Below are 57,671 nucleotides of genomic sequence, written 5' to 3' on the forward strand. Positions count from 1 at the left end.
ATTTTCTGTGACGACGGGTAAAAACGTAACAGGGTCGAGATCCACGACTTTTTCGTAGACGAATGGACGTAAATGGAAATTACCTTCTGAATCGAAAAAGTGAATATTTGCTGGCGCGTCATAAATATTTTCACTAAAGCGCACCGTTGGATCGTTAGACGAAAAAAACGGGGCGAAAATAGACGTCAGGCCAAGAAGAGTAAGCAGAACTAAACTCATCAATGCCATTTTATTTCGTTTGAAACGTATCCAAACTAAGCTCGAGTAACTTTGTGATTGTTTCATGAGTACTACCTACGATAAACGAATTCTTGGATCTAAGACGGCTAACAATAAATCGGAGATTAGGTTGCCGATAATGAGCAAAGCAGCGACCAGCAACATAATCGTGCCGATAACATACGTATCCTGCTCTGCCATTGCAGAAATGATCAGAGGACCAATGGTTGGTATACCAAGAACCATCGCCGCTTCCATCTCGCCGGTAATCATGTAAGGCAATGCAACACCCTGATAAGAAATCAAACTATGTAAGGCATTCGGTACTGCATGTTTATAAATAACTTTGCTTTCACGTAGCCCTTTTGCACGTGCCGTTTCGATGTATTGCATTTTTAGAATATCGAGCAAGTTACCGCGCATCAGTCGAAGGTTGAATGCCATACCACCGAAGGCTGCAATAAAGATTACCGGCCAGATGTGAACCAAGGTATCGAAGAACTTATTCCAGGACATCGGTTCAAATAGATATTCGGGAGAGTTCATCGCGCCTATCGAACCAATGTCCCAGGCGAATATCATGAAATAAACGATAATGATGGCCATAACGAATCGAGGCACAGTCATAGCGATAAAGGACAATAACGTCGCCACTCTGTCCCCGATTCTATTTTGGTTAGTCGCAGCGAAAATCCCCGCAAACACCCCTAATAAAGTCGCTCCTATATGACACCCCAGCGCGATAAAAATCGTTCTTGGTAAACGTTCTCCAACAACGTCCATAACGGGTTTGTTGTAAGCAAACGAGTAGCCAAAATCAAAGTGGAAAACGATATTTTTTAACCAATTCGCGTACTGAGTCAGAACTGGTTCGTTTAAGCCATAACGCTCCCTGGCGGCATCCGCTAACTGCTGAGCCTGCTCCGGAGAAGCCCCGCCCATAGAAATCGCTTGGTTTTTAATTAAATCGCCGTAATCTCCATCTGGCAGTTGGATGATGACGAAAGTGATAGCACTAAGCACAAGCAGTAAACCGATAGTGCTAAGTATCCGTTTAGTAATAAATTCAATCATGTTACATCCCATATTCAGGCGGGAGATTGCTTCCCGCCTTATCCTTGTATTACTTCTTAGTATCAAGCTTGTACTCAGGAACCGTGTGTGGCTGCAGTTCTTTTAGCTGCTGATCTTGTGGTACCCAAAAACGTTCGCGCATGACTGCATCTTCGGCCCACTGGTATGCCGTGATTGGTGCGTTAGGCACGTTCTTAATACGCTTGTTAACGAGTAAAGCCCCTGGATAGGCGACCAAGCCGACGTGGTACACATTTTTGGTCATTTCATGGTTTAACTGACCAATAAGATCCGCTTGTTTCGCCGTGTCACGCTCAGCGAATATCTGATGAGCTAAGGTCACCATCTTTTCTTCAAACGGCTGAAGTACTTGCGGTTTATTTTCGGTACCTCGGTGCCATACCGGACCGCTCTGCGCAATTGGCGCTAACCACTCCATACGTTGCATTGGAACGATTAATTCTTTGTCACTGCGATTTAAGCGCCAGTCAAAATCTGCCGCATCACGCGATGAGTCACCCTGAACGCTATCGAGTAACCTTGGGATCAGCTTGATACCAATGTCAGACATCATAGAAACCAGATTTTCATTGAAGACTCCGTCCGCAGTACCGTTGCCGCTGTTTAGTACAATTTCAACGTCATCGCCGTTATTCACCTCTTTAGGGAAGTTCACAACACCATTGCCGTCAGTATCAACCAGCCCTAGTTCTGCTAAATATTGCTTAGACAAGCTTGGGTTGTATGGGTAATAAACGACATCATCTTCTCGGTAAAATGCTGTTTCTGGGTGTAAGCCACCCGCATATTCGGCAGTAAACGGACCTTTAACCAGTGCTTGCCCTAGGCTTTTTCTGTCTATGGCATGAGAAATTGCTTTACGGAATTTGAGGTCTCGATTCAGTTGTCTAATCGCCGCTTCTCGGTCATCGCTTACAGATAAAGTCGGGTTCATGTTCATCTGAATCTGGAACGCCAGGTTACGCGGCCCAAACATGGCTCGAGTTGGTGAATTAGGCGCAGCGAGTTTGCGTAACGTTTCAATATATATTGGCGGGTTTTCCATATTGGAAAAATCCGCACTGCCTGACATGGTCTCTAATGTTCGCGATTCCCACGTAGAAAGCTTGTAACGCATTTCGTCGATATAAGGCAGTTGGTTACCCGCTTCGTCCACTTTCCAGTAGTAAGGGTTACGGCGCAGAACAATAATCTGATCGTCTTTGTAGCTTACTGGAACCCATGGTCCCATCGTTACAGTAGGGACTTCATTGGCAGGTAACGCGTTGCTAAAATCTTCAAACGTAACTTTATCGTTATATTTAGGATGAAGTGGTTTGAGTATATGCGCCGGGCCTGGACAGAATGTCATAAAGGCCATGTTGTAAAGTGCCTGATTCTGAAATGCTTTCTCGAAATGCCAGCGAATGGTGTATTCGTCAACGATTTCTAGATTCGCCCCTTCACCCAATGCGTTTTGCGAAGAGAATGACGGAATTCTTGGTTCTAAAACCGTATCTTCCCAGTAAAAGCGTACATCTTCGGAAGTAAATGGTTCACCGTCTGACCATTTAGCCCCTTTAATCAGATGCATGGTTAACGCCTTACCATCCTCGGACCATTCCCAGCTTTGCGCCAGATTCGGCAGCACTTCCAGCTCATCAGGTTTGATCTGATACATCGGACCGGTGCGTGTTAAACATTGCTGCACGGTATAATTGATACCACCCCACCCTTGAGAGTGTGCAGCCGACCAGTTCCAACCCTGAGGTCGGCCACCAATAACATGACGAAGAACGCCGCCGTAAACACCGACGCCGTCAGGCATAGACGCCGTTTTTAATACCATAGGAACGTCGGGTAAGCGCTGTTCAACCGGCGGCAATTTGCCTGTTTTCACGTAATTATCGGTGAGCCATTGAGGCTCAGAGTAGTGGTCAAGTTTTTTGAACTCGACAATTTGATCAGGAGAAAAATATTCAATAGATAAACGATTTGGTATTTCCGAAGCCTTCGGAATTTTCGTCGCACCTTCTGGCAGCGTTTCCGATAATGCAGGAAAGCATATGCATACAATTGAGAGTCCTAATAGATGCTTCTTATAATTCATTATGCACGGTCCTTTAATATATGGATGGTAGAGTACGTGTTATTTCTTTTTGTTTATTCAAATTATCCGACTCTTGAATTATCATCAAATCCAGTTCTGCCCTCACATCACCAATTCTTACTTTTCCAGAGTAAATGGATTAATTCCTTACACAATCAAAAGCAACCACGAAAAAACCGATACTATGCAAGATATAGACTCAAAACAATCGCACACTCCAATACCTACAAACCGTGTTTACTTCACCTTTTCATTCTTACTTTTTAACATTAATCACCATAAAAATATTATGTAGATCACAATATTATTTATCTGGAATAGTCAGGTTTTTTATGTAGAAAAATGCCCCTCCTTGGCTCCCGTACAAGATTTGTATTAGTTATTAACAAAATAATAGACCGACGATGAGTATTTGATACTTATACATTCATATTTGTTCATGGATAACGCCTGAATCATGCAATGTTCGTGTGCGATTTTGACCTACAGGGCTTTTAGTCAATTAAAATGATGAATCAATTAAGGGGCTCAAGAAGAGAAGAAAAGATCTAAGCAAAGGAGAGTGTTAGTTGATGAAAAATATTAACGTGTAGATAAACAGTGTAAGTATTGACGATTATTAAGCAGAGGAAGGAGTTGTATAAGCTATGAGGTACTTGAACACAGGTAAACCACCAGATATAAGATGGACAAGCCATAGCTAATATCCAAGCTGGTATTAACTATGGCTAAGGTTATGTTAGTTTAGAACGCGTAGAACAAACGTACTCGAGCACCAAAATCGTCATCTTCTTTAAAATATTCATCAGATTGTGATTGAGTTAGCTTATTCGAAATACAGGTATAGTACGAACCTAACAGGATTGAGAAATCCTTAACGTCTAATACATCTCTCAAAGCATATGATGCGTAAATGGTTGATACTTCAACATTGCCATCCACCCATCCTGAAAGCTCTTTGTTGTCGTATTCGTTGTCTGCATACACATAGCCAATACCGACATTGTTCCAGAGCGCGTTGACGCCAGTACTAAAGTTGGTCTCATCAACTGCGTCCAAATAAGCAACATTGACGTTAACTGACCAACCATCGTTAGACCAGTTACCAGTTACCCCATAGCCAGTACGGTCAGAGATATCGACACCATTGGCCACAACTGCATTAGAAACTAAATTTGTTTCCATCGCAGCGGCTATGCGAAACTGGCCAAAATCGTAAGCGATAAGAGGACGAACTAAAAATGAGTCTTTGCTTTTATCGATTTCATTTCCATGATAGGTGCCATCAACACCATCCCTAAACAGGTTGGAGCGGTCGCCCATCATCGAACCCAGCTCAACATAGAGGTTGCCAAACGTCTGGTGATACATCAATTGGCCATCAGACCCACGGCCTCGAGCCTCTTTCAGTTGATAAGTGTATGCCCAGCCATCTGTGTAAAGGTCATTAGAGGTATCACCTGAGTACTCGAGAAATACATCCAACCCTACAGGGAACATATCTGCCCCTTCAAAACGACCAGCTTTTATTGCCCAGCCATCCTTTTTACCAAACTCAAAGTAAGCATCATCCAATACAACCTTACCAGTGCTTTCAAATAGTGGCTGTGCCTTAACACCGACAAAGTAATCTTTATCTGTGTATTTTTCGCCTGCAAATTCAATCAGCACACGACCGTCCTGGTTAAACTCTTGGTCACCTGACGCATTCGACTCGCGATCGCGGTAGTTAAAGTTTAATTCAACATTACCAGCAATAGAAAAGTTGCCTAGTTCATTATCAATGATCTTAACACCAGCATTTGCTGATAGTGCAAATGATACACAGACAGCGCCCAGAGATAGTTTAAATGTTCTGTTCATAATTTTACCTATATTTGTTTTTATTAAATCGTGGAATTTAAAAAATATAAATCCCGCCCTTTCGTAAAAAGACAATCTTTCCGTTACTGAATCAAATTCTGTTACTTTTATTATCTTATTTTAAATTAAATAACTTAGTGATTTTGTTATCCAACAAGTTAATTAATAATAAACAAGAAGCAGTGATAATATAGTGATAATTCACTATTCGTTAGTTTAGGTAAGGTACTCGCTCGATTATAAAATTGTTATCCTTTTCCTCAATATTATTTAATCAGAGGGAAATTTACGGTTTATTTACTTAGTTGCTAAGCAATATTGGTCGTTTAAAGCCATATCTCTCCATCGCCGTTTCAATTTTGTTTTTATCGAAACCGTCATGAAGACGATAGAATTTTCGGTAAACAACGATACTGGCTATCATTAATAATGCCGGAAGCCCAATCATCATAAATTCCAAGCCTGCAATGGTTTCGCTACTTTGAACTGCATTGGGGATATACCCAACGAATGACAGGCCAACACCGACAACGAATCCGCCCGCTGCGCCTGCAAACTTAACCAACATAGTTTGTACCGAGAAAATGACGCTCTCGCTTCGGTGACCTGTCTTATATTCCCCATAATCGACAACATCAGCTAACATTACGGTCTGAAGTGCATTTACAATGCCCACACCATATGATTTCGCGGCAGCTCCTATGGCTATCAGAAGTACGCTACCAGGAACAAAAGCACGCATTACATACAATAGAACGCAAGATAAGACCGCAAGACCACATGCAATTAGCCATAGGTTTTTACGAGGGAATAACTTTGCTATATAAGGAAAAGTAATAACACCGATGAATTCAGCAATCCCTGACACCATCATATAGGTAGAAAACAATTCAGCCTTATTCAAAGCATAAGTGAAGTAGTAGATTGCAAAGCCTCCAAATATCATATTGGCAATCTGGAATGTCAGTACAGAACTGATTAATACTTTGAGTTGGTCATTAGACTTTAAAATATTAGCCACATCTTTTAAGTTAAATCTTTCCGTTGTTTTATCAACAGTCACACTCTCTTTAACATTTCTTGCGACTAAGAATGCGCTCATAATAAACAGCACGGCTATTAGCATTGCGAGATTGGAAAAACCTTCCCCCTGATCGCCGTTACCTAACTTGCCAATGATAGTCAGACCGTAAGTACCAGTTAGAAACCAGGCAAGACTGGCAAACATACGCGGCCAAATGACTAATTTCTCTCTTTCCTCTCGGGAGCTGGATAATGCTGGTATCATCGACCAATACGGAATATCCATGATTGTGTAAGTTAAGCCCCACAAAATATAAGCCGCTGCGGCATAGATATAAAGAGGAGTGCCCTCAAACGTATGAGTGCGGAATAAAGCGATCAGAACGACGGCATTCAAAAGTGTTCCAATGACAATCCAAGGACGGAACTTACCAAATCTTGAGCGGGTGTTGTCTACTATCATCCCCATAATGGGATCTGTCACAGCGTCGATAATTCTCGCAGCTAAAAAGATAGTGCCGATAAAGCCTGCCGAGAGACCGGCTACATCGGTAAAGTAAAACATTAAAAAAATATAAATAGGTGCACAGGCGAAATCTTTACCTAATGCAGCAAGTCCGTAGGATGCTTTGGTTTTTATCGTTATTTGATTAGACATGTTACTACCCTGTTCTTTGTCTTCGGCATAATTGGCTACCAACGGCATTTCATTGATAGCCAAAGCCGTTTTATTTATCCGAGATACCGAATCAATTTATCTTCTCGACTTTAATTAACATCGCAGTTTCTGGATCGAGTAGCGGCATGCTTAAACCAACCTCTTTGCACCACTCACCACTGAGTTCGCAACCAGCTTCAGTCCAAGGCGGCTGGAATACGACAATGTCGTTGTAATTTGCCGGCGCGTCCAAAACATAAATACGGTAAGTTGCTGAATCATCCAAGCCTAATATTCTCAGGTTGCCACTTAGTGAATGTGTTGGCATATCCAATTGAGCAACCATCACAACCGCTTCGGATTGATCTTCCGATACGACTGACATTATCTGATGCGAGCTATCATCGGTCGGGGTACGCCACATTTTCCCAGTATGTAACAGATCACGTAACTGCTTGTGTAGCGCGACATAACGAGCAAAGTTCGCTTTTTCATCACTATCTTCTTTCACCGGATCAAGCTCTATTCCCATATGGCCAAACAGTGCCGTCAATCCACGGAACTCAATACTATGACGGCGGCGAGTACAATGACATTTATCAGATCCAATATGGCTGCCCATCACTTCTGGCGGGAAGAAGTAACTCATACCACGCTGGATCCCTTGCCTTTCTAACGCATCGTTATTATCCGAGGGCCAGAAGCGGTCAGTTCGTTTCAAAATTTCGTAATCAATACGGCCACCGCCGCCCGCGCAGGACTCAATACTGACGTGAGGGAATTTGGCTCTTACCTTATCGACCAACTGGTAGTAACGCTCTGTCTGCTTGCGTCCAGATGCCACACCATCATGCGCCGGCTGAACGATTTCTCGGTTCATATCCCACTTGATGTAGCGAATATTGTAGGTGCTTAAGAAATGATCCAATCGTTCGTATAAGAAGTTGAACGCATCATCGTTTTGCAAATCAATAACATGTTGATGTCTGCCTGTCGGTTGGTCATAACCATCGACAGCAAGTAGCCAATCCGGATGTTCGCGGTATAAATCTGAGTCTTTATTGATCATTTCTGGCTCAAACCACAAACCAAATTCCATGCCTAATGCATTAACGTGATCGACAACTGGCTCAAGGCCATTTGGGTATTTGCGCTCATCCAAGAACCAATCCCCTAATGCCGCTGTGTCATCATCGCGACCTCTGAACCATCCGTCATCAATGATAAAACGCTCCACTCCCATTTCTGCTGCTTGCGAGGCCATTTCCATGATGTATTCAGGATCGTGGTCGAAATAGATCCCTTCCCATGTATTCAAATGCACCGGACGTAACTTCTTCTGAAAGTCTTCCGCGATGATCGAGTGTCTTACATGCGAATGGAATTGATGACTCATCTCATTGAGTCCGTTCTCACTGTAACTTGCATACAACCATGGCGTAGCAATGCTTTCCCCTTTTTCCAGCGCGACTTCTCCAGGAAAATAGATCACTTCAGCTTGCATCATACGACGACCATCCGTTTTTACATCGGCACGTAATCGATGGTTACCGCTCCAAGCAAAGTGGAATCCCCAAACATCGCCGTGGGTCTCACTGAAGTTAGACGTACCAGCAACCATTGCAGGATAGTGTTCATGGGAAGTTCTGCCGCGTCTGTTCTCTTGCTGATATCCGTTATGAAGTAGTGGCTGACGTTGTGTTTGGAATTCTCTTGCCCAACGGCCGTGGAACGTCATCAGCTCATTAACTCTTACAGGTAATGGCATTGAGTTAGCAAAGCGATTGACGAAATATTGCCCGGACTTTAGGTTAGTTAAGGTATGACGAGTTTTAACCACATCAAATTCATCTAAGCAAATTTCCGTCAACAGTTGCAAACCAGCACGTTCATCTTCGCTCGTAAGACTGATTTGGTTATCACATTGTTGAATACTTTTTAAGAAGAATACTGGTGCCCAGTCCTGACCATTGCGGTGACCTTCTAAACCCGGGCTGCTGAATACACCACGACCAAGTTCAGGTAACGTTGTCATGGCTACGTCTTTATCTAAGCGTCCATGAGGTACAGGACGATGCAAAGCGGAGCGAAAGTTTTCTAGACTGCCACTTAGTTTCTTACCCCAGTGTAGAATTTCTGCAAAGTCACCAACCTCAATAATAAGTTGGGACTCCGTTCCGCTTAACTCAACTAACTTTTTTTCTTTCATTCCATCTTACTCGACATGTGGCAAACGATTAACTTGCAGTCAAATTAAACGACTCTTCTTTTGTCATCAAATCGAAATAAACACCCACGTCACCAAACCTTACCTTTTAAGAGTCTTTAGATAAAAAGCAAAACCAAAAGGCATATTCCACACCAAGCATAAAACCTCACAACCCCCTATAAACAAGACCACAAAGCCAATACAGATCACATTTCAAATAAGCACCATCTGATAGTCTTACCTCGAAAACTTACTTTATGGCACCCAATCAAACGCTACTTGGACAAATTTACATGCATAAATTAGAAGTATTTCAGTCTGAAAACATCAGCTATTTAGTCAATGATATGCGCTCAGCACCTCTAATTGATGTCGACACCGAGTTGAGTTTTGAGCAGCGCAAACCTTTTTACATGGCGGACTACCATTGGCACCAGCAAGTAGAAATCAATGTATTGCATAAAGGAACGCTCGAATACGCGATTAATAATGCCAACGTGCAAATATCGGCCGGAGAAATGGCGGTATTTTGGGCGGTGACGCCACATCGAGTGAGTAAAGTTAGTGACGACGCTCTGCTTGGCATCATCAATATACCTTTAAGTGCATTTCTCGGTTGGGTGTTACCCCAAGAGTTTGTCCAGCAAGTCATGCATGGCGGGGTTATTACGTCTCAAATAGATGGGGTTGTCAGCCTTGCCGAAAGTAACCGTTGGCTAAACTGCTATCACAGTGACAGTAATGTGAGAAGTGGAATCGTCAGTGACGAGGTCTGGTTAATGTTACGCCGCCTCTGCTCATTCGACTATAATGTGGAAATGTTCAGCTTTCTGCGTAACGGCTCCTCTCGCCACCCAAATGATACGGGTTATAAAAACGTGCAGCTCATGCTCGATTATATTGCTAAAAACCACAACAAAGACATCAAAGTCGATGACATTGCTGCCCATGTAAAACTGCATCCAAAATATGCCATGGGGCTATTTAAGAATATGCTGAGTGTCTCAATAAAACAGTATTTAATTATTATGCGCATCAACCACGCCAAAGTCTTATTGAGTAACACTCGAAATCCAATAAAGAATATCGCTAATGATAGTGGCTTTAAGCACCCCGGTTCCTTTTTTGCTGCGTTTAAGAGCCATACAGGTTTAACTCCCCAACAATTTAGGTCAGAAACTCAAATAATCTAAGTAGCTTAGATCCTTTTCGCTTTCGTCTCCGTTGCTAGTCGATGAGAGTACTCTCGTTAAGCCATCAAAGTCTCTGTATCACGTTATAGAAACCAAATTGATGAACGACAAGCCAAGTTCCACCGACGCGTACTGGTAATTCCAAGAGTGAATACGGTAGGTACCTTGGTCACCTCCGTACCTTTCAAAAAAACAAAAAAGTGGGCATATCGCCCACCCCAGATGTTCTATAAAACGCAAACGGCTAGAAAACACTCGTTAATCGAGGTGTTTGCGTCATCACTTGCTCTAGCTGCTTACAACGCCTCAACCAGACCTGCACCATCTTTTGCTTTGCACACATAAATCGATGCTTTTAAACCTGTCGCAGCTTCATATTTAGCTTCTACCGTCGATTTCACCTTGTCCACCAATGCAGGTGGAACGAGAGAGACGATACAGCCACCGAAGCCACCACCGGTCATGCGCACGCCTCCTTCTTCGCCAATCACTTCTTTCACCATCTCAACTAGGAGGTCGATTTCTTTGACGGTAATTTCGAAATCATCACGCATTGATGCATGAGACTGAGCCATCAGTTCACTCATTCGTTTAATATCATGCGAACGGAGCGCTTTTGCCGCTTCGACTGTGCGATCGTTTTCAGTGATCACGTGACGTGCACGTTTTGCCACCAATTCATCCAACTCAGAAACTTTCTCGTTGAACTGCTCAATGGTGACATCGCGCAGAGCTTTAACACCAAAGATGCGCGCCGCTTCTTCACATTGCTCACGACGAGTGTTGTATTCGCTGTCTACCAAGCCACGTTTTTTATTCGAGTTGATGATCACGACTGCCATGTCCTCAGGCATAGAAACCGCTTGTGTTTCCAGACTGCGACAATCCAATAGCATGGCGTGGTTTTCACGGCCTTCTGCCGAAATCATTTGATCCATGATGCCGCAGTTACAACCAACAAATTCGTTCTCGGCTTGCTGACCATTTAATGCGATTTCCGCCTGGCTTATTTCCAGGTTGAAGAGCACTTTGAACGTCTGACCAATCACGACTTCCAGTGCCGCTGATGAACTCAACCCCGCACCTTGAGGAACATTGCCGCTGACAGAGATATCAGCACCGGTAAACTGGTAGCCACGAGCCAACAGGCACTTCACGACACCGCGAATGTAGTTTGCCCACATTTTGTCTTCTTGGAATATGATTTCTTGAGTGATATCGAATTCATCAACCGCGTTATCGTAATCAACCGATACCACGCGTACTAGGTTGTCTTCACGCTTTGCTGCCGCAACAACCGTTTGATAGTTAATTGCACATGGCAGAACAAAACCATCGTTGTAGTCTGTGTGTTCACCAATCAGGTTTACACGACCAGGTGCTTGGATAATGTGGCTTGGCGCATAGCCCAACACGTTCTCAAAAGACGCTTTCACATTTTGGATTAAATCAGACATATTGAATTCCTAATCTCATAAATTCTTTTCAATTTCTCTTTAACTGGCAGATAGTCCGAGAAAATTTTGTTAAGCCCTAAATATTTGGAATTGCAGCTAGGCGACAAGTAAATTCAGCCCTATGAGCATAGATTTCCTATGTGATTAGGGCGGCCGGCGATCCGGTGGATTTATGCAGGCAACAACGCTGCGGTTTCAAATATGACGGGGTTACTGTTCTTTGTAGTGCAAATCACTTACATCACGCAGACGCTGTGCCGCTTGCTCTGCGGTTAAGTCACGTTGGCTTTCGGCCAGCATTTCGTAACCCACCATAAACTTACGAACTGTCGCGCTACGTAATAGTGGCGGGTAGAACAGTGCGTGAAGCTGCCAATGGTCGATGTCTGTGCCTTCTTCAAAGAACGGGGCGTAGTGCCAACCCATTGAGTAAGGGAAAGAACATTGGAATAGATTGTCATAACGGCTGGTCAGCTTTTTGATCGCTACCGCCAAGTCGTCACGCTGCTCATTACTTAACTCGCTCATACGGCGAATGTGTGTTTTGGGTAGCAGCATGGTTTCGAATGGCCACGCCGCCCAGTAAGGGACAACCGCCAACCAATGCTCGGTTTCAACGACGATACGGGAGCCATCTTTTAGCTCAGCTTGTACGTAATCCACCAGCAGGTTGCTACCGTGTTCCTGGTAGTAAGCCTTTAGGTTTTGCTCTTTACGTTCAATCTCATTTGGTAAGAAACTGTTCGCCCAGATTTGACCATGTGGGTGAGGCTGAGAACAGCCCATGGTTTCACCCTTATTCTCAAACGCTTGGACCCAAACATACTCTTTACCTAGCTCTTCAATTTGCTCGTTCCACGTATCAATCACGCCACGGATTTTGTCTGCCGGTAGTTCAGGTAAGGTTTTGCTGTGGTCAGGAGAGAAACAAATCACTCGGCTCAAACCGCGTACACCTTGGGTTTTGAATAGTGGGTTGGCTGATTCTGGCGCATCTGGTGAATCCACCATCAGAGCAGCGAAATCGTTATTAAACACGTACGTGCCCTGATAATCTGGGTTAACATCGCCAGAGATACGCTCATTTGTCGGACACAGGAAACACTTCTCATCGTAGCTTGGTAGCTCATCAATCGCAGCTTTCTCATCCGCCCCACTCCAAGGACGTTTTGCACGGTGTGGTGAAACTAAAATCCATTGACCCGTTAGTGGGTTGTAACGGCGGTGTGGGTGATCCACTGGGTTAAATTCAACGTTCGACATTTTACTTACTCAACTTATTCTTCTTACTAGTCCGACGCACTGCACCGGATGAAAATTAGTAACCTTGTGGGTTGTTAGATTGCCAATTCCAAGTATCGGCAGTCATTTCAGAAACGCTGCGTGTTGCTTTCCAACCAAGCTCGCGCTCTGCCTTGTCTGTGCTCGCCCAACATTCGGCGATATCACCCGGACGACGCGGGCACAATTCGTAAGGCACAGGTTTACCGCAGGCGGCACCGAAAGCTTCCACCATTTCAAGTACGCTAGAACCTTTACCTGTCCCTAGGTTGTATGTGTGCAAGCCCGCTTTCTGCCCCACAGCTTTCAGTGCTGCAATGTGGCCATCAGCCAGGTCCATTACATGGACGTAATCACGCACACCTGTACCGTCCGGCGTTGGGTAGTCGTTACCAAACACGGAGAGCTTTTCACGACGACCAACCGCGACTTGTGCAATAAACGGCATCAAGTTGTTTGGAATGCCTTGCGGGTCTTCGCCCATGGTGCCTGATGGATGCGCGCCAACAGGATTAAAGTAGCGCAGCAAAGTTATGCTCCAATCGCTTTCAGCATTGAACAAATCACTCAAACACGCTTCCACCATGTGTTTACTACGACCGTATGGGTTAGTGGTTGCACCTGTTGGTGAGTCTTCTGTGATCGGAACGATTTCTGGATCACCGTAGACGGTTGCTGAGGAACTGAATACGATGCTCTTCACACCCGCTTTACGCATACTACGCGCCAACACCAATGAGCCATTGACATTGTTATCGTAATATTCCAATGGCTTGACGACTGACTCACCTACCGCTTTCAGACCTGCAAAGTGAATGACCGCTTGGATATCATGCTCAGCGAATACCGAATCCAAAAACGCTTCATCACGAATATCGCCTTGATAAAAAGTTGGCTGTTTGCCAGTTAGCGCTTCAATACGGCTCAATACTTCTGTTTTGGCGTTACACAAGTTATCGACAATGATGGGCTCCATGCCTGCCTCAATCATCTGAACGCATGTGTGACTGCCGATGTAACCCATACCACCTGTGACAAGTACTCTCACTTTTACTTCTCCGCTGTTGCTGCTTCCTGCTCGTTACCGGACCTGATGCTCACTGAGCCAGCGTTATTCACACCAAGTCGATACGCCCAATTCTTCGCTGATTAAAATTCTATCAACCAAAACCGATTTAGATCCGTGATCAAACTCAAATTAGTGTAAACGTTTCCACAAATTTCAAAAAAGAAAATAGTTTGACCTTACAGAGAGGAGTTACGCCTAGAATCTAGATATATTGACATCCATCAGGATTTATCAAGTCTCAATCTAACTGAATCAAAAATTCAACTTAGATGAATAATTTAAAAACCACGGCAATAGTGTAATCGTTACCATTTGATTGCAGTTTGCCTTGAACAAGCAATAGATCAGCCAAGAGAAGCAGAAAAAGGCATACTCCTCTGCTGACAAAAAACCGATGGAAGCCTCTCTCAAGCTCCGTAAATCTCTCCGCCTCGCCTGCTATTTTCCATAATTAAATTAAGGTTTATTTATTCAATAATCACTTACTATTAAGCAATTCAAAACCAACTTTCAAACAATAGGAAATGCATGAGGGTGAAATATAATCATTATATTTCAATAGGTTAAAACACAATCAGAAAGACTTAATTTGTCGATTTATTTTTTTCGAGATCAACAATTGGAATAATAGGCAATACTCAGAGACGATCCGACATTCACGAAAATCCTATCCTCTTCTAAAATACGCCCTATATTAAACACGTTTGCGATTCAAGTTGTGAGCGAAAAACAAACGGCTTGTGACTGTCTGGTTTTGCGACCATAAATCATAAGTGCTAACTCCTTAGAAGGATGTGACCATGCAATTAGACTTCTCATACTACAACCCAACAACCATTCACTTTGGTAAAGATTCTTTAGCAAAACTAGACAGCGAACTGCCAAACTACGGCGAAACGGTTATGTTGGTCTACGGACGCAACGCGATTAAATCAAACGGTCTTTACGATAAAGTCATCGCTAGCCTGACAGCTGCAGGTAAAAAAGTCGTTGAGCTGTCTGGTGTTATGCCTAACCCTACTTATGCGAAAATGATGGAAGGTGTTGAGCTTGTTCGTGAGCACAACGTAGACCTTATTCTTGCTGTTGGTGGTGGTTCAGTTGTTGACTGTGCGAAAGGTATCTCAGTGTCAGCACACTGTACCGATGCTGACCCATTCCAAAAATACTGGGTAGAATGGCAAGACATCTCAAACGAAGTCGTGCCTGTTGCTTCTATTCTTACTATGGTAGGTACTGGTTCAGAAATGAACGGTGGTTCAGTGATCACTCATGAAGAAACGAAAAACAAAGCGGGCCGTGTATTCCCGCCAGTTGCGTACCCTAAGTTTTCTATCCTGAACCCAGAATACACGTTTACTGTATCTCAATACCAAATGGTAAGTGGTGTATTTGACACTATGTCTCACCTGATGGAGCAATACTTCTCTGATCAAGGTGCAAACACAACAGACTATGTTATTGAAAGCTTACTAAAATCTTCAATCGATAATCTACGTGTAGCTCTGAAAGATCCAGAAGATTACGAAGCTCGCAGTAACATCATGTGGAACGCAACTTTAGCGCTGAATACAATTACTGGTCTTTCTAAAACTCAGGATTGGCAGGTTCACATGATCGAGCACCAACTAGGTGCTTACACAGACTGTGCGCACGGTATGGGTCTGGCTGCAGTATCTCTGCCTTACTACCGCCTAATCTACAAATTTGGTTTAGACAAATTCGTACGTTACGCAACACAAGTTTGGGGCGTATCAACTGAAGGCAAAACCAAAGAAGAAATTGCACTTGCAGGTATTGATGCACTAGAAGCATTCACTAAAGAGTGTGGCATTGTTACTTCTCTGCAAGAGCTGGGAGCAACCAAAGAGATGCTACCTAAAATTGCAGAATCTACCATCATCATTGGCAACGGTTACAAAAAACTGACCACTGAAGAAGTCCTGAGCATTCTGGAAGATTGTTTCTAACGGTCTTTCCTGACTAGCTGAAACTAAAAAGCGAGCTTCATAGCTCGCTTTTTCTTTTTTAATCTTTTGCGAAGTTAATTGATTAGCCTAATGAAGACATATCGATAACAAATCGATGCGCTAAATCACCAGAAGCGAGCTGCTTAAATGCATCGTTAATTTCATTCATTTTGATCATTTCGCATTCTGGGTAGATGTCATGATCAGCACAAAAATCCAGAAGTTCTTGCGTTTCAGCGATACCGCCGATCAACGAACCAGCAACGCGACGACGACCAAATACTAGAGGCACGCTCATTAGCTCGTCTAATGGACCAACCTGACCAACAATGACAAGTGATCCGTCTAGATCCAACAATGGCGTGTATAGGTTGACATCATGCTTGGTTGGTACTGTATCGATGATGAGATCGAACGAAGAAGCCGCAGCTTGCATTGCCTGCTCGTCTGTTGACGCCAGGATAGCTTTAGCTCCCAATGCTTTTGCTTGCTCTTCCTTGCTTGTTGTACGGCTGATTACCGTTACTTCAGCGCCCATTGCCACAGCAAGTTTAACTGCCATATGGCCCAGACCGCCCAAACCAATGACGCCAACTCGCGAACCTTCAGTTACGTTCCAAGTACGTAGTGGTGAGTATGTTGTAATACCTGCACAAAGAATTGGCGCGGTACGAGACATATCCAACGAGTCTGGAATGCTTAATACAAACTCTTCACGAACCACGATGTGTTTAGAGTAACCACCTTGAGTGATTTCACCGGTATGACGATCTGGTGCACCGTAAGTCGGCGTCATGCCGTTGCGGCAGTACTGTTCTTCGCTGTCGTGGCAGTGGTCACATTCCTGACAACTATCCACCATACAACCGACGGCAACGCGGTCACCTACTTTGTATCGAGATGCTTCCGCACCTACCGAGGTAACGATACCAACAATTTCGTGGCCAGGAACCAGTGGATATGGTTGAGGTCCCCAGTCACCATTAACGGTATGTAAATCTGAGTGGCATACACCACAATAGGTTATTTCAATCGCGACATCATTTGGACGTAACTCTCTGCGTTCGAAATGATATGGTACAAGATCCGTATTTTCTGATTGTGCCGCGTACCCAATTGTTTTCATGTCACAATATCCTTTTATTCTCTATTGCTAATTTAGGATGACTATCAGTCACAAGTCATCACTATCACCTTATACACTTAGAGATCACAGTTCTTGCCCGATAATCTTTTATCCTTGCTCGATAGTAATCACGGGGCTTCAGATTAAGCGAGGCTCAACGATAATCATTCATATAGTGTAGTCTGCGCACAAAACACATTCTTATCCCGTGACCATCAACTTAATTTACGACTTATCACGCATATCGATCCCTGAGACAAAAAATGTTCATAATTTGAATCAGGCACAGCTCGCACAACCTCTTTACTTAGGACTAATAGGCAAGCATTTCGTACTATCCTGCTACCTGAAATGACAAGTGCTCGGTACATTCATTTCTTGAGAGATTTTACGGCCTGACCTTAACCTCTTTGCCAAAAGCGGATTGAAATAGTTAGAAAGAGAATGAGAAAGAAGCGAACAATGATTTATACAAGTGTCATCGTCATTGGCGTACTGCTGATCTTAGGCGGTTGTACCTTCATGCAGCAGAGTCGATTTGGGGCAGAGCCGCAAGATGAAAGGCTGGAACAAATTTCACGTTCACCGAACTATACGAACAACAGGTTCCACAATCAAATAACCACCCCGGTACTGAAGGAAGGTGAAAGTAAGCTTTCTATCATTGTCAGCAACATTTTTAGTTCTGCGCAGAACCTTCGTCCAAACCATGTACTACCAAGTACTAAGACGGACATTAAATCGCTTCCACGAGAAAAAGACGTCATCATCTGGCTCGGCCACTCGTCATTTTACGTGCAGTTGTCAGGCAAACGTATTTTAGTTGACCCAGTGTTTAGCCCTTATGCCTCCCCTGTTTCCTTTGCTATACCCGCTTTTGACGGCACCTCACTTTACAACAGTGAGGAACTACCAGAAATTGACATACTGCTGATCACTCACGATCACTGGGACCACTTAGACTACGACACTGTCACTGCGCTTCAATCCAAGGTGGATAAAATTTTTGTACCTTTAGGTATTGGCGCTCATTTCGAAAAATGGGGATACTCCGTCGATCAAATCAATGAATCAGATTGGTATGGTTCTCTCGTGTTGGATGACGCCTTAACGATTCACTGCGTCCCAGCACGACACTACTCGGGACGAGGGTTTGGTAACAATAAGACTCTTTGGGGTGGCTTTGTTTTAGAATCTCAAGACAGACGAATTCTGCTGGGTGGAGATTCAGGTTATGGTCCCCACTTTCAGGAAATCGGCGACAAGTTCGGCGAGTTTGATTTAGTCGCTCTTGATATGGGCCAATATGATCCTAGATGGCCATATATTCACATGACACCTGATGAAGCTGCTCAAGCCTCTTTAGACCTTAATGCAAAAGCACTGCTGCCTGCTCATGTTGGCCGATTTACTCTCGCTCAGCATGACTGGAGAGAACCATTCAATCGCATTGCTGCATTGAGCTCAGATAAACCATATCAATTGTTTACGCCATTAATTGGTGAAGCGACGGAGTTCTCTAACCTACTCCAAACGCCATCCAAGCAGTGGTGGAATGACAAGCCAAGCCACTAAATCCAATCACAAAAAAACCGTGTTAAGCTTTGCCTGATGCGGTTTCTTTTATATTCTCGACTATCCGGGATTGATTCATCCAAACATGAAAACACTTATGTGACTCCCATTCACACACCTTCACAATCTAAGTCAAAGTGATTAGCCGTCGGGAGATATTTATGCCTAAATATAGGAATAATATCCATATCCAAACGTATGCCCCAACCTAAGAGAAAGTGAGAAGTAAATGCAGGAAAAAAAGCCGCAATCTATTGAGCGTAATCCTTGTCCTGAACCAATCAGAATCGGTTTTATTCTCCAACCACATTTTTCTCTTATGGCATTTACTGCTGCCATGGATGCGCTTATTACGGCAAACCTAGTCCATGAAACCAGCTTATTTCAGATTCAAACCTTTGGTATCGATTCGCGTAAAGTATTGAGTGATATAGGCATCGATATCGCAACAGATGCAACGGTTGAGTCGCTAAATCTACACAAAAGAGGCTCACTGGATTGGCTGTTTGTGTGTGGCGGTTATCGTTGCAGTACGCAAGCATCCCAGCCACTAACGGAATGCCTGACCTCTGCCAACAATCAAAAGATCAATCTAGGCAGCATTTGGAATGGGACCGTTGCATTAGCTCATGCGAACGCCATTGAAGAAAATACCGCTTCCGCTGTGCACCCTAACAGTCATCAGTTTATTCATACCACTTTCCCTGCTCTGGAATTATCCTCCCACACGTATGAAGTGTCGGCCAATCGTGCTAGCTGTGCGGGACCAAATAGTGCCATGGAGATGATGCTGAGTATTATTGAGGCAAAATTTGATCAGAAGTTAGTGCGGGCAGTACGCGAGATCTTAAGCTGTGATCAAGCGTCAGAAGGAAGACAAACAATTTTACACAGCCAGCCGAATAAGCCGTCAGTCGATACTCTGGCCCGCCCCGAGGCACTGCAAGATGCCATTGTCCTGATGGAATCAAACATTGAAGAGCCTTTAACGCCCGACGAACTCGCGCGATTTTTATCGATGTCTCGCAGACAGCTAGAACGGCTATTTCAAACCCATCTCGATATCTCGCCATCGAGGTATTATCTGAAGCTACGTTTGTTAGCTGCTCATAAAGAGTTGGAAAAGAATAAAGAACCTATTATTCAGATTGGCTTGAGCTGTGGCTTTGTGAGTAGCAGCCACTTCAGTAACTGTTTTAAAGACTTCTTTGGTTACACCCCGACTCAACTGCGTCAAAATATGAAGAACAAAAACTCAACGCATTCGACACGCTAACCAGTCAAGTTCCAATAAAAAATGGAAGCTAGCAATAAAAAAAGAAGACACAGAGCCCGCTGTGTCTTCTTTGGCTTAGTAAGTGAGTGTCAACACCAAGGACGAGAGATAGAAAATATCAACACTCAATCACATTAACAGCTAAGCCACCTGTTGATGTTTCTTTGTATTTATCCTGCATATCCAGGCCAGTATCGCGCATTGTTTTGATAACTTTATCCAGAGACACAAAGTGCTCTCCGTCTCCACGCAATGCCATTTGAGCTGCATTGATAGCCTTCATTGCAGCGATCGCATTACGTTCGATGCAAGGCACCTGAACAAGTCCGCCGACCGGATCACAGGTCAATCCAAGATTATGCTCTAAGCCGATTTCTGCTGCGTTTTCAATTTGTAGTGGCGTTCCCCCTAGAACGGCACAAACACCCGCAGCAGCCATGGCACAAGCAGAGCCCACTTCACCCTGGCAACCCACTTCCGCACCAGAGATAGACGCATTCTTCTTACAAAGAATACCTATCGCAGCGGCCGTTAGAAGAAAATCAACCACCTGCTCATCAGAACAATTCGGCGTGAATTCTTTGAAGTACATTAATACGGCTGGAATGATGCCCGCCGCGCCGTTTGTCGGTGCCGTTACCATTCGACCACCAGCTGCATTTTCTTCGTTAACGGCTAACGCGTATAAATTGACCCAATCCATGCCGCTAAGTGTGGAGCTAATGACATTCGGGTTGGCACAATAGACAAGCGAGTCGAATAGTTTCTTTGCACGGCGTTTAACGTTTAGCCCGCCTGGTAACACACCCTCAGCACTGAGGCCGTTAGAGATACAAGACTTCATCGCGTACCAGATATTCAGCAATCCGTCTCTGATCTCCTGTTCTGAACGCCAAACCTTTTCATTTTCCAGCATCAGTTCACTGATACTCATTTGGTTTTTCTGGCATAGCTGGAGAAGTTCTTCACCGCTATTGAAATCATACGGTAGCGCGACAGAATCCGCCGCAGAGGTCTCAGACAGCGCTTCTTTCTTATCTAAAATGAAGCCACCACCCACAGAAAAATAAACGTTTCGGTATAGCGTATGACCGGATTCGTCGATGGCGATGAGTTCCATTGCGTTCGGGTGATAAGGATGGACTTCACGCAAGAACTTCATGTCGTTTGACCAGTCAAAAGGGACCAGTTTTTTACGTTTTAGCCATAAGTCACCACCTTGCTTTAATTCCTGTGTGATGACAGGGATCGTTGCCGTATCAACGGTATCCGGTAGCTCTCCCATTAGGCCAACGACAATGGCAGAATCCGTGCCATGGCCAACGCCAGTCGCACTCAAGGAGCCCATTAACTTAACCACGATTCGCTGAGTCGATTCTAAGAAATTTAACTCATCTAACTCATTGGCAAATCGATTGGCGGCAACCATAGGTCCAACAGTATGGGAACTTGATGGCCCAACGCCAATTTTAAACAAATCGAAAACACTGATAGACATCCCTTGCTACTCCTATCAATGGCTTAGAATAATTGTGCGAGTACCGGATAAAAATACCCGTCTCTCAACATGATGTTTTACAGCATTAAACAACGTGATTCGTTCAACATCCTGACCTTTAGCAATCAAATCTTCTGGATAGTGAGCATGCCCTACTTCCTGAAGCCCTTGAGAGATGATCGGACCTTCGTCCAAATCGTTGTTTACGTAGTGAGCCGTTGCACCTACCATCTTCACGCCTTTTTCCCATGCTTGGTGGTACGGACGTGCACCTTTAAAGCCTGGTAACAGGGAGTGATGGATATTGATTGCGCGTCCACTTAAGCGTTCACAAAGCCAAGGAGAAAGAATCTGCATGTAGCGCGCCAGTACGACCAATTCGATGTCGTATTCATCTAACAAGCGAACAATTTCCGCTTCCTGCTCTGGCTTGGTCTCAGGAGTAATCGGCAGATGGTGGTAAGGAATACCGTGCCACTTCGCCAAGTCTTCCAAATCTGGATGGTTTGAGATGATAACCGGCACTTCAACATTTAACTGACCAGTACGATAGCGATAAAGCAAATCGTTCAGACAGTGATCATATTTTGAAACCAGGATAGCCATACGCATGCGTTGACCAGAGGCAGTCAGATTCCACTCCATTGAGAAATCTTTCGCTCTTACACCAAACTCTGAGTCAAATTGCTGCGGATCAAAATCTGGTTCAGCAGGAATAAACTCAATACGAATAAAAAACTGCCCTGTTGCTCTGTCATCAAAAGACTGGATTTCATTGATGTAATGACCAACGCTCGCCAAATAACGCGTAACGACGTCAACAGTGCCGCTTACACTCGGACAATGTGCGGTAAGAATCCAAGTTTGTGTTGAATTTTCCATAGTTCCCTCTACTCATGGTATAGCCGGTACATCCCGTACCGGCTCGATTACAACTTAGCTAGCTCTTTACTTAGCGATTGACAGACCAAACTCTAGGCTTGCATCTTGAATCCACAACCATAGGTAGTCAGAGAAGCTACGGCGAACAACCAACTCGAACTTATCTTCTTCAAGGCGACGAATGATCGCGCCACTTTTCGCAAATACGGTTGACACAACTTTGCCAACTGGGAATTCCTTCAAGTGAACATCAATCGGCGTCGACTTTTTCAGAACATCAACAGCATGAGTACCAGAGAGCTCTAGAATCGTTGAACCGCCGCTACCGTTAACCAGAGAGTAATGACCCTTCATTTGCTCACGAAACGCTGATTCCACGTCAAATGCTGCTAGTCCTGGAACCGTAATCAACCATTCATCCGGCGCTAACCAACGAGCGGCAAAGTCGCCTTTCGACGTTGATGTCAACGGTTCAAGTGGTAGTGAGAAGCCAAGAATTGAAGACACTGTTTTGAGCATTTCTTCATTTTCTGGATTGCATCGTAATGTTAGATGCCCCATCAACTTCACTTCTTTAAGAACCACACCTTGACGATCTGGCGGCATACTTGCCAATTTATCGAACTCTGCATGATGCAAAGGAGATTCACCGAAAATTTCTCCACCAGGAACCTGGTTCATTAGGTCAACCAATGGTTGTTTGTTTTCTTGTTCAATCAATGTTGTATCAGACATTTTGGCGCTCTCCCTTTGGATCCAAAAATACAGTGCTGCAGATTTCAGCTTCAATCACGGTACCGTCTACTTGTGGGTAGTAAACCTTTTCGCCCATGCGGTCCAGACCACCTTTTACAAAGCCCATCGCGATACTGCGATTCAGGTTTGCACTCCAGTAGCTAGACGTAATATGTCCAACCATTGGCACAGGAATCGGCGCATTTGGATCGAGAACACCTTGTGAACCTTCAGGAATAACGACATTCGGGTCGATGGTTTTCAAGCCAACCAGTTGTTTACGGTTTTCTCTTACACAGTCTTCACGTGCCATGCCTCGTTTACCGATAAAGCTGAATGGTTTGCTGTTCGCGACGCACCATCCCATACCTAAATCGTAAGGGTGAACACTTCCGTCTGTATCCTGACCTGCGATAATGAAACCTTTTTCTGCACGCAAGATGTGCATAGTTTCAGTACCGTAAGGCGTGATGTCGTATTTCGCACCGTGTTCCATCAACTTCTTCCAAACGTGTAGGCCGTAGTTTGCCTGAACGTTGATTTCGAATGACAGTTCGCCAGTGAAAGAGATACGGAAGATACGCGCTGGTACACCAGCAACCGTAGCTTGTTTCCAGTCCATAAACGCGAAGTTATCTTTGCTTAGGTCGCAATCTGTCAGCTCTTGGAGCAGCTTGCGGCTGTTTGGACCTGAAATTGTTGCTGTCGCCCAGTGATCGGTAACCGAAGTAAAATACACTTCCAGCTCCGGCCATTCTGTTTGATGGTAAAGCTCAAGCCACTCAAGTACGCGTGCAGCACCGCCAGTCGTTGTCGTCATCAAGAAATGGTTTTCGCCAAGACATGACGTAACACCATCGTCGAACACCATACCGTCTTCACCACACATCAAACCGTAGCGACATTTACCAACTGGCAGTTTTGCCCAAGCGTTGCTGTAAATACGGCCTAAGAATTCACGCGCGTCTTTACCTTGAATATCGATCTTACCAAGTGTTGATGCGTCCAGAATGCCGACAGAGTTACGTACTGCGAGACACTCACGGTCGAGAGCTTGTTGCATGGTCTCTGCCGCTTTAGGAAAGTACCATGGACGTTTCCATTGACCAACATCTTCAAACAATGCGCCATTGTCCAAGTGCCACTGATGCATTGCGGTGTAACGTTTAGGGTCAAACAGCTCTTTACAGTTACGTCCCGCAATCGCGCCAAAGGTAACCGGCGTGTAGTTTGGACGGAAAATCGTCGTACCTGTTTCTGGAATTGACTTGTTCAGCGCGTTAGCGGCGATAGCCATACCGTTAATGTTACCTAGCTTACCTTGGTCAGTACCAAAGCCCATCGCTGTGTAACGTTTAACGTGTTCGATTGACTCAAAACCTTCACGACATGCTAGTTCAATACCAGCCGCTGTTACATCGTTTTGGAAATCCACAAACTGTTTCGGTGCTTTCGACGTCTTTTTAGGGTGCGGAATATGGAACAATGCCATTGGTTTCGCGACTGGTAACTCATTAGTCTTTGGAAGCGTAACATCCACTGCACTCAGACCTAGTTCTTGAATCGCTTTATTACCCGCTTCAATACCCTCTTGCATCGCACCTTTAGTGGTGAAATTGCCGTTAATCGCACCTGCAATCAATTGCTTCTGTTTTGTTTCACCTGGAACAAAACCGATAACTTCTTCGTTCCATACTGGACGGCTGCCAGTGTGACAAGATAGGTGCACTGCTGGGCTGTAGCCGCCAGATGTTGCAACCGTATCTACTTGTATTGTCTCGCTTGAGTCTTCAACTTTCTTACCGCTCGCATCGAGTTTATTAATACGTACCCCAGTCACACGTTTGCTTCCCAGTGCTTCAACAACCGCAGAGCCTTTAATGACACGGATTCCCGCTTTAATCACGCTCTGGATGATTGCACTGTCCGCATTTGCTCGGGTATCAACAACCGCTTTAACTTTACGACCTGCGCTATGCCAATCCAATGCTGTCTGGTAGCCACTGTCATTCGTCGTCATAACCACAAGGCTTTGACCTGGAACCACTGAGTAGCGGTTGATGTATGTCGATACAGCGCTACAAAGCATGCTGCCTGGTAGATCGTTGTTACCAAATACAAGTGGGCGCTCGTGAGAGCCTGATGCCAACACTACCCATTTCGCACGAACGCGATGCAAACGCTGACGAGCAGTATGCTTAGGCGCTAAATCAGTAAGGTGATCAGTACAACGCTCGTGGATAGTTAAGAAGTTATGGTCATGGTAGCCGTTCACAGTTGAGCGAGGTAGTAACTTCACTTCCGGACATGCTTCCAGCTCAGCCAGAACCTCTTGCACCCACTGAGTCGCTGGTCGGTTATCTACTTGTTCTTTAGTGTTTAGTAGGTTGCCGCCCATCTCACTTTGTTCGTCTGCAAGAATTACGCGAGCACCGCTGCGTGCTGCTGTTAATGCAGCCATTAGACCTGCAGGGCCTGCGCCAACAACTAAAACGTCGCAGTGTTGGTTGATGTTTTCGTAACGGTCAGGGTCGTTCTCTAGTGGTGAGCGACCTAATCCCGCAGCGCTACGAATGTATTTTTCGTAGGTTTCCCACATTGATTTTGGGTACATGAAGGTTTTGTAGTAAAAGCCTGGAGGCATCATGCCGCCGCCGACTTTACCTAAAACGCCCATTACATCTTTATCAACATTCGGCCAGCCATTGGTTGACTGACAAACAAGACCATCGTAAAGCTCTTGCTGAGTCGCACGAATGTTAGGAACCTGCGTCGCTTCTGTCGCACCAAGCTGGAAGATTGCATTTGGCTCTTCTGCACCTGCTGCGATGATGCCGCGAGGACGACTGTATTTAAAACTACGGCCAACAACATCAACACCATTTGCCAATAGCGCTGAAGCCAGTGTGTCACCCGCGTAGCCTGGGTACGACTTACCATTGAATTCAAAATTGATTGACTTCGACTGGTCAACTCGACTTTGTGATGAAATACGATTTACTTGTGTCATCCTTAACACTCCTTACTCTGCAGCCAGTGAAGGTTGCTCTCCAATCTTGTAGACTTCTTTAATTTCGTAAGTCTGTGTATCACGCGTCATATTGAAAAACTTGCGACACCCCGCTGAGTGCACCCACATTTCGTGGTGAAGGCCTCTTGGGTTCTTACGGAAGAATAGGTATTGGCCCCATTCTTCATCTGTGCAGCTGTCCGCATCGACTGGACGTGTAATGTGAGCTTGACCTTTTGGGTGGAACTCTTCTTCTTCGCGATACTCACAGCAGTGAGGGCAATAAATCAGAAACATAATTCTTCTCCTGTTAGTGCGCTACGCCCGCAGCACCGTGTTCGTCGATCAATGCACCATTGTTGAAGCGGAACATTGAGAAAGGTTTAGCCAGTTCATGCATTTCGCCTTTAGCCAAGCTGGCTGCGAATACGTTGCCTGACCCTGGAGTCGCTTTAAATCCACCCGTACCCCAACCACAGTTGAAGAATAAGTTTTCAACCGGTGTTTTGGTCATGATTGGACAAGCGTCCGCTGTTGTATCAACAATGCCACCCCACTGACGGTTCATGCGTACACGGGAGAAGATTGGGAACATTTCAACAATCGCTTGTACGGTATGCTCGATGGTCGAGTAAGAACCGCGTTGACCGTAACCGTTGTAGCCATCGATACCTGCACCGATAACCAAGTCACCCTTGTCTGATTGGCTGACGTAACCGTGTACGTGGTTCGACATCACAACGGTGTCCAGAATTGGTTTAATCGGCTCTGATACAAGTGCCTGCAATGGGTGCGATTCTAATGGCATTTCGAAGCCAGCCATTTTCGCTAGCACGCCTGAGTTACCTGCAACCACACAACCAACTTTGTCAGCCATGATGTTGCCGTAACGGTTCGTTTTCACACCAACAATCGCGCCATCTTCGATGATCATGTCGACCACTTCAGTTTGCTGAATCAGATCAACACCCATGCTGTCTGCACCGCGAGCAAAGCCCCATGCAACGGCATCGTGACGCGCTACACCAGCGTTTGCCTGCCATGACGCACCAAGGATTGGGTAACGAGTGTTCTCAGAACAATCCATATGCGGAACAAGTTCTTTAACCTGTTGTGTATCAAGTACTTCACCTTGGATACCGTTCAGACGGTTTGCTGCAACACGACGTTCGATATCGCGCATGTCTTGCAGCGTGTGTCCCAGGTTGAGACAGCCACGACGAGAGAACATCACGTTGTAGTTCAGGTCTTGTGATAAGCCATCCCATAATTTCAGTGAGTGTTCATATAGAAATGCAGCTTCATCCCACAAGTAGTTAGAACGAACGATGGTTGTATTACGCGCGGTATTACCACCACCTAAATAACCTTTTTCAATGACAGCAACGTTAGTAATGCCATGTTCTTTTGCCAAGTAGTAAGCGGTCGCTAATCCATGACCACCGCCACCAATAATAATGACGTCATACTTTTTCTTAGGCGTAGGATTGCGCCAGACACTTTGCCAATTTTCGTGATGGGAAAGAGAGTGTTTAAGTAGACCAAAACCTGAATAATGCTGCATTTGTCTATTCCTTCATTTCAGCTAAAGTCAAATACCGTTTTCTATTGGTATGCTGGGAAATCACGGCATAGTGACTGCACTTTGCTTCCTACGACTTCAATCGTGCTTGCCAGCGCTTGCGGGTCATCAAGGACATCAAGAATGTCTGAGATCCAACCTGCTAGCATTTCACATTCCGCTTCACCGAAACCACGCGTTGTAATCACTGGCGTACCAATGCGCAGGCCTGAAGTAACGAATGGAGATTGTGGGTCGTCCGGTACAGCATTTTTGTTTACGGTGATACCCGCCATGCCAAGTGCTGCGTCTGCCGCTTTACCTGTCAGCTTCTGACGGATTAGGCTCAACAGGAATAAGTGGTTGTCTGTACCACCCGATACAACGTCGAAACCACGCTCGATAAATACTTTCGCCATTACCTGAGCATTAGCCACAACTTGTTTCTGGTATTCAGCGAATTCTGGCTCTAACGCCTCTTTAAACGCTACTGCTTTTGCCGCAATCACGTGCATTAGAGGGCCACCCTGACCACCAGGGAAAACAGCAGAGTTGATCTTTTTCTCTAGTTCAGCGTCGCGAGAAACAATCAAACCACCGCGTGGACCGCGTAGCGTTTTGTGTGTTGTGGTTGCTACAACATCCGCGAAAGGTACTGGGTTTGGATAAACACCAGCTGCAACTAATCCCGCTACGTGCGCCATATCAACGAATAGGTAAGCGCCAACTTTGTCCGCGATATCGCGGAAACGTTGCCAGTCAACGACACGTGAGTATGCTGAGAAACCAGCAACGATCATTTTAGGCTTGTGCTCAAGAGCTAGTTGTTCAACTTGTTCGTAGTCGATTTCACCCGTTTCAGCGTTTAGACCGTATTGAACAGCGTTGTAAATTTTGCCTGAAAAGTTAACGTGCGAACCGTGAGTCAAGTGACCACCGTGAGCAAGGCTCATGCCTAGTACTGTGTCACCTGGTTCACAAAGAGCCATGTACACGGCAGCGTTTGCTTGTGACCCTGAGTGTGGTTGTACGTTCGCGTATTCCGCACCGAACAGTTGTTTTGCACGTTCAATCGCCAATACTTCTACTTCATCAACGAATTTACAGCCACCGTAGTATCTTTTTGCCGGGTAACCCTCAGCGTATTTATTGGTTAGTTTACTACCTTGAGCTTGCATCACTCGTGGGCTGGTGTAGTTTTCAGAAGCAATCAGCTCAATGTGGTCTTCTTGTCTCTGTTCTTCTTTTACAATCGCCGACCATAGTTCACTGTCGTACGCTTCGATGTTTTGAGTAGTGTTAAACATATCTTCTCCTTGATACTGGAATCTCGCTTCCCTGTTTAGGCATCAGGTTTGCCGCACGACATTGAATTCAAAATCGTTACAATGAAAACCTAATCGACAACTCAATAGTAATTAATTCGTAATATTGCGCTTGCGTAAATACGACAAAATCTGCGGATTTGCGACATCATTTAATTTATTTTTAAATAAAAAAAGCAGAGCTTGCGCTCTGCCAAAATCCCGATAAAAATCAATGACTATTTGTATATACACCTCCTTGTCCACATTCCAAAATATCATTATTAATACATTTATTAACAATGATATTTAGAGCGCAGGGCTTCAGTCCTTAATTCAAATAAATGAGCGCAATAAATTTTATAAAATAAATTTATAACCACTTATTGTTTGAATTAAGCACTGAAATTAAGGTAATAATTTTCTGCTAATTGATTAGCATTCGATAACAACGTTTCCGTTAGGAACACTACAGCAAGAAAGAATGTAGCCGTCTGCGACATCTTCATCAGTGATACCACCGTTGTGGCTCATTTCAACATCTCCACTGACTTTCTTAACTTTACATGTACCGCAAATACCCATACCACAAGCTTTTGGAATAGTAAGCCCTGCTTTAGCTGCGGCAGCATGGACGGTTTCACCCGGCGCAACCTGAACTTGCTTGTCGCTTTCGGTAAACATGACTTCGATTAAATCGCTTTCAGTCAATAGTTCCGCTTCTTCTGCTGCAATTTCAGCATCTTGAACCGCTTGTTCTTCTACGCCTGCAGGAGCCTCACCAAATGCTTCTTCATGGTAGTGCTCCATGTTGAAACCTAGTTTGACAAGGATAGATTTTACCGCGCGCATGTATGGCGTTGGACCACAACAAAAAATCTCGCGTTCATGCAGATCAGGTGTGATCATTAATAGTTTGATGTCATCTAAATACCCACGGTATCCCGACCAGTTTTGTCCTGACTCCAAACGCTCACAAATCAGATGCAAGTGGAAATTGGAGATGCGAGATGACATAAATTCAAGCTCACGGTGGAAGATGATGTCGCGTGGCGTTCGAGCACTGTGCACGAAAGTCACATCAACGTCGCTATTGGTATCATAAATCCAGGGAGCCATAGACATGAGTGGCGTTACACCTACCCCACCAGATAGCAGAAGTACTTTCTCTGCCGGGAAGTCAATGCTATTGAATGCCCCAACTGGTCCATGAACTGCCAGTTCAGAACCTTCTTCCAGGTTGTCGTGGATCCAGTTAGACACAAATCCACCCGGAACACGTTTTACCGTGATCGAAAAACTGTAAGGGACTGAAGGCGAACTCGAAATGGTATAAGAGCGGAAGACTTGCTCACCTTCGATTTCAAGCTCAAGCGTGACAAATTGGCCAGGCTTAAAGAAAAACATGGTCGGCTGTTCAGCCATAAAACAAAAAGTTTTGGTGTCCCAAGTTTCTTGAATGGTTTTTACGCAACGAACTGCGTGACGACCGTTATCCCAAATTTGAGTTTCAACAGGTATAAAAGAGCCACTGGTGGCTAGAGAGTTCATTGGGGTATTCATATCCGGCTTCTCCGCAACGGTGTATTTGGTGGATTCCCTCCATGGGTTGTGCTTATTTTGGGTATTATTGACTATTCGAGTTATCCATTAACGACACGGAGTTATCCAAAACGGTCACGTAAGGGAAAATAGTTTATTGCGTGTCTCAAATAGGCTCACTCAATGTCGCATTTAGACCACTTCTTAACATGCCAATAATGGCAGGATATCTGCGAGCCAAACATTTACCCACTTTTAGTAAGGCTGTTGGCCAAAAACGCATGGAAGCCCCCTAGTAGGGCGTATCGTCCACATTTTCTAGAAGAAGATAGACAATGACACAAAACGATATTCTCAACATCAGTTACTCGAGCTTAGAAGTAGCACGAGCAGAAATGAAAAAAATGCTCGAAGAGCGTCGTATTAATTATTCACTACCACGTCCGTTATATAACGATCCACTTCTATTCAAAATTGATGTCGAAGAGATCTTTCAGAAGGAATGGTTATTCGTTGGCATGACGAGTGAAATACCGTCAAAAGGTGACTACTTTACGGTAGAGATCGCGCAAAGCCCTGTCCTTATCGTCCGTGACGCTGATGGACAAGTCAACGCGTTCCACAATACGTGTCGTCACCGCGGCTCTCGTATTTGCTTGGAACACAGAGGGAAAGTGGCCAACTTAGTTTGTCCTTATCACCAGTGGACATACGATACGAAAGGTAACTTGCTATTCGCTGGCACTGAGATGGGCGATGAGTTTGATATGCAGAAGCACAAACTTAAACCTGTTCACTGCAAAACGGCGGGTGGCTTTATCTTTATCTGCCTTGGTGAACAGCCACCAGAATCAGATTTTGATGAGTTCCTGGCGACACTTGAAGAATACATGGAACCGTACGACGTTGAGAACACCAAGCTTGCCGTTGAATCAAACATGTATGAAAAAGCGAACTGGAAACTTGTTCTAGAAAACAACCGTGAATGTTACCACTGCAGCGGTAGCCACCCAGAACTGCTAAACACACTTCTGGAGTGGGATGACACGAACGATCCACGTGCTCCAAAAGAATTCTTAGACTACTACGAGCGTATGGCTGCAGAGTGGGATGCAGAATCTATCCCGCACGAGCATAAAAAATATGGTCGCAGAAACCGCCTGGTACGTATGCCTTTGAAAGAAGGGACGTCTGTAATGACCATCGATGGTTCGGCTGGTTCGAAGAAAATGCTGGGTCGCATCAAGAATGATAAGTTAGGCTCTTTACGTATTTTGCACCTGCCTAACTCGTGGAACCACATGCAAAGTGATCACTTTATCGTATTCCGCGTTCTGCCAATCTCAGCGCAAGAATCGATGGTAACGACTAAGTGGTTTGTTCACAAAGATGCGATTGAAGGTGTGGATTACGACCCAGAAAACCTACGTCGTGTTTGGGACGCAACAAACGAACAAGACCGTCGACTTGGCGAAGAGAACCAACGTGGTATCAACTCGCTAAGTTACGAGCCAGGACCTTACTCGGAAACCTTTGAGTTTGGTGTTATTGATTTCATCAACTGGTACGCAGAACGAATCCAGGAAAAGTTGTAATCTACAATACTTGTCTATACCGTGCTCCATAACCCAAGCCCCATCTCACGATGGGGCTTTTTTATACTATTGCCTCTCCTGAACTGAATAAAAAGAGCTCAGAAATTTGAGCAACTTAAACCAGTTCTTTGATGATTTTCTCTAGTTTATCCAAGCCTTCGCTTAGTATTTCAGATTCGATGGTCAATGCTGGAAGTAGACGAATTACGTTCGCTTTTACGCCACAAGAAAGCAATATCACACCATTCTCTTGCGCCTTGCTAATGATTGCCTTAGTAAGATCTTGTAGTGGCTTGCCAGATTCTGGATCAGTGAACTCGATTGCCATCATCGCGCCAATCGTACGTACCTGACCGATTTGTGGAACCGTCTCTTGTAGCTTGGTCATACGTGCATTAACAACTTCACCAATACCGATCGCTTTTGCACACAACTGCTCTTCTTCAATGATCTTTAACACTTCCAGACCAGCAACACAGCCCATCGGAGAGCCTGCATAGGTACCACCAAGACCACCTGCTGGTGCTGAGTCCATAACGTCAGCTTTACCAACCACGGCTGAAATTGGGAAGCCACCAGCAATGCCTTTTGCCATGGTCACCATGTCTGGTTCGATACCCAAGTACTCAGTTGCAAACATTTTACCAGTACGTGCAAAGCCCGCTTGGATTTCATCTGCAATCAACATGATTCCATATTTATCACAGATATCACGTAAGCCTTGCGCGAAGGCAACTGGCGCTTGGTAGAATCCGCCTTCACCTTGTACTGGTTCGAAGATGATCGCCGCAACACGTGCTGCTTCGATATCACAAGCAAATAGGTCCTCAAGTGCTTGCAAGCTCTGTTCTACAGATACACCGTGGAACTCGTTCGGGTACGGTGCATGGAAGACTTCACCAGGGAACGGACCAAAACTCGCTTTGTACGGCGCAACTTTACCCGTTAGTGCCATCGTCAGGTTAGTACGACCATGGAAAGCACCTTTAAATGCAATCACGCCGCTACGACCAGTGTGTGCACGAGCCACTTTTACCGCGTTTTCCACGGCTTCTGCGCCTGTAGTCAGGAAAATCGCTTTCTTTTCTGAGTCGCCCGGTGCGATTTGAGTTAACTTCTCTGCCAACTCAACAAACGATTCATAAGGTGTCACCAAAGCGCAGGTATGAGAAAAGTTATCTAACTGTGCTTTTACTGCCTCAGTAATACGCTTGTTGGCGTGACCCGTATTGTTTACCGCAATACCCGCCGCAAAATCGATATATCTATTGCCTTCCACATCCCAGATTAGGGCGTTTTCAGCTTTGGCAACATACAGTGGGTAAAGTGCACCCATACCGTTAGAAAATACCTGATTTCTTCTCTCGTGTAGTTGTTGGTTAGTCATTTTTGTATTCCTTGAGTTGTACATATACCTCCGCCAGGAATGATTCCCTTTGGCGACTTTAGTTTCTATTTATTGTTGTATGCGTTAGCTAAACGCGAAGAATCGTTAAGTAGGATCGCCTTTCACCACAAACACCGAACAGTGAGAATGGCGAACTATCTTTGCGGCATTAGAACCTAAGCAATATGAGCGAAAATTCGGATTTGCGGATGCCATAACAATGGCATCCACTTGAGAATATTTGGCTTGCAGCAACACTTCATCAAACACCACACCATTACGAACAATCGCTTTGCCACGATGTTGTTTTGGCACGTAGGTTTCTAACATCGTCTGTACACAATCAAAGGCACTTTGATGTTGAGCTGAAAAAGCACTTCCAGATGCAGTCGGTACCATACTGTGATGCACCCGTGCCTCATCGACATACAACATGTCGATGACACCTTGTTCGTCTATCAGCTTAAGCGCCATGTCGACCTCTTTTTTCACTACATCAGGATACGAAAGGTCAACTGGCATTAGAATTCGCTTGAGGCTCATATTAATTTACTCCCATCACTGTGTTTGGTAACCACATCACCACTTCAGGGAACATCATGCACAGAATCAATACGCACAGCTTTAGAGCGATAAACGGAAGAATCGAGCGATAGATGTCCATCATACTGACGCCAGGAGGTGAAATTCCTTTCAGATAAAACAGCGCGAAACCATAAGGCGGCGTTTGCACTGCGATTTCAATGTTTAGGATCATCAAAATACCGAACCAGATCGGGTCATAATCCAGAGACACGACGATAGGCGTAAACAACGGCGCGCACATCAAAACGATGATCAATTCATCAATAATGAAGCCAAGCAGTAACATGATCACCTGCATTAAGATAATCACGCCCCAAGGCGGTAAGCCCAGATCCTCAGTGATTTGCGCCACCATATTTTGCACGCCACTTAACATGTGGAAGTTACTAAATAGTGACGCGCCTAAAATGATCCACATCGACACGCTGACCAGCATCGCAGTTTCAAACCCTGATGATTTGAACATCTCGAAACGGAATCGTTTAAAAACAATAGCAAGTATGATCGCGCCAACAACCCCGATCGCACCCGACTCTGTTGGCGTAGCAATACCAGTAATAATGCTGCCCAATACCGCCACGATCAGTAACAGAGAAAAAAGACCATCACGTGCCGTCGTGAATTTCTCTTTACCCGTCATTTTGCTTTCACTGCCCGTGCCTAGCGGTGCTTTTTTCGGATTAAGCTTGCAGCTAATGATCACGTAAGACATCAGCAAAACGATAGAGATAAGAGCTGGAATGATTGCTGCTAAGAACATACGACCGACCGAGTTTTGGGTCGTCGCTGCGTACATAATCATCGGTATGCTTGGTGGGATCAAAATTCCCAATCCACCACCAGCCATGATGACACCAAGAGCCAGCCTTTTATCATAGCCACGCTCGAGCATTGGTTTTAACGCAATGCTACCTGACGTCATGATCCCTGCCCCGATAATGCCGACCATAGCGCCAATCATGGAACACACCCCGATCACACTGACCGCAAGTGAGCCGCGAATACGCCCAATAACCATTTGACTGGCGTTAAACATCGCGTCGCCAATTCCGGAACGGGTCAGCAATTGTCCCATATAGATATACAGAGGAATGGCCAGCAGAATAAAACTAAAAAAGTTGCTCTCAATGGTTGTTGGAACCAGGTTGAAGATGCCTTCACCCCAAGTAAGGTAACCTATCCCCATCGCAATTCCGCCCAAAGCAAGGCCGACTGGGGCACCTAGAGCAAAGGTAAATAGAATACAACCGACCAATAACAGCGTAAGAACTTCAATACTCATATGCCCTCCGCTGAGTCTACTAGTGTCTCTTTTTGTTCACGTTCTTCAGGAACTTGTTCGATAAGCGCTTTACCTGTTACCAGGTAGTAAAGGTCTTGAATAATGTCGCTGGTAAACTGCACGATAAACGCCCCACAAGCGACAATCATCATCACCCAGAAATGTGCCATAGAAGGCGCCCACTCAGACTGGCGACGATAATTAAACTCGATAGCTTCTTCAAATTTGCCCAGTGCCATCATTAAAACCACACAGAGAAAGAATATGGCCAATGAATAAGACACAAGGTTAAATAACGAACGGACACGCTTAGATACCGACAGGTACAGCACATCCACATTAATATGAGCTTTATTTTGTTGAGCCAGTGCCCCACCCAACGCCGCTATATACCCGAATAAGAAAAGTGAAACGTCATACGCCCAAATAGTTGGACTGCCGAGCACATAACGAGAAAAGACTTCGAAGGCAACGGTAGCAGCGAGAACAGGCATTAAGATGGAGGCAGAAAGGCCAATCCAATAAATTATCTGATTAATTCCGCGACAGTAGATTTTTAATACTCTAATCAACATAGACATCACCTATAACAATGTGAAAGAGATAGGGGGAAGGTATTTCCCCCTTGAGTGCTGATTCAACCGGAGAGATTCCCCCAGCGAAATCATCTAAAGTGCGTTATTGGGTGTCTTGAACGATCTTAATTAGGCGCTGGCTGTACTTGTCAGAATCTGCATATTCTTTCCAAAGTGAACCTGCACTTTCGTTCCATTTCGCTTTGTCTTGCTCGCTCGGCTCAGGGCTCCACTTCATGCCTTTCGCTTCCATTTCTGCGATAGCTTGTGATTCCCAAAGACGAGATTTAGTCATCTGCTCACGGGCATGAACCGCACTTGCCGCTCGAACAATCGCTTTCAAATCATCCGATAGTTTGTTCCATGCACCCTTGTTAACCACAATCGGTAAAGTTTGCGCGCCAGCAATTGGTAGGCGGTACATGTACTTCGCTACTTCAACGTGGTTACCGTCACGGTGGTCAATAATATTACTGCCGATCGAGCCATCAATAACGCCCGTGGCTAAACTGGTGTAAATTTCGCTGTAAGAGAGTGACGCAGGCGATGCGCCCAAATTGCGTAAGAATTTGCCGTATGCACCAGGAGCACGAATCTTCAGACCTTGGAAATCTTCAATAGAATTGATTGGTTCTTTCGTTAGGACATAAACGGGTAGCTGGATGTAAGGTTCAAGCCAAACTAGGTTTTGCTTGTCATATGCTTCTTCCAGGACTTCTCCCCAGCCTTTTTCATGAAACAGCGCGCTAAGTTCACCAACATCATCGGTCATACCTGGCAAACCAACTTCCACAACACCCGCTGGGAATTCACCTGCATGCATTGGCTGGAAAGGAGCACCCATTGTTATCAAGCCTGATTTTACTGAGCCAAGAACACCCGTTTGCCCTACACCTTCACCTGAGTACATGACCTGAACAGAAATACGACCGTTTGACATCGCTTCAATGTTATCAGCAAAGTCTTTGTACACTTCACCGTATGCCGTACCACGTGGGTATAGGTTTACAAAACGCCAATTATGTTCAGCTGAAAAAGCTTGAGGAACCGTGAATAAAGTGCTTGAAATTGCAAGAGAACAAGCAGCAACAATCTTTGCCAGGCTTCCTTTGTTCAGCTTTCCTAAGTTTTTAAACATAAACTTTCTCCTTGGATTATTTTTTGCTCTGACGCAGCCAGAAACAATGAGAAGTGACTCGTCACTCCTTGTTACAGTCACGTTAAGCATTGTTACGTTTTAATCACATTCGTTAAATTCATATTTTTTCACCTAAAGTTTTACAGCCATCAAACCAATGAGATGGGATAACGACCTCACGGCGAATTACCTGTTTTTAAAACAAAAAAAAGCAGCACTCGAAGTGCTGCAAAATATTTTTATCAAATATATGGAAAAGAACTGCTTAGGGTAAATCATTTAAAATAAAGACTGAGTGTTTCTCACATTGAGTGGAGGACTCGTTAAATTCCGTGACATAGGTATTTGATTTCCAAATAGTCTTCAATGCCATATTTAGAACCTTCACGCCCACATCCCGACTCCTTCACACCACCAAATGGCGCAACTTCCGTCGAAATAATGCCTTCGTTGATACCAAGAATCCCATACTCAAGCGCTTCACTCATGCGCCATACGCGGCGGTGATCTCGTGTATAGAAATAAGCTGCTAAGCCATATGGCGTGTCGTTGGCACGACGAATCACATCCTGTTCGTCATTAAATCGGAAGATGGTTGAAATCGGACCAAACAGCTCCTGATGAGCAATATCCATCGCTTCAGTCACTTCGGTTAGAATGGTTGGCTGATAAAACTGCTGACCGTTCTCCAGCCCCTGGCCACCTAACGCTAACGTTGCGCCTTGCTCTATTGCTGTTTCTACCAAACTCGATACTTTTTCAAACGCTTTTTGATTGATTAGCGGACCGATCTCAGTACCTTCGACTAAACCATCACCTATCTTGAGTGCTTTCACTGCTGAAGTGAATCTATCCATGAACTCATCGTACACAGCATCATGGATGTAGAATCGGTTGGTACAGACACAGGTTTGCCCTGCATTACGGTATTTAGAAATCACGGCACCCAAAACCGCTTTATCAATATCTGCATCATCAAAAACTATAAATGGCGCGTTGCCTCCGAGTTCTAAAGACACTTTTTTGACCGTATCAGCGGCTTGGCGAAGAATCAGCTTTCCAACAGCCGTTGATCCTGTGAAAGAGATTTTGCTTACTAGAGGGTGGCAACACAGTACATCGCCGACTTCAGCAGGACGAGAAGTTGTCACAACGTTAACCACACCTTTTGGTATACCCGCTTGCTCGGCAAGTTTTACCATTGCTAACGCACATAGCGGTGTGTCTTCACCCGGCTTAATCACGACAGTACAACCCGCAGCCAGGGCTGGGCCAACTTTACGAGTGATCATTGCGACTGGAAAGTTCCATGGCGTAATCGCAGTAACGACACCAATAGGTTGCTTGATAGTCATGTAACGATTGTTTGGATTGCCTGACGGAATCACATCGCCGTACATTCTCTTCGCTTCTTCGGCAAACCATTCAATAAACGACGCGCCATAAAGCACTTCACCATAAGCCTCTTTATATGGCTTACCTTGCTCTGTCGTAAGTATCTTAGCGAGTTGCTCTGCGTTTTCGATAATTAAATCGAACCACTTTTTAAGTAATCCAGCACGGTGTTTCGCGGTGGTAGTGCGCCATTCTTTAAATGCTGAATGAGCGGCCATGATAGCGGCTTCCGATTCTTCCTTCCCCATATCAGGGACAGAAGTAATTAACGCACCTGTGGATGGGTTTATTACATCGACTTGCTTGCCATCGTGCGCTTCAACCCACTCCCCATTGATAAAACCACGGGATAAGATCAAATCTGTCATTAGTTCTATTCCTACTGTTATAAACATTAACAATGTCAAAGATATAAAAAGCCAAATCGCGCAAAATAGCGATGGAACTTAACCTAATGATAACAATCTATTGAGGCATATAAATATTCCTCGATAAACATAAAGTTTTACGAGCATAAAACAATGACCAGAAACGCCGTACCTATTGGTCACATTGGTGACTACGAAATAAAACAACTGAAAATTTTTAAAGTCGTCGCTGATTGCGGTGGTTTTTCCGCTGCAGAAACTGAGCTCAACGTGAGCCGCTCTACAATCAGTATTCACATATCTAATCTCGAATCTCGATTAAATCTCGTCTTATGTCGTCGTGGACGATCCGGGTTTGCTCTAACGGAAGAAGGCGCCGTAGTCTACGAGGCAACAGTAAAGTTACTGGGGGAGCTTGAGGACTTTCGTAACACCATTAACCATCTCGACATTCAACCGTCTGGCAGCTTAGAAGTGCTATTTAGCGATAACATAAGTTTGGATAATAGGGCGAAGATGCCTGAAGTGATCCGTAACTTCTCCAGCATCGCCAAAGAAGTTTACCTAACGGCCGAAGTGGCTCGCATGACGGAAATAGAACGCAAAGTGCTACAAGAAGAAGCCGATATCGGTTTTATCCCTTTTCACCGTGAGCTTGATGGCTTGGAATACGAACACATCTATACCGATATTTGTTACCTTTATGCCAGCAAAGATAACCCTCTTGCCAAACTGTCTGAGAAAGAGCTTTCTGAGGACATTATCAACGGCTTCCCTGTCGTTTACGCAGGATTAAAGCCACAGGAGCTCCTCCACTCTCCTTTATCTAAAATGAACTTAAAAGCCACGGCGTATAACTACGAATCTCGAATGGCGTTGATACTCTCGTCCAGATTTATTGGTTACTTGCCAGAAAACTACGCCAAGCCCTATGTCGATAATGGAGAACTTGTGCCGATCGCCCCAGATACAAGACACTATTATGTAGAAATAATGGCGATCACCAAAAAGACCCATTCAATCAATAAGGTGCGCTCATTGTTTATAAAAACCATGCGCGACTTTTACCGAAAGCAGAGTGCATAAGAAAAGTTATAATTAGCTTTGCCCCCTAACCAAAGCCTCTTCGAATGACGAGGTTTTTTCATTCCAAGACCCACAACACCAATATAAACAATCATGTAACCTTTAGAAACGGACTTATCCTGTCCGAGAGCACGCAATTGTTAACTGGGATAAAGCGGGCAATTAACACCCACATATGACTCAAGTTTTATATTTAATTTAAAATATGCAGTGCTTCGTAAAATCACCGGCTTCAGTAGCTGTCCAGTCTCCCTTAGGCTTTTCTTTCATTTCTGCACACCATTCTTTGCTTCCAACTTCAGGCGAGCAGCCTTGTATAGCCAAAACGCCCATCAATAAGCCAAATATACAAGAATAAGTTTTCATTAATTTTTTCATAATTTCGTCCAAGAAAATAACATTAGTCATTCACAGCATAATGAAATATTAAGTTGAGTGGGTCAATGGATAGTCGCTGACCGGTATATAGGGACACTTATGATGCAAACAAGAACAGTTGGTCATGGACGTTGATGTCGCGGATCGAGCTAAGCCGTTATTGGACCTTTATGAGTCAGTGATTTTGCTAATTTAGCTTTTGATTAATTATCAAAGATATGACAAAACCACTAATCAAGAGCTCTATCTTCCTTATTTATCAAAGCTATGTTAGGTGTGTTTTATTCAGCCGTTCAATAAGAAAAATGCCAGTCAGCATAACTGACTGGCATTACTCATATGAGCCTTTAACTCAGATTAAGGACATAGCAATCCATTGTTGTAATCATCCAGTTTACTTGCTAAGTCATTGGCTTGGGTCTTAAGCTGACGTTTACCTTTCTTAAGCACATCTCCTTTACCTTCAAATTGAATGTATTCGAGTAATCCATCAGCTTCTGCTATTGCATTGGTAGCGGCAGCACAAGTACCAGCACCAACAGCTACATTCGCTTTAGCAGCGAGAAGCTGTGCAGCTAAACCATAAGCAGGATCACCCGCACGTTTTTTCCCACTGTCGATATCTCGTTTATCCAACAAGCTACGGCCAACGTCACAAGTACTCACCACTAGGCTACCAATAGTGAGTGGTAGTGCATCTTCTAACAAGAAGAAGCCATTATCTGCAGCCTTGAACTGCTGTCTCCCGCCACTACAGGTGTTCCAGTTTTTCCAATAACCGATAGTACGTTGATCACCTCCTGGTGGTGAGATGTTATTGACTTCAAACGATAGAGTCTGACCTGGCTCAACAACAAATTTCACACACAAGGTGGAGTTATCAGCTTCTCCCGTTGCAACATAGTTAGGGTTAAACACAGGGCTGTAGTTTTCACCTGAGAGGAGATCAGGATCGGCATTGTCTAGTACCTCAGGAATGGTTACACCACCCAAAGTCCAAACCGTTGTCCAAGAAACAGGGATATCGACTTCACAGAGACGATAAGTTTCACCAGGAATCAACTTGGCATTATTAAAGTCAAGCAAGGTATCGGCTGGGCCAGATTGAGGGATCGTTTGGTCGCTAGCATTGACCTCAGGGCCGCTTAAGGTGAATACCCAATTTATACTGGTATTGGCAACACCGTCGGTTAATTTGTTGACCATCGCCATACCGCGTTTGGTATTGGTAAAGGTACATTCAACCGTTTCACCTGCATCTAAGTTAATGGTTGCTGTGAGGTTGGCGACATCGACACCAGAGTCAAGCACGTTGTAGCCTTCTTGGGTTGCATCGTCGGTACATACCAGCGCACTGAGATCATAATCGGGATTAGGATCGGTTTCAGCGACAGTGTATTCACCAGGAGCAATATTCAAGAAGGTTTTGGTACCATCATCCATGAGTTCGAAGGTATTAGGTTCAGAGATATCATCAGTAAAGGCAAAGGCTGTGGCTGTATCGCCATCAGGTAGGGTTTCTTTATTAATGATCACTGTTCCTAGTTTTCGGTTAGTAAATTCACATTTTTTCACTAAGCCGTAATCGGCAGGATAGTTGATAGTAAACTCACAATCACCGACGGCACTCACTTGTGTCCAGCCCTCTTTAAGGGTTTCCGTGATGGTATAAGTGCCCTCTTGCAACAAGAAGTCTGCTAGATCTATCTGGAAGCGTTCAAACCCAATAGCATCGTTATCGTTGGTTACGAGAGGTAGCCCTTCATCAGGTAAGCCTGGACCTTGTAAAGTCATCGTCCAGTCATCTTCCAAACCAGCAGGCTCCGTTACCTTATTAACCTCTGCAACAGCCCCAAGAGGTACAGACGTACGTGCAATGAAGACTACGCCTTTACTACAATCATCCAAGGTTGAGTCAGGACCTAGAGTAAGATCTATCGTGGTCGTTGCATCAAGCTCAGGAGTAGTTGGATCAAAGTCTGCTTGGAAGATATTAGGATCACAGGGACCGACAGTGACAGCGTATTTGTCGGGAAGGATATTTTCAAAGGTTTTATCTATCTCTAATTGACCCTCTTTAAAAGTGTAATCTGTGTCTAACACCACCTCATTGCTGCTGTTTTTCACCACAACCTGACAGGTGACCTCCTCGTTGCCTTGTAAAATATCATCTTGGAAGGTGCCTTTAATGCTGTAATCCACTAAAGCACCAGATGTAATTTCAATGTTAAGTGGACCTGAAGTAGGCGAACTTACGCTAAAGCCATCACTTGCAACTAAGAGTGCTTGATCCGACAAAGTACCACTGGTCACGATAGGTCTTTGGGTAACAGAAACCGTTTTGTTAATAGTGACAAAACATTCACCCGCTGTAGTACAGGTTGCTTGCTCCTCTGGCTGAGTACCAGATGTCCACAGTAGGTTAGGTGACATTTTGTTTAGCAGAGTATTAAAGGTGTACTCGAGTCCGTCAACGGTGAAATTACCTGTTGCACTGCCACTTGCCGTACTGCCAGCACTGTACTGCAAATAATTACCTGTGATGTATTCTTCATCGGTGACGACGGCCGTAGTATTGGTCGAAGCCCCTGGCTGAATGCCCAAACCATCGGTAGTAAGATCAAACTCCGCGACTGTTTCTCCAGGCACAGGAATACCTGTTGCTTGGTCGGTATAGGTGGCAGTGGCAATATCCATTAACTCTGTGACATCAGGCTCAGCTATATACATATGCACTGTTAGTGGCAGCATGGTATTGGCAGGCACAGTGACGGTATCAAAGTTTTTGGTATCTAGATCGATTAATCCACCGCCAAGGTTACCGCGTATAATATCGGTGACATCAACATCGATAGGACGACTGGCTGGGTTAGTTAAGGTGATGTTGGTTTTCACCGTTACCTTGCCAGAGACCCCCTCAAGAATTTGCCATTTTAGGGTGATGGCCACATCCTCAGATGCAGGATTCTCGACATCACAAGTATCGCCGAGGTTGATACTGGCCTTGTTTGATTCCTTGGTAAGGTTCCAAGTAAAGTCGGTATCTTGCCTAGCATCCATATCTTTACTGATGTCTTGCGGCAGTATTTCTCTTACAGGAAGTGAGATAGTGCGAAGGCCACCTTGAAATACGCTCTGATCTGCAAGGTAGGATTGCAATGATGAGCCTGGATATTCGTTGGCACCCACCGCAAGGCGATAATAAAAGTTAATTTCACAAGAGGTATTTGGGCCTTGGGTGATTTCAAACTCCTGGAACAGGCTTTGATCTGCCCCATTAAGGTTTTCATTAGTGATGTCCCACGGTTGCAGTGGATCATTGAAGGCTGTAGATACCGTACAATCCCCGATGACAACAATATCATCAGCAGGAGAAAAGGCATCATATCCTAACTTACCTTGATCTATATTGTTCGCTGCAGCTCGAAGGTTATAAGTAATATTGCCATTACTGTTACCATTTCTGAGCGTGATTCTGTGGGGCACAAGGTCGAGTTCATTCCAGCCTTTACCTAAGTTACCTGTGGTATAGGCGTCATCAGGACAAATGAAGTTATCGTCGCCATTAGGCAAGACAATATCACCATTGTTACGACAGGCCTCATGAGTTAGATTGACGGTATTAGGTGGTTCGATAAAACCGAATGCGGGAAAAGAGAGAGAAAAAGCGGTCAACGCAGCGGCTACTAGCGTTCCACTCACCAATGTTCTCGGACTTGCTGCTGCGTCCGAAAGTTTAGTGTACGATTTCATAAAGTTACTCCTTGAATTTCATCTTTGAGCAAACTTTTATGTCGGCTATTGATTAAATGTTCCATCATCTACCTTCTTTTTCATTGAAAGTTGATAAAAGGGCTATGTGAGTATTCACTGATGCCAACACTGGATCCGGCATTATTGAACACACTAAACTTTTTTGCCCCCGTCCCAAGACAGCTTCATCCAGAGTTGTTAGAACATCGTTTAAGACTGGAACTCGCTGTCAGTTGCATACACGAAAGCAATAAATAAACCAAAACCTATCTGTCTGATATGTAAATAAAATATTTTTTAAGCGGTTTGTTTCATATTGCCATGGTGAACAGTTTGTTAGCCTGGTGTTATGCGATATTCGTCGGAGTTGAAAATATACATTTAACTTCAATAGGTTGGGATAGAGTTAACGCATTGCATTTTGTAGATGTACTACGTGTACAGGTGAACACTTGGTTTACAGTTTTGCGTGCCATTTTTTAAGGCAAGAGCGCAGAGGTGTTAGATCAACACGTATTTGATGAGGAAGTATTAAAAATGAGAATTAAGCTTGTGGCTAGTGTTTGTTGATTGTCCAAAATGTTTTCCCTACATGCCAAGAAACAAACGGTACTGGCGGCATGAAGGTGACAATGTCGATATCGCAGCAGACACGGTAGGTTTTGTGCCCCAAACAATAATGCTGTTTAAACCTCCAATCCCCAATGGCTGGTTGCCCAAATGTCACTACGCGTTTAATTCTTTTTGGATACTTTCACTCAATATAGTAGGCGAATACACTGCCGATCGCGCCTCCAGAGGAGTGACCAGTAATCGCAATTCGCTTACCTAGACCATCCACGCTGTCTTGAACATCCGCTGAAACACGTTTCTGGACAAAAACGCATTAGCGAAAATCATCATTTAGTGTGATCACAACACTTGATAATCACAGGCTTGATCCCGATTCATTTTGTATCAATAGTAATTATTTTTTGAGGGTCAAAACCAGAAACTAACTCATGTTCAACGTATCCACGTTGATTTGTATGGAAGTTTATGCCGAAGTCTATTTGTTCATTGCAATCATGATTGTGCCCGTAACACCAAACTGCAATTTTATTCGCAATACTTTCAAACTCATCACAGTGTGACGCAAAAGCAGGGGCAAGTGGGCTTCCGAGGTATTCAACCTGAATCAGACTTCTTGATGGAAGATGGTGGGTAACAATTACGTTTTTTTGCTCTGGCGACTGCTTTACAGAATGATAGAGCCATCGTCTCGATTCACGGTGGAGGCTTTGGCTATCTTGGGGAGTAAAAACATTTCCATGATAAAGAATTTGCTTAAAGTCATTCATTCGACCTTCTGCTATCTTCATTGAAACATCGGTGCTGCCATCGAGACAAAAATCTGTCCATAACGTGCATCCATGAAAACGAACGCCTTCGATAACGATACTGTCATTTTCTAATAAATGGACATTCTCATATTGGTTCGCTTTAACGCGACATTGACCTATCAGTGAATCTAGAGAAGCTCCATAGGCTTCGTGGTTGCCCAGAACATAAATCACGGGCACATCAAATTGCGAAGCCCAATCGATACCCTGAGTCCCTATGTGAATATCGCCGCTCAGTACTATCACATCGGCATCAGATTGAGGTACTTCCATTGAACCGAATTCCAGGTGGAGATCCGAAAGGTGACAGATTTTCAATATACTTCCCCCCGCTAAAAGCCTTTAGGATAATAATAAACACAGGCAAGAATGGGTCAATGAGAACAGAGACCGAGTATCTAAAATCAATTTAATGCGTACTTAAACACATTCGAAAACAAACTCGCATTATGCCTTATCTGTATCCATCATTCCGATTTTGCATCAGCTCCATGCTCGGAAAGCTGAGCACCAAACCATCTATGAATTGCGGTGATCATACTTAACTCTTTAGTTTCAAAGGTGATCTGTGCGCCTTCAGGAAGTTCTGAATATGACACGTTAACTTTTGAGGGATTAGCGCTAAGTTTCGCAATTCCAGGCATGTCAGCGCCATGTAATTTTGTTGGGTCTGAATAATTTCCGTGTTTAAACATTTGCGCTTCGTGCTCTAAATGTTGCCGAATAAGTAAGATTTGTTCAGTTTCTTCTGTGTTCCTCGCCAAAACCTTCTGGACGCCACCTGAATCCGTCATTTTGAACACGTGAAGAGTTTTAGACATGTCGAAGGGCATTACCTGATGCGACATATGATGCACCTGCTCTTGCTTGGTTTGTGCGAAGGCTCCCAGGTGGACAAAGAGCAGCATGACCGCAGGGGTTACCGTAAGTAGTGTCACCTTATGTTTTGTAGAAATCATTTACGTCCCTCTTGAGTGAATTGACAGTCACTATCCGTTTCGACAGCATTTTTATTTATGGAAACACAAGTATCAGGTTCAAGCATGGATGCCACATATGAATTTAACCAATGGGAAAATCGTCAAAACTACTGGCATTAAGTAAAATTACTTCAATTTCTTCAGTAATCTCTTCCCGGCGTAAAATATGACATTGCTGGGTCAATTCATCCGCTTTAGTTTCAAGATGTTTAACCGCGCCTTCAAGATGCATGATTCGATTGTGATTTTCCTCTAACAGAGAGGTATACACAATTTCATGCAGAGCAGTAAAAAGAAACTGCTCTGCTACTTTGAGCAAAAAGTCTGCTGGCGGTAAGTTTAGCTCCGGAGGGTACTGAAAATTAGCGGGTTGTTGATCCTTCTGCTGAAACGGCGGCAATAGTTTTTTTGTGATAATCCCCTGTTCGCCACTGTGGTAAACGCTGTATAAGCCCATCAACGGCTGTTCCCTCTGGATCTTTGTCAGTACCTGAACGGTTTGTTCGAGAACGTTAGGCACCTCTTCGACAACATTTGGCCCTTCAATCTGCGCATATACATGACCATCGTATTGCATTAAGTTATAGAGCTTGCGGCCAACCGTAATTAAAGTGGGCTTTACATTGGAAGGAATCGTTAAGACCTGCTCAATATAGTTCACCAGTTCCTGATTGAAGTCACCACAGAACCCGCGTTCAGATCCAATTAAAAGATAAACAGGGAAGACTTCAGACTCTTTTAGTTGGGCTCCGGGATAAAAACTGAGAAAATCGTTAGCTGCTGAACTGATGGTATCCAGCGCTCGATGTTGAGTATCAAGGAATGCACCCAACTTATGCGTTTCCATGTAAGCTAACATTTTCATCGCATCTAAGATTTTTATAATTTCGTTCAGACTATGATGGTGATTGTCCAGATCGAGGCGTCGGCTCATCACTTACTGCCCTGTATGTTGTTAGGTGATAACCATTTAGCGACCGCTACACTCCATTCATCTTTGGGGCTATCAAGGGTTAAGCTGGAAGATTTCACCTCCTGCTCTAGAAGTTTGAGACGCGACGACACTTCTTTTCGTTCGCAGTCCTTGAAATGTCCATCATTAAAAGCGACAAGCCATGCCAGTTGAAAAGTCTCGTGAAGCGGAGAAAATTGCTCTTGCTTGAGAATCTCCCTTAATACCAGACCACGTTGAATCGCTTGCTCCATAGAAGCTTCAAGACGGGCACCAAAGCGGGTGAAACTCTCCAGGTCGAGAAACTGAAGATAGTGTAATTTCATACTTCCGGCTTCTTCCTTGATTCTGGGATGTTGCGCTTGTCCGCCGATACGAGAAACAGAACGCGCAATATCAATGGCCGGACGAAAACCTGCCGAAAACAACCCTCGTTCCAGATAGATTTGCCCGTCAGTAATGGATATTAAGTTGGTTGGAATATAATCGGCGATTTCTCCCTGTTTAGTTTCAACGATTGGTAACGCCGTCATGCTACCACCACCATGAGGCGGGCTCAGACAGGTAGTCCGTTCCAATAACCCAGCATGGACTGAAAAAATATCACCAGGATAAGCTTCCCGCCCTGGGGGGCGACGCAGAAGCAATGACAGTTCTCGGTAGATTTTGGCATGCGTACTGAGATCATCATAGACAACAAGAATATCGTGCCCCTGTTGCATCCAATACTCAGCGATAGCACAGCCGGCAAAAGGCGCTATATGCTGTAATCCCGGCAAGCTACTCGCTTCCGCGACAACGACAGTGGTGTATTCAAGCGCACCAAACTCTCGTAATATCTCAATCGTCTTAATGACCGTAGAGCGCCTTTGCCCAATGAGCACATAAACACACCGCACATTTCTGCCTCGTTGGTTAATCACGGTATCAAGTGCCAGAGCACTACGCCCTAGGCCTTCGTCACCAATAAGCAACTGTCTCTGCCCTTTACCTATCGGGATTAGGGTATCGATGATCTTGATGCCCGTATACAAAGGCGCATTAACAAAATCACGGCTAATTATCGGCGGTGACAATGTATCGAGACGCATCCACGCTGATGGGATTGGGGCCGCTTCCCCATCATGTGGACTGCCCAGCGGATCAATAACCCGGCCAAGCAAATTGTCACCCACTGGGACACTTAAAGAATGACTGGAATGATGTACGGAGGTTCCGGCTGTCAATAAGCTGGTTTCATGCAAGAGCACCGCACTGACCAGCTCTTCCGTCAGGTCAAACACCATTGCCTGACTGCCATCCTCCATGGTTAAAATATCGTTCATCGCCGCCGAAGGAAGCCCTGAAATCCTGGCAATGCCATCCCCGATGGACAACACGACGCCCCGCTCTTCAAGGCGTAACCCCGGTTTATAGTCCTTAAGCCACATAGCCTGCTGGGTCAACGGGCTATTGAGTTTGTCTTCATCGGGTAACATAAGCAAACTCCATAAACCCTTTTAAATCATCTCTTATATTGGCACGCAAACACCAGGCACCTATTGTGATAAACAACCCAGCGATCAACTCAGGGTTTTCATCATATTGGACAGGGATGGATAATTGGCTGACGGTCTTCAGGGCGCTTTCCAGCTCTAACCGTTTTTGTTCAGGTATTGGATAAGCGCTGCTTACCTCAATAACTTCAGGCATGACTCCCCATTGATGTAACAAACTGGCCGCTTGCTCCTCAGAAAGGGAAGATAAATCCTCCAACAGAATATCCAGCAACCTAGCCTCCAGATCCGGTCCAGAAGCCCTGCTCAGCAGAGAAGCAGCAAATTGAGCGCTCTGGTGTAACGCCTGTTGTTCACTATCACGAATCGCTTCTATACGCTGGCGAGATTCAACCACCTGCGCTTTTTTCTTTTCCTGCTCTAGAGACTGCTTCAATAAATCTAACTGGGATGCCCGCTCTGCATCAATTTCCCGGCGCAGTGCCTCTCTTGCCTGCTGACACTGATGCTCCCAATTAACCAGGCGATTTTCATATTCATCTTTCAGTGCAGCCGATTCATCATTCAGCCGCTGGGATTCAAGCAACTGTTTATCAATATCCGCCTGGCGCTGACTAACCACCGCCTTTACCGGCTTAAACAGAAAGCGTTTGAGAATCCAGATCAACACCAAAAAATTGATGATTTCCAGAACAAAAGTAGTCCAGCTAAACTCCACAGTAATTGCTCCTCAACGTGGGTGATAAACCATCATAGAGTGGCTAGCAGACGCTATTTGATAAGGTATTCAAGCAATGGGTTACGGAAAAGCACAATCAACACAATAACGAGTACATAAATGGCCAGTGACTCTATCATTGCCAACCCGATAAAAAGCGTCCGCATAATTGACTTTTCAGCCTCAGGCTGACGTGCCAAAGCATCCATCGCCCGGCTCACAGCCCACCCCATGGCTATCGCTGGAGCGAGAACACCAATAGAAATACCGATAATGGCAACAGCGGTTGAAGTCAGAACAAAGGTTGATAACTCATTCATGAGTGGCTCCTTCTTGTTGCTGTTGTTGATATTGTAGGCTACCTGCTATGTAAATGAGGGCTAACATGCCGAAGATATAAGCCTGAACTAAGGCTTCTATGACATGGAGCATTAAAATTGGCACCGGCGCCAGAAATCCTGCGACTAACAAAAATAGCAAGGCTGCCATTTCCAGGCTCATCATGTTGCCAAATAATCTCACCGCTAAAGCAACCGTACGGGTTATTTCCCCGATAATGTGGAACGGTAATAGAATCGGGCTGGGTTTTAAATAATGGCTTAAGTAAAGCTTTATTCCTTGCAGGCGAATGCCGAACCAGTGTGTCGAAAGGAAAACAATAATTGCCAGCGCAGAGGTAGCAGATAAGTCTCGAGTTGGGGAATGAACGCCCGGAATAAGCCCGCAAAGGTTGGCGATAATAAGAAATATCCATAGGCTGCCAATAAATGGCATCAGGCTTTTTACATGCTGGGGAGCGACTTCTCTAATCACATTTTCAATACTGGCAATCATGCCCTCTACCGCAGTCTGTACCAGCCCGGGTTTGATAGATAACTTCTGAGACAAAATCCAGGCAAATAGCCCGAGTGCGCCAATGATTCCCCATGTTGTGACTACCGTATTATCTATCATAATGACCGTCCCACTGAGTCGGTTTACTTAATCTCAGTTAAAACCCATAGCACTATTGCCGTATTAAAAGGTAGACATTGATCATCCCAACGATCACGCCAAGCAAGATAAAACTTATTGTCCAGCGAACCGAATATCCCTCTATCATGCTGTCTATCCAATGCCCAAGGTAAGCGCCTCCCACAATGGGTAACGCAAGCAATAGCCCCAGGGTTCCAAGATAAATAGTTTGGCCGATAAGGGTATGTCGTTCGCGCTCAGCCCTCTTCATACGATCAACCTGACGCTCAGTTTTCTTTTTTAAATCATCAAGTTTACGCATGGCACTAAAGTGTCTCTCTTTTGCCTATTTTCCACAGCTGCATAAATACCTCTTCTTCCATGTGGCGTAGGCTCTGTTTAAACGTCTGTGATTTTTCTTCTTCTATCACTAATTGTTGCTCCAGTGCCTGGCTAATACGGCTATAGTCATCATCGAGCAAAAAGCGGTAAGTACATAATGTCAGGTGATTATTTTTAAAATAGAGCACCCCACCAGCCGCTGCCAGGTATTTCCAGTCACTATCCCCCGTGCGGTACTTCGCAATTCCCGTAGACAGAACCGTCATAAAACGACTGTGATTCGCCAACAATCCGAAGCTACCCGTTTGGTCCTCGCCAATAAACGAAGTGACACCCTCAATCTCTGTAGAGTGTGTTGCATCCAACAGGCTGATCACAAAATTTTTCATCGTAGCTGGCTCTCCATACTTCCCTGCATATAGCAGCGCTCTTCCGGAATTTCGTCGAAATGACCAAGCAGAAAATGTTCACAGTCATTTAGCGCAGTTTCCAGCGGAACGGACACTCCCGGCATCCCGGTATGTGCTGCTGTTGTACAAAATGGCTGGGTCAGATAACGCTGAAGTTTGCGGGCACGCATGATGATGGTGCGGTCAGCCTGAGACAACTCACCGACTCCTAACATGGTGATAATATCTTCCAGCTCATGGTAACGAGCTAAATGTTCCCGGACACCTTCAGCAATACTGTAGTGACGCTCGCCCAATGTATGGCGATCCATAAGCTTATTGCTGGACTGCAACACATCGACCGCGGGGTAAATCCCTTTACCAGCTTGTGCCCGGGATAACATTACCGTGCTATCAAGATGACTAAGAATGGTACTGACCGCAGGATCAGTCATATCGTCAGCAGGAACATAAACCGCCTGTACTGAAGTGATGGTGCCATTTTTGGTTGAAAGAATACGATCCTGAATCTCTGCGATATCTGTCGACAGTGTCGGTTGATAGCCTACCGTAGCTGGCATCCGTCCGAGCAAACTAGATACTTCACTGCCCGCCTGCACGAAGCGGAATATATTATCCATGACGAACAGAACATCTTTTTTCAGAGTATCGCGCAGGTATTCCGCATAGGTCAGAGCCGATAGTCCTATCCGAAAACGAACGCCCGGCGACTCGTCCATTTGCCCGAACACCATTAATGTCTGTGGCAGTACCCCTGCATCTCGGATAGCGTGCCAAAGTTCATGACCTTCGCGTATGCGTTCACCAATTCCGGAAAAAACCGACACCCCCTGATGTAATGAAGCCATCGCGTGCATGAACTCCATAATTAACACCGTTTTACCAACCCCTGCACCACCGAGTAATCCTGTTTTTGCTCCTTCAATGAAAGGACAGAGAAGATCGATAACTTTAATACCCGTTTCTAATACGTTTCCGGCACCGACAGATTCATGAATCGGGACTGGCGCACTGTGAACATTGCGAAACATTGACGTATTCAGTCTGCTCCCGCCATCCAATGGCTCACCAAAGATATTGAGCAAACGACCGAGACAATCCGGCGTGACCGGAACATGAAGTGAAGCCCCGGTATCATAAACGGTGAGCCCACGATGCAAGGAGGAGGTTTTGTGGAGAATAATGGCGCGGATATGCCGCTTATCAAGATGTTGATGAACCTCAAACAGATAGGTTTCATTATCGACATTAGCACATAAAGCCTGATGCAAGGGAGGCAAGGAATCACAGTCAATTACGGTTACCGGGCCATGTATTTCAGTAATGACACCAACCGGGACTTGTTTCCTTCCTAACTCCATTATTTACACCCCTGCAAAGGCATATCTGCTTTTTAGCAATTTTATTAACGGAAGAGCACCAACTTCTGTTTTTTAGTGTAGCTTATAAGTAGTTACGTTGAGTGAGCGTGAATTGAAGTTTTAGGCAAACAATAGCGAATATTGAACAATTCGATGTTGGCTATTGCGTGCCATAATTACCCCACCCCGTGATAAGGGAAATGCATGAGCTCCACTGATTTTAAAGGATTAAGCACCAATAGAGTTCATTGTCTTACGTCCAATCAGCGCAATGGAGATATTCTACAATGGAATATACAACATTAAGTAACAACCTAGAGATGCCAATGGCAGGCTTTGGTGTTTTTCAGGTTACCGATAAAGAAGAATGCAAACAGTCAGTACTCAGTGCTATCCGTGCTGGCTATCGCCTCATTGATACTGCCGCAGTCTACGGTAATGAAGATGCCGTCGGTGAAGCTGTCCGTGAAGCCATTGAAGAAGGCATTTGTACGCGCGAAGATCTATTTATCACGTCAAAGTTATGGGTTCAGGACATGGCAAATTACGATACCGCTAAAGCAGGTATCGAAGCGTCACTGGAAAAATCTGGTCTAGAGTATTTCGATTTGTATCTACTACACCAGGCAATGCGTGACTACTTTAGCGCTTGGCGTGCGATGGAAGATGCTTACGAAGAAGGCAAGCTCAAAGCGATTGGCGTATCTAACTTCTACGCACATGTATTGGCGAATTTCTGTGAAACAGTGAAAATTAAGCCAATGGTAAACCAGATTGAGCTGCACCCATATCATGCTCAGCCGGCCGCGCTAGAAACAATGAAGCATTACGGCGTTCAGCCTGAAGCATGGGCACCATTGGGTGGTGGTCGTCATAAACCGTTTGAAGACGAGATGCTAAAAGGCATTGCAGAAGCACATGGAAAAACAGTGGCTCAGGTTATTCTGCGCTGGAATTTACAACGTGGTGTTACCGTTATTCCTAAGTCAGTAAAACAAGCACGTATTGAAGAAAACTTCGATATTTGGGATTTCACTCTTTCAGATGAAGAGATGGAGAAAATCAGCAGCCTTGATTTAGGTTACGTTGGCGATGCAGTTAAGCACTTCAACCCTGATTTTGTACGTGGCTGTCTCGGCGTGAAAATCCACGACTAAAAACACGGTTCCGGCGAGAAGAAAACAGAAACACCGTTGGTTAGTGTGTATCAGAAGATTCTCGTCGGTGCCGTACCCCAATAAAAAATCCCTCTGAACATAAGAGGGATTTTTTGTTTTTGGGATGATGCTGTGAGTTCTTTCGCTTGCAGCAACACTAAATACGAAATAGTCGGCAAGGTTTTTATTTACTGGTTCAGATGGAAGTTTTGACGTTTCAACTCATGCTTAAGATTAGCTTTACGTCGGTATAGGAGTAGGTATTACCCACTACGACTTATAGTAGATAATATCGACTCCCCTTCAGCGATTAATGTGAGCAAAACCGCTCAGCGCTATACTGCTTTGTTCAGAATACTGAACTTGTCCTCATGCTTTCAAGATTTGCACAAGAAGCGAAGATTTGTCTCATCGAGGTAGTTGTTGAGCGCCCCATCGAACGACATTTTCGATATCTGGTAACAAAATACCTTTTTCCTCAATACAGAATAACAGCTTCGAGAATCGGTCACGCTGAGAGCTGTCGACCGTTTGTAACCACTCATCAATACTGCTTTTTACGCTATCCACATCTGCACTTGGGCATTCAATGCCAAGCTGGCTAAGATCAGTAATAAAGTCATCCATATCTACAAGATCTACGTGCATCATAACTACTTACTCCTACCAAATAAGAGGGGATTCCTTCCCCCCAACAAGCCTACAATAGACGATTAAAAAATAGGCTGTGATCTATTTTTATGTCACACAGCCAAAAATGTTAGTTGCGTAGCATTTATGCTTTACGGTAAAGGTGAATCTCAGTTTTTAACCCTTTGTACAAGCTCCAGCACATCAGTACCAAAACAAGTGTGAAAGGCAGACCAGTCGTTATCGCGCCAGCTTGCAATGCTGTCAGTGCTTCCGAACCACCACCAAGTAGCAGTGCTATCGCGATGAAACCTTCTACAATAGCCCAGAACACACGCTGACCTACTGGCACATCTTCTTTACCACCCGCGGTGATACTGTCGATTACAAGTGAACCCGAGTCAGAAGACGTTACAAAGAAGACCAGTACAAGTAAGATACCAACAACGGATAGCAACGTAGAAAATGGCAAATTCTCAAACATTTGGAACATCGCCAGAGACACATCGCTGATACCATTTGCTAGCTCACCGACACCTGTCGTAGCCTGTTCTATTGCCGTTCCGCCCATGACACTTAACCAAACCATAGTGACTAATGTTGGGATAAGTAATACAGCCGTCACGAACTCGCGAACTGTACGTCCTTTAGAAACTCGAGCAATAAACATACCTACGAATGGTGACCAAGATACCCACCACGCCCAGTAGAACACAGTCCAACCATGGAACCAGTCTGAATCTTCACGTCCGATCCAATTAGAAAGCGGCACAAAGTTATCAACATAGCCCAGCGTGATATCACCAAATGTATGCAAAATAGATAGCGTCGGTCCAATCACAACAAGTAACGCAACTAAACCTGCCGCGATTAGCATATTGATGTTACTCAATATCTTAACACCGCCATCTAGTCCTCGTGCCACTGAGATGACAGCAATGCCGGTAACCACAACCACAAATGCTATTTGAGTTGAAATACCGCTTGAGACACCAAACAGATGGCTAAGACCACCAGCGGCTTGTTGAGCGCCGAAGCCAAGAGAAGTTGCAAGACCAAAGATGGTTGCCAGAACGGCGAGAATATCGATGAAGTTACCAATTGGACCCCAGCAACGCTCACCTAAAATTGGGAAAAATGCAGAACGGATAGTAAGTGGCAAGCCTTTATTATGTGCAAAAAAAGCCAAAGCCAGGCCAACTACGGCATAGATCGCCCAAGGGTGTAAACCCCAGTGGTAAATCGTCGCACTTAGCGCCATTTGTTTTGCTTCTTCGGTATTGGCTGCCACGTTAAGTGGCGTTCCGTACCAGTCGGTGTAATACGCGACAGGTTCAGCAACGCTCCAGAACATCAGCCCTATCCCCATACCCGCAGCAAATAACATGCTAAACCAAGATACCGTAGAGAATTCCGGTGTGGCGTTTGCGCCTCCCAAACGAATTTTGCCCATTGGAGAAACAAGCAAAAATAAGCAAAACACTACAAACAAGTTACACCCGACCATGAAAAACCAGTCAAAATTGTTGATAGACCAGCTCCGTGCGGCAATAAGCGCGTCTTTTGCTCCTTCAGGAAAAATTAACGTCAAAATGATGAACAATAAAATTAAGCTAGCGCTGATACCAAACACGGGGTTATGGATATCCATGCCAAAGATTTTGACATTGTCTTGCCCAGCACAATAATCCGTTTCGTATTTAACGGTATGAACGGATTTATATCTTCTTCGACTACTCACTATGCTTTTCATGCGATCCCTCTTTAGTGATTAACATATATTGAACAGTATTCAGTAATTCCTTTCCCTGAATCGTTCTTCGTCGTAAGTCATACCTAGTTGGATAAGTAATTGTTCAAGTACTTATTAACGTTGGTATTAACCACGTAGGTACCGAACTTTTCTTCTAATTGTCGGTACCGTTAACGTGGATATATTCCTTAGATGAACCTAATTGGGTTCAATAAGTTGAATTCCTAACAAGTCAATTTTTAGTTATTTATTTACCACTCCTTCTTCAAGCAGTAAGTCATAGACTACCTGAGCCATTTCACTAACAGGCTGGTCTTTAAGGACTTTACCGCCTGTCGATTCTGCTTTTGCTGTCGCTGCTTTAAAACGGTCAGCCGCACTTTTAGCTTTCACGACTTTCAAACGCTTCGCTTTTGGCTTCGCGATACTTGTTTCCCAAGTTAGTCGCTCTTTATCCAGTTGCTTGCCTTCCACCTCTTCCGTGACAATGTCACATCGACGAGCTCGGCCAAATGCACTTTGTCGTGGTTCTTGCGCAGCAAAGTCCACACTAGCGATAAATGGCAGAGATACGTTTAGCGCTCGACGCTGTCCCCTTGGTAGCGCTTGTAATACTCGCGCTGTACCATTTTCGATGGATAGAATTTCCGCGACGCCCATAACAATCGGACAATCCAACTCTTGAGCAAGAAAGAAAGGTAGCGTGCCTGAAGATTCGCCATTTTCCGCACGCATTCCTGTCAGAACGATGTCGGGCATGTCATCTCGAAAGTACGAAGACAAAGTGTTAACCGCATCGTCCTGTTCGTCCTGAGCCAGAACGCGAATTTGAGAAAGTCCCATCCCGCTGTAGTACGACAGTGCTGGATCCTGAGGGTTGCCTGCGTGAAGTACCTCTAACTCACAACCTTCTAAGTTCATCGCCAGTTCAACAGCACGTGCATCGGTCGCTGAACGGCGCGCACGTCCCGTATCAGGGTGGGCACCAATGGAGACTAACGTACTGACACGCAGTGTATCGGTTTGATTATGCGGCATCCTTCAGCTCCTTTGATTGATGTTGTTGAATAAGAGAAACCAACTCTCTTAAAAACTCATTACTATCAGCAATCACACTCAGATCCGCGCGCTTGACCATGTCACAACCCGCATCTGTGTTTACGGCGATGACTTTTTCACAAGCACCAATACCTTGCAGGTGTTGAATTGCCCCTGAGATACCAACAGCCACATAGACTCGAGCGGTCACCCAGCTACCGGTAGCACCAACCTGACGGTCACGAGGCATAAAGCCATCATCGACGGCTACGCGGCTCGCGCCTTCGGTTGCACCCAGAACATTCGCTGCTTCGTGAAATT

The 57,671-nt window shown here is 44.7% G+C and carries 47 protein-coding genes and 1 pseudogene (2 of these 48 only partly in view); 7 read left to right on the top strand and 41 right to left on the bottom strand.

Annotation, left to right across the window (positions count from 1 at the left end; genetic code table 11):
- The 6 genes from VEJY3_RS21540 to VEJY3_RS21565 form a co-directional block, all read right to left on the bottom strand.
- Window positions 1-285, bottom strand: the start of a protein-coding gene (locus VEJY3_RS21540; protein WP_014234544.1) for an ABC transporter permease. It extends 795 nt beyond the left edge of the window; the window shows 285 of its 1,080 coding nt (coding positions 1-285); its start codon is at window positions 283-285; the stop codon falls past the left edge of the window.
- A gap of 9 nt (window positions 286-294) precedes the next feature.
- Window positions 295-1,293: an ABC transporter permease gene (locus tag VEJY3_RS21545; protein WP_014234545.1), complete on the bottom strand. Its 999-nt coding sequence runs from the start codon at window positions 1,291-1,293 to the stop codon at window positions 295-297.
- A gap of 49 nt (window positions 1,294-1,342) precedes the next feature.
- A complete protein-coding gene (locus VEJY3_RS21550; RefSeq protein WP_014234546.1) occupies window positions 1,343-3,403 on the bottom strand; it encodes an ABC transporter substrate-binding protein in 2,061 nt (686 codons plus the stop codon).
- 744 nt (window positions 3,404-4,147) lie between these two features.
- Entirely contained in the window at window positions 4,148-5,266 is a 1,119-nt protein-coding gene (locus VEJY3_RS21555; RefSeq protein WP_014234547.1) for a carbohydrate porin, read from the bottom strand.
- A 301-nt stretch (window positions 5,267-5,567) separates the two neighbouring features.
- Window positions 5,568-6,947: a melibiose:sodium transporter MelB gene (melB, locus tag VEJY3_RS21560; RefSeq protein ID WP_049794706.1), complete on the bottom strand. Its 1,380-nt coding sequence runs from the start codon at window positions 6,945-6,947 to the stop codon at window positions 5,568-5,570.
- Window positions 6,948-7,038: 91 nt separating this feature from the next.
- Window positions 7,039-9,156, bottom strand: coding sequence for an alpha-galactosidase (locus VEJY3_RS21565; RefSeq protein ID WP_014234549.1), 2,118 nt, complete (start codon window positions 9,154-9,156; stop codon window positions 7,039-7,041).
- A gap of 293 nt (window positions 9,157-9,449) precedes the next feature.
- On the opposite strand from VEJY3_RS21565, the gene VEJY3_RS21570 reads away from it, so the two are divergent.
- Entirely contained in the window at window positions 9,450-10,349 is a 900-nt protein-coding gene (locus VEJY3_RS21570) for a helix-turn-helix domain-containing protein (protein WP_014234550.1), read from the top strand.
- Between the two features lie 296 nt (window positions 10,350-10,645).
- Here VEJY3_RS21570 and galK read toward each other — a convergent pair whose 3' ends face one another.
- The 3 genes from galK to galE all read right to left on the bottom strand — a co-directional run bounded on the left by galK (window position 10,646) and on the right by galE (window position 14,135).
- On the bottom strand, window positions 10,646-11,806 hold the full coding sequence (gene galK, locus VEJY3_RS21575) for a galactokinase (protein ID WP_014234551.1): 1,161 nt from the start codon (window positions 11,804-11,806) through the stop codon (window positions 10,646-10,648).
- 210 nt (window positions 11,807-12,016) lie between these two features.
- A complete protein-coding gene (locus tag VEJY3_RS21580) occupies window positions 12,017-13,069 on the bottom strand; it encodes a UDP-glucose--hexose-1-phosphate uridylyltransferase (RefSeq protein ID WP_041170419.1) in 1,053 nt (350 codons plus the stop codon).
- Window positions 13,070-13,124: 55 nt separating this feature from the next.
- On the bottom strand, window positions 13,125-14,135 hold the full coding sequence (gene galE, locus VEJY3_RS21585) for a UDP-glucose 4-epimerase GalE (RefSeq protein ID WP_014234552.1): 1,011 nt from the start codon (window positions 14,133-14,135) through the stop codon (window positions 13,125-13,127).
- Between the two features lie 821 nt (window positions 14,136-14,956).
- Between galE and VEJY3_RS21590 the strand changes: the two genes are divergently transcribed.
- Entirely contained in the window at window positions 14,957-16,126 is a 1,170-nt protein-coding gene (locus tag VEJY3_RS21590; protein WP_014234553.1) for an iron-containing alcohol dehydrogenase, read from the top strand.
- Window positions 16,127-16,208: 82 nt separating this feature from the next.
- Here the strand turns inward: VEJY3_RS21590 and VEJY3_RS21595 are convergent, their stop codons facing one another.
- Complete coding sequence (locus tag VEJY3_RS21595) at window positions 16,209-17,252, bottom strand: NAD(P)-dependent alcohol dehydrogenase (protein WP_014234554.1); 1,044 nt, start codon at window positions 17,250-17,252, stop codon at window positions 16,209-16,211.
- 462 nt (window positions 17,253-17,714) lie between these two features.
- Between VEJY3_RS21595 and VEJY3_RS21600 the strand changes: the two genes are divergently transcribed.
- Together VEJY3_RS21600 and VEJY3_RS21605 are read left to right on the top strand one after the other, a co-directional pair.
- Window positions 17,715-18,827 carry an MBL fold metallo-hydrolase gene (locus VEJY3_RS21600; protein WP_014234555.1) on the top strand — a complete coding sequence of 371 codons (1,113 nt, stop codon included), beginning with the start codon at window positions 17,715-17,717 and terminating at the stop codon, window positions 18,825-18,827.
- Window positions 18,828-19,056: 229 nt separating this feature from the next.
- Window positions 19,057-20,103, top strand: coding sequence for a GlxA family transcriptional regulator (locus tag VEJY3_RS21605; protein WP_014234556.1), 1,047 nt, complete (start codon window positions 19,057-19,059; stop codon window positions 20,101-20,103).
- 118 nt (window positions 20,104-20,221) lie between these two features.
- Here VEJY3_RS21605 and VEJY3_RS21610 read toward each other — a convergent pair whose 3' ends face one another.
- The 8 genes from VEJY3_RS21610 to VEJY3_RS21645 all read right to left on the bottom strand — a co-directional run bounded on the left by VEJY3_RS21610 (window position 20,222) and on the right by VEJY3_RS21645 (window position 30,644).
- Entirely contained in the window at window positions 20,222-21,601 is a 1,380-nt protein-coding gene (locus VEJY3_RS21610) for an L-serine ammonia-lyase (protein WP_014234557.1), read from the bottom strand.
- Between the two features lie 15 nt (window positions 21,602-21,616).
- Complete coding sequence (purU, locus tag VEJY3_RS21615) at window positions 21,617-22,483, bottom strand: formyltetrahydrofolate deformylase (RefSeq protein ID WP_014234558.1); 867 nt, start codon at window positions 22,481-22,483, stop codon at window positions 21,617-21,619.
- Window positions 22,484-22,549: 66 nt separating this feature from the next.
- Window positions 22,550-23,218: a sarcosine oxidase subunit gamma gene (locus tag VEJY3_RS21620; RefSeq protein WP_014234559.1), complete on the bottom strand. Its 669-nt coding sequence runs from the start codon at window positions 23,216-23,218 to the stop codon at window positions 22,550-22,552.
- Complete coding sequence (locus VEJY3_RS21625; protein ID WP_014234560.1) at window positions 23,211-26,228, bottom strand: sarcosine oxidase subunit alpha; 3,018 nt, start codon at window positions 26,226-26,228, stop codon at window positions 23,211-23,213. Before VEJY3_RS21625 ends, VEJY3_RS21620 begins: the two co-directional genes overlap by 8 nt.
- Before the next feature lie 12 nt (window positions 26,229-26,240).
- Window positions 26,241-26,525, bottom strand: coding sequence for a sarcosine oxidase subunit delta (locus VEJY3_RS21630; RefSeq protein ID WP_014234561.1), 285 nt, complete (start codon window positions 26,523-26,525; stop codon window positions 26,241-26,243).
- Window positions 26,526-26,538: 13 nt separating this feature from the next.
- A complete protein-coding gene (locus VEJY3_RS21635) occupies window positions 26,539-27,792 on the bottom strand; it encodes a sarcosine oxidase subunit beta family protein (RefSeq protein ID WP_014234562.1) in 1,254 nt (417 codons plus the stop codon).
- 41 nt (window positions 27,793-27,833) lie between these two features.
- Entirely contained in the window at window positions 27,834-29,096 is a 1,263-nt protein-coding gene (gene glyA / locus VEJY3_RS21640; protein WP_014234563.1) for a serine hydroxymethyltransferase, read from the bottom strand.
- A 432-nt stretch (window positions 29,097-29,528) separates the two neighbouring features.
- A complete protein-coding gene (locus VEJY3_RS21645; RefSeq protein WP_014234564.1) occupies window positions 29,529-30,644 on the bottom strand; it encodes a hybrid-cluster NAD(P)-dependent oxidoreductase in 1,116 nt (371 codons plus the stop codon).
- A 326-nt stretch (window positions 30,645-30,970) separates the two neighbouring features.
- On the opposite strand from VEJY3_RS21645, the gene VEJY3_RS21650 reads away from it, so the two are divergent.
- Window positions 30,971-32,230 carry an SRPBCC family protein gene (locus VEJY3_RS21650; protein ID WP_014234565.1) on the top strand — a complete coding sequence of 420 codons (1,260 nt, stop codon included), beginning with the start codon at window positions 30,971-30,973 and terminating at the stop codon, window positions 32,228-32,230.
- Window positions 32,231-32,345: 115 nt separating this feature from the next.
- Here the strand turns inward: VEJY3_RS21650 and gabT are convergent, their stop codons facing one another.
- The 6 genes from gabT to VEJY3_RS21680 all read right to left on the bottom strand — a co-directional run bounded on the left by gabT (window position 32,346) and on the right by VEJY3_RS21680 (window position 38,960).
- On the bottom strand, window positions 32,346-33,617 hold the full coding sequence (gene gabT / locus VEJY3_RS21655; protein ID WP_014234566.1) for a 4-aminobutyrate--2-oxoglutarate transaminase: 1,272 nt from the start codon (window positions 33,615-33,617) through the stop codon (window positions 32,346-32,348).
- Between the two features lie 105 nt (window positions 33,618-33,722).
- Window positions 33,723-34,160, bottom strand: coding sequence for a universal stress protein (locus VEJY3_RS21660; protein WP_014234567.1), 438 nt, complete (start codon window positions 34,158-34,160; stop codon window positions 33,723-33,725).
- Between the two features lies 1 nt (window position 34,161).
- Window positions 34,162-35,484 (bottom strand): TRAP transporter large permease subunit, encoded by a 1,323-nt coding sequence (locus VEJY3_RS21665; protein ID WP_014234568.1) that lies wholly within the window; start codon window positions 35,482-35,484, stop codon window positions 34,162-34,164.
- Window positions 35,481-36,059, bottom strand: a complete 579-nt coding sequence (locus VEJY3_RS21670; protein ID WP_014234569.1) for a TRAP transporter small permease subunit — start codon at window positions 36,057-36,059, stop codon at window positions 35,481-35,483. Before VEJY3_RS21670 ends, VEJY3_RS21665 begins: the two co-directional genes overlap by 4 nt.
- A 103-nt stretch (window positions 36,060-36,162) precedes the next feature.
- Window positions 36,163-37,197, bottom strand: coding sequence for a TRAP transporter substrate-binding protein (locus VEJY3_RS21675; protein WP_014234570.1), 1,035 nt, complete (start codon window positions 37,195-37,197; stop codon window positions 36,163-36,165).
- 323 nt (window positions 37,198-37,520) lie between these two features.
- Window positions 37,521-38,960, bottom strand: a complete 1,440-nt coding sequence (locus tag VEJY3_RS21680; protein ID WP_014234571.1) for an NAD-dependent succinate-semialdehyde dehydrogenase — start codon at window positions 38,958-38,960, stop codon at window positions 37,521-37,523.
- A 153-nt stretch (window positions 38,961-39,113) separates the two neighbouring features.
- Here VEJY3_RS21680 and VEJY3_RS21685 point away from each other — a divergent pair, with 153 nt between their 5' ends.
- Window positions 39,114-40,046: a LysR family transcriptional regulator gene (locus VEJY3_RS21685; RefSeq protein ID WP_014234572.1), complete on the top strand. Its 933-nt coding sequence runs from the start codon at window positions 39,114-39,116 to the stop codon at window positions 40,044-40,046.
- A gap of 198 nt (window positions 40,047-40,244) precedes the next feature.
- Here the strand turns inward: VEJY3_RS21685 and VEJY3_RS21690 are convergent, their stop codons facing one another.
- The 13 genes and pseudogenes from VEJY3_RS21690 to atpD form a co-directional block, all read right to left on the bottom strand.
- A complete protein-coding gene (locus VEJY3_RS21690; protein WP_014234573.1) occupies window positions 40,245-40,412 on the bottom strand; it encodes a DUF3012 domain-containing protein in 168 nt (55 codons plus the stop codon).
- A 369-nt stretch (window positions 40,413-40,781) separates the two neighbouring features.
- Window positions 40,782-44,177: a hypothetical protein gene (locus tag VEJY3_RS21695; RefSeq protein WP_014234574.1), complete on the bottom strand. Its 3,396-nt coding sequence runs from the start codon at window positions 44,175-44,177 to the stop codon at window positions 40,782-40,784.
- Between the two features lie 565 nt (window positions 44,178-44,742).
- Window positions 44,743-45,054: pseudogene (locus tag VEJY3_RS25110) on the bottom strand (lipase); the annotation flags it as partial.
- A gap of 70 nt (window positions 45,055-45,124) precedes the next feature.
- Entirely contained in the window at window positions 45,125-45,877 is a 753-nt protein-coding gene (locus VEJY3_RS21700; protein WP_041170421.1) for a metallophosphoesterase, read from the bottom strand.
- A gap of 149 nt (window positions 45,878-46,026) precedes the next feature.
- A complete protein-coding gene (locus tag VEJY3_RS21705; protein ID WP_014234577.1) occupies window positions 46,027-46,518 on the bottom strand; it encodes a hypothetical protein in 492 nt (163 codons plus the stop codon).
- Window positions 46,519-46,621: 103 nt separating this feature from the next.
- Complete coding sequence (locus VEJY3_RS21710; protein WP_014234578.1) at window positions 46,622-47,473, bottom strand: F0F1 ATP synthase subunit gamma; 852 nt, start codon at window positions 47,471-47,473, stop codon at window positions 46,622-46,624.
- Window positions 47,473-48,969, bottom strand: a complete 1,497-nt coding sequence (locus VEJY3_RS21715) for a F0F1 ATP synthase subunit alpha (RefSeq protein WP_014234579.1) — start codon at window positions 48,967-48,969, stop codon at window positions 47,473-47,475. The genes VEJY3_RS21710 and VEJY3_RS21715 overlap by 1 nt, the downstream gene beginning before the upstream one ends.
- The gene (locus VEJY3_RS21720; RefSeq protein ID WP_014234580.1) at window positions 48,956-49,705 is read right to left on the bottom strand and encodes a F0F1 ATP synthase subunit delta; all 750 of its coding nucleotides are present in this window, start codon (window positions 49,703-49,705) and stop codon (window positions 48,956-48,958) included. The genes VEJY3_RS21715 and VEJY3_RS21720 overlap by 14 nt, the downstream gene beginning before the upstream one ends.
- 53 nt (window positions 49,706-49,758) lie before the next feature.
- Window positions 49,759-50,025, bottom strand: a complete 267-nt coding sequence (atpE, locus tag VEJY3_RS21725) for an ATP synthase F0 subunit C (RefSeq protein ID WP_014234581.1) — start codon at window positions 50,023-50,025, stop codon at window positions 49,759-49,761.
- Window positions 50,018-50,659, bottom strand: a complete 642-nt coding sequence (locus VEJY3_RS21730; protein ID WP_014234582.1) for a F0F1 ATP synthase subunit A — start codon at window positions 50,657-50,659, stop codon at window positions 50,018-50,020. The genes atpE and VEJY3_RS21730 overlap by 8 nt, the downstream gene beginning before the upstream one ends.
- A 52-nt stretch (window positions 50,660-50,711) precedes the next feature.
- Window positions 50,712-50,981 (bottom strand): AtpZ/AtpI family protein, encoded by a 270-nt coding sequence (locus VEJY3_RS21735; RefSeq protein WP_014234583.1) that lies wholly within the window; start codon window positions 50,979-50,981, stop codon window positions 50,712-50,714.
- 4 nt (window positions 50,982-50,985) lie between these two features.
- Entirely contained in the window at window positions 50,986-51,390 is a 405-nt protein-coding gene (locus VEJY3_RS21740) for a F0F1 ATP synthase subunit epsilon (protein ID WP_014234584.1), read from the bottom strand.
- Window positions 51,387-52,772, bottom strand: coding sequence for a F0F1 ATP synthase subunit beta (atpD, locus tag VEJY3_RS21745; RefSeq protein ID WP_014234585.1), 1,386 nt, complete (start codon window positions 52,770-52,772; stop codon window positions 51,387-51,389). The genes VEJY3_RS21740 and atpD overlap by 4 nt, the downstream gene beginning before the upstream one ends.
- 287 nt (window positions 52,773-53,059) lie before the next feature.
- Between atpD and VEJY3_RS21750 the strand changes: the two genes are divergently transcribed.
- Window positions 53,060-53,929, top strand: a complete 870-nt coding sequence (locus tag VEJY3_RS21750) for an aldo/keto reductase (protein WP_014234586.1) — start codon at window positions 53,060-53,062, stop codon at window positions 53,927-53,929.
- A gap of 408 nt (window positions 53,930-54,337) precedes the next feature.
- Here VEJY3_RS21750 and VEJY3_RS21755 read toward each other — a convergent pair whose 3' ends face one another.
- The 4 genes from VEJY3_RS21755 to VEJY3_RS21770 all read right to left on the bottom strand — a co-directional run.
- Window positions 54,338-54,580 carry a hypothetical protein gene (locus VEJY3_RS21755; RefSeq protein ID WP_014234587.1) on the bottom strand — a complete coding sequence of 81 codons (243 nt, stop codon included), beginning with the start codon at window positions 54,578-54,580 and terminating at the stop codon, window positions 54,338-54,340.
- 124 nt (window positions 54,581-54,704) lie between these two features.
- On the bottom strand, window positions 54,705-56,312 hold the full coding sequence (locus VEJY3_RS21760) for a BCCT family transporter (RefSeq protein WP_014234588.1): 1,608 nt from the start codon (window positions 56,310-56,312) through the stop codon (window positions 54,705-54,707).
- Window positions 56,313-56,555: 243 nt separating this feature from the next.
- Complete coding sequence (locus VEJY3_RS21765) at window positions 56,556-57,350, bottom strand: electron transfer flavoprotein subunit beta (RefSeq protein ID WP_014234589.1); 795 nt, start codon at window positions 57,348-57,350, stop codon at window positions 56,556-56,558.
- A protein-coding gene (locus tag VEJY3_RS21770; protein WP_014234590.1) for an electron transfer flavoprotein subunit alpha/FixB family protein crosses the window boundary here: on the bottom strand, window positions 57,340-57,671 show its final stretch. The gene runs 907 nt beyond the window's last position; the window shows 332 of its 1,239 coding nt (coding positions 908-1,239); its start codon lies off the right edge, out of view — the gene reads right to left on this strand; its stop codon occupies window positions 57,340-57,342. Before VEJY3_RS21770 ends, VEJY3_RS21765 begins: the two co-directional genes overlap by 11 nt.

The sequence above is a fragment of the Vibrio sp. EJY3 genome (assembly GCF_000241385.1).
Taxonomy (GTDB): Bacteria; Pseudomonadota; Gammaproteobacteria; order Enterobacterales; family Vibrionaceae; genus Vibrio; species Vibrio natriegens.

Excerpts from the sequence above, each read along its gene's own strand:
- VEJY3_RS21710 (WP_014234578.1), bottom strand. The coding sequence starts at position 47,473 with ATGAGCCGACGCCTCGATCTGGACAATCACCATCATAGTCTGAACGAA.
- VEJY3_RS21730 (WP_014234582.1), bottom strand. The coding sequence starts at position 50,659 with ATGATAGATAATACGGTAGTCACAACATGGGGAATCATTGGCGCACTC.
- VEJY3_RS21760 (WP_014234588.1), bottom strand. The coding sequence starts at position 56,312 with ATGAAAAGCATAGTGAGTAGTCGAAGAAGATATAAATCCGTTCATACC.
- VEJY3_RS21765 (WP_014234589.1), bottom strand. The coding sequence starts at position 57,350 with ATGCCGCATAATCAAACCGATACACTGCGTGTCAGTACGTTAGTCTCC.
- glyA (WP_014234563.1), bottom strand. The coding sequence starts at position 29,096 with ATGTTTAACACTACTCAAAACATCGAAGCGTACGACAGTGAACTATGG.
- VEJY3_RS21580 (WP_041170419.1), bottom strand. The coding sequence starts at position 13,069 with ATGTCGAACGTTGAATTTAACCCAGTGGATCACCCACACCGCCGTTAC.
- VEJY3_RS21735 (WP_014234583.1), bottom strand. The coding sequence starts at position 50,981 with ATGCGTAAACTTGATGATTTAAAAAAGAAAACTGAGCGTCAGGTTGAT.
- VEJY3_RS21630 (WP_014234561.1), bottom strand. The coding sequence starts at position 26,525 with ATGTTTCTGATTTATTGCCCTCACTGCTGTGAGTATCGCGAAGAAGAA.
- VEJY3_RS21565 (WP_014234549.1), bottom strand. The coding sequence starts at position 9,156 with ATGAAAGAAAAAAAGTTAGTTGAGTTAAGCGGAACGGAGTCCCAACTT.
- VEJY3_RS21660 (WP_014234567.1), bottom strand. The coding sequence starts at position 34,160 with ATGAGCCTCAAGCGAATTCTAATGCCAGTTGACCTTTCGTATCCTGAT.
- VEJY3_RS21605 (WP_014234556.1), top strand. The coding sequence starts at position 19,057 with ATGCAGGAAAAAAAGCCGCAATCTATTGAGCGTAATCCTTGTCCTGAA.
- VEJY3_RS21550 (WP_014234546.1), bottom strand. The coding sequence starts at position 3,403 with ATGAATTATAAGAAGCATCTATTAGGACTCTCAATTGTATGCATATGC.
- VEJY3_RS21690 (WP_014234573.1), bottom strand. The coding sequence starts at position 40,412 with ATGAAAACTTATTCTTGTATATTTGGCTTATTGATGGGCGTTTTGGCT.
- VEJY3_RS21755 (WP_014234587.1), bottom strand. The coding sequence starts at position 54,580 with ATGATGCACGTAGATCTTGTAGATATGGATGACTTTATTACTGATCTT.
- atpE (WP_014234581.1), bottom strand. The coding sequence starts at position 50,025 with ATGAATGAGTTATCAACCTTTGTTCTGACTTCAACCGCTGTTGCCATT.
- VEJY3_RS21610 (WP_014234557.1), bottom strand. The coding sequence starts at position 21,601 with ATGTCTATCAGTGTTTTCGATTTGTTTAAAATTGGCGTTGGGCCATCA.
- gabT (WP_014234566.1), bottom strand. The coding sequence starts at position 33,617 with ATGACTAACCAACAACTACACGAGAGAAGAAATCAGGTATTTTCTAAC.
- melB (WP_049794706.1), bottom strand. The coding sequence starts at position 6,947 with ATGTCTAATCAAATAACGATAAAAACCAAAGCATCCTACGGACTTGCT.
- atpD (WP_014234585.1), bottom strand. The coding sequence starts at position 52,772 with ATGGAGTTAGGAAGGAAACAAGTCCCGGTTGGTGTCATTACTGAAATA.
- VEJY3_RS21625 (WP_014234560.1), bottom strand. The coding sequence starts at position 26,228 with ATGACACAAGTAAATCGTATTTCATCACAAAGTCGAGTTGACCAGTCG.
- purU (WP_014234558.1), bottom strand. The coding sequence starts at position 22,483 with ATGGAAAATTCAACACAAACTTGGATTCTTACCGCACATTGTCCGAGT.
- VEJY3_RS21705 (WP_014234577.1), bottom strand. The coding sequence starts at position 46,518 with ATGATTTCTACAAAACATAAGGTGACACTACTTACGGTAACCCCTGCG.
- VEJY3_RS21595 (WP_014234554.1), bottom strand. The coding sequence starts at position 17,252 with ATGAAAACAATTGGGTACGCGGCACAATCAGAAAATACGGATCTTGTA.
- VEJY3_RS21740 (WP_014234584.1), bottom strand. The coding sequence starts at position 51,390 with ATGAAAAATTTTGTGATCAGCCTGTTGGATGCAACACACTCTACAGAG.
- VEJY3_RS21670 (WP_014234569.1), bottom strand. The coding sequence starts at position 36,059 with ATGTTGATTAGAGTATTAAAAATCTACTGTCGCGGAATTAATCAGATA.
- VEJY3_RS21715 (WP_014234579.1), bottom strand. The coding sequence starts at position 48,969 with ATGTTACCCGATGAAGACAAACTCAATAGCCCGTTGACCCAGCAGGCT.
- VEJY3_RS21695 (WP_014234574.1), bottom strand. The coding sequence starts at position 44,177 with ATGAAATCGTACACTAAACTTTCGGACGCAGCAGCAAGTCCGAGAACA.
- VEJY3_RS21635 (WP_014234562.1), bottom strand. The coding sequence starts at position 27,792 with ATGCAGCATTATTCAGGTTTTGGTCTACTTAAACACTCTCTTTCCCAT.
- VEJY3_RS21590 (WP_014234553.1), top strand. The coding sequence starts at position 14,957 with ATGCAATTAGACTTCTCATACTACAACCCAACAACCATTCACTTTGGT.
- VEJY3_RS21600 (WP_014234555.1), top strand. The coding sequence starts at position 17,715 with ATGATTTATACAAGTGTCATCGTCATTGGCGTACTGCTGATCTTAGGC.
- VEJY3_RS21650 (WP_014234565.1), top strand. The coding sequence starts at position 30,971 with ATGACACAAAACGATATTCTCAACATCAGTTACTCGAGCTTAGAAGTA.
- VEJY3_RS21645 (WP_014234564.1), bottom strand. The coding sequence starts at position 30,644 with ATGAACTCTCTAGCCACCAGTGGCTCTTTTATACCTGTTGAAACTCAA.
- VEJY3_RS21750 (WP_014234586.1), top strand. The coding sequence starts at position 53,060 with ATGGAATATACAACATTAAGTAACAACCTAGAGATGCCAATGGCAGGC.
- VEJY3_RS21665 (WP_014234568.1), bottom strand. The coding sequence starts at position 35,484 with ATGAGTATTGAAGTTCTTACGCTGTTATTGGTCGGTTGTATTCTATTT.
- VEJY3_RS21570 (WP_014234550.1), top strand. The coding sequence starts at position 9,450 with ATGCATAAATTAGAAGTATTTCAGTCTGAAAACATCAGCTATTTAGTC.
- VEJY3_RS21545 (WP_014234545.1), bottom strand. The coding sequence starts at position 1,293 with ATGATTGAATTTATTACTAAACGGATACTTAGCACTATCGGTTTACTG.
- VEJY3_RS21675 (WP_014234570.1), bottom strand. The coding sequence starts at position 37,197 with ATGTTTAAAAACTTAGGAAAGCTGAACAAAGGAAGCCTGGCAAAGATT.
- VEJY3_RS21555 (WP_014234547.1), bottom strand. The coding sequence starts at position 5,266 with ATGAACAGAACATTTAAACTATCTCTGGGCGCTGTCTGTGTATCATTT.
- VEJY3_RS21685 (WP_014234572.1), top strand. The coding sequence starts at position 39,114 with ATGACCAGAAACGCCGTACCTATTGGTCACATTGGTGACTACGAAATA.
- VEJY3_RS21620 (WP_014234559.1), bottom strand. The coding sequence starts at position 23,218 with ATGTCTGATACAACATTGATTGAACAAGAAAACAAACAACCATTGGTT.
- VEJY3_RS21680 (WP_014234571.1), bottom strand. The coding sequence starts at position 38,960 with ATGACAGATTTGATCTTATCCCGTGGTTTTATCAATGGGGAGTGGGTT.
- galK (WP_014234551.1), bottom strand. The coding sequence starts at position 11,806 with ATGTCTGATTTAATCCAAAATGTGAAAGCGTCTTTTGAGAACGTGTTG.